Source organism: Shewanella sp., from assembly GCF_041630135.1.
Taxonomy (GTDB): Bacteria; Pseudomonadota; Gammaproteobacteria; order Enterobacterales; family Shewanellaceae; genus Shewanella.
In genome coordinates this window covers 1-57,671 of the sequence record NZ_JBFKLW010000014.1, presented here as the reverse complement: position 1 = coordinate 57,671, position 57,671 = coordinate 1, and the positions used below count along the sequence as shown (strand labels likewise).

Below are 57,671 nucleotides of genomic sequence, written 5' to 3'. Positions count from 1 at the left end.
AGGTAAAAACTTATCCGGAAATTGATGACCAGAACAAAGAGGTAACTCTCAATGTGAGTGTCAACCCGGGTAAACGGGTGTATGTACGTTCTGTGAACTTCACCGGCAATACTGTCACCAAGGATGAAGTACTGCGCCGTGAACTGCGTCAGATGGAAGGTGCCTGGCTTAACTCTGCCAACGTGGAGCTTTCAAAGAACCGATTGAACCGTCTGGGCTTCTTTGAAACCGTGGATACTGAAACAGTGCAGGTGCCCGGTACCGATGATTTGGTGGACGTATCGTTTAAAGTAAAAGAGCAGCCATCGGGCTCCTTTAACGCCGGTATCGGCTATGGTACAGAGTCGGGCATCAGTCTGCAGTTTGGTGTGCAGCAAAGTAACTTCCTGGGTACGGGTAACCAGGCGGGTATCAATATCAACACCAACAAGTACTCCAAGAATGTCAACCTGTCTTATACCGACCCTTACTTCACCAAAGATGGCGTCAGTTTGGGTGGCAGCATTTACTGGAGTGAATTTGATGCCAACGAGGCCAACCTTGAGCGTTATAAAAACAGCTCTTATGGGGTGGCACTTAACAGCGGTTTTCCGATTAACGAATACAACCGACTCAACGGTGGCATTGGTTTCCGTCACAACACCATTTCTGAAATCTCAGCATATGAGCAGGCACTGCGTTTCTACAATATCTACCGTGATGCCAACGATCCCAATGCTGACCTCAGTTTCAATAACTTTGAACTGAATGCCGGTTGGTACAGAAGTACCTTGAACCGCGGCACCTTCCCAACGGATGGCTCCAGTCAGCGTCTGTCGGGCAAGATGTCTACCCCGGGCTCAGATCTGCAGTATTTCAAAACCGACTTTGATACCAACTTCTACTTCCCGCTGACCCGTAGCCACAGCTTTGTCCTGCTCACACGTGCCAGGGTGGGCTATGGCAATGGTTATGGAGAGTCGGACGGGAATGACCAGATATTGCCTTTCTGGGAAAACTACTACAGCGGTGGTTCTACCAGTTTACGGGGTTTCAAATCAAATACTGTCGGACCGCGCTCTTTCTATGTTTACCGAGGCAGTGAGCCATGTTCGCCTGACCCGAGCGGTGATGGCTGCAGCTTACCCGGTGACCCGAATAAAATTCAGGTCAGCCAAGGCCGCTCTATCGGCGGTAATGCGGTGGCGACTGCCAGTCTCGAGTTGATTGTGCCAACGCCATTCCTGGATGAGGCCTACAGCAACTCGGTTCGTACCAGCTTCTTCGTTGATGCAGGTAACGTATGGGATACCGAGTTTGATTACGATTCATACCGTACACTGCCAGCTGAGGAATTTGCCAAGCTGGAAGACTATGCCGATCCGAGCCGTTTCCGTGCCTCCTGGGGTATGAGTGTGCAGTGGTTGTCACCCATGGGCCCCATGGTATTCAGCCTTGCCTGGCCAATTAAGGAATATGAAGATGATGACACTGAGATCTTCTCCTTCAATATTGGCAAAACTTTCTAAAACACATACACTCGGCGACGATTGTGAAAATCACCACAACAAGGAGTTTATTTTGAACAAAATGCTTAACCGTGCCCTGATAACACTGATGCTGATTGGTGCCCCACTGGCTGCCAATGCTGAAAAACTGGCGGTAGTGGACATGGGTGCAGTGTTTGAACAGCTGCCACAGCGCGAAGCCATCGGCAAGGCGCTGGAAAAAGAATTCGGCGATCGCGAAGCTGAAGTAAAGAAGCTGCAGACCGAACTGCGCAGCCTGATGGAAAAGAATCAGCGCGATGGCGCTCTGATGAGCGAAGCGCAGAAAACTGAAGCTGTGCGCAAGATGGAAGCGCTGCAGGCTGATCTGCAACTGAAGGGTAAGGCCCTGCAGGAAGATGTGCGTCGCCGTCAGGCTGAAGAGCAAAACAAGATCCTGGTTAAGGTTCAGCAGGTGATCAAAGACATCGCCGAAAAAGAGCAAATTGATCTGGTCTTGCAAAGTGGCGCGGTGGTGTTTGCCAAGCCTCAGATTGACATCAGCAGCAAGGTTGTTGAAGCGCTGAGCAAGGCCAAGTAATAGATGAAGAATGTGACCCTTGGCCAATTGGCAGAACTTCTGGGGGCCGAGTTAAAAGGTGACGCGACGCTGGAAATCAGTGCCGTGGCCACCCTTGAAGAGGCCCGCGAAGGCCAAATCAGTTTTCTGGCCAATTCCAAGTACCGTGCTCAGCTGGATGGAACCAAAGCGAGTGCTGTGCTGCTGTCAGCCAAAGATGCCGACAGCTATGATGGTAATGCCCTTATCCTTAAAGACCCTTACGTGGGGTTTGCCAGGGTTGCACAGCTTCTTGATACAACGCCCAACGCCGCTGAGGGCATTCATCCTTCAGCGCAGATAGACCCCTCTGCCCGATTGGGCGAAGGGGTTTCCATTGGTGCCAATGCCGTGGTTGGTGCCAATGTGATTTTGGGTGACAAGGTGCAAATCGGTGCCGGCAGCGTGGTGGGGCAGGACTCCATCATTGGCTCAGGCTCCCGTTTGTGGGCCAATGTTACTCTGTATCATGATGTTCATCTGGGAATGGACTGCATTGTGCATTCTGGCGCGGTGATAGGCTCAGATGGTTTTGGCTACGCCAACGAGCGTGGCAATTGGGTTAAAATCCCACAGACTGGCGGCGTGCGCATTGGTAACAATGTGGAAATTGGCGCCAGTACCAGCATTGACCGTGGCGCCCTGTCCCATACCGAAATTCATGATGGGGTCATCATCGACAATCAGGTTCAGATCGCCCACAACGATGTTATTGGTGCTCATACTGCCATTGCAGGCAGTACCACCATTGCCGGCAGTGTGACTATCGGCAAATACTGTATTATTGGTGGAAACAGTGCAGTCGCTGGCCACCTGACCATTGTCGATGGCACTCATGTCAGTGGCGGCACCAATGTCACCAGTGTGATCCGCGAGCCCGGTGTGTACTCGTCCGCCACTATTGCCATGGAAAACAAACTGTGGCGCCGCAATACAGTGCGCTTCCGACAATTGGATGAGCTGTTCCAGCGCGTGAAGGTGCTGGAAAGCAAACTTAAGCAAGAAGAGTAATATTCAGTAGCAATGCGCCAAGGCGCATCCTGAGGAATCAATCAGTGTCAAATCAAATGAACACCATGGATATCAAAGAGATCCTAAAGTATCTGCCGCACAGATATCCTTTCCTGCTCATTGACCGCGTGCTTGACTACACCCCGGGTGAAACTTTGCATGCCATTAAAAACGTATCCATTAACGAGCCGTTTTTCGTGGGTCACTTTCCTGTGGCTCCTGTTATGCCCGGCGTGCTTATTCTGGAAGCCATGGCGCAGGCCACAGGCCTGCTGGCATTCAAAACCATGAGCAGCGAGCCATCTCCGGATGTGCTTTACTACTTTGCAGGCATAGACAATGCCCGCTTCAAGCGCGTGGTAGAGCCAGGTGACCAGTTGCATTTTGAAGTAAAAATGATCAAAGAGCGCCGCGGGATTGGCGTTTTCTACGGTGAAGCCAAAGTGGATGGTGAGTTGGTTTGCAGCGCAGAAATCATGTGTGCCCGCAGAGAGATTGAGAAGTGATCAGTGAATTAGCATTCGTCCATCCCGACGCTAAAATCGGCAACAATGTCAGTATCGGCCCATGGACTTACATCGGTGCCGATGTAGAAATTGGTGATGACAACGTCATTCACTCCCATGTGGTGGTGAAAGGCCCGACAGTTATCGGTAAGGGCAACCGGATCTTCCAATTTGCCTCGGTGGGCGAAGACTGCCAGGACAAGAAGTACGCCGGTGAACCAACCAGACTCATCATTGGTGACAACAACGTTATCCGTGAAAATGTGACCATTCACCGTGGTACGATTCAGGACGACAGCGAAACCCGTATCGGCTCCAACAACCTGTTTATGGCCTATGTGCATATCGCTCACGATTGCGTAGTCGGCAATAACGTGATCATGGCCAACAATGCCTCCATTGCAGGGCACGTACACGTGGGTGACTGGGTTATTCTGGGCGGTATGACCGGCGTGCACCAGTTTGTGCATATCGGTGCCCACGCCTTCACCGCCGGTGCTTCGCTTATTCTGCAGGATGTGCCACCTTTCGTGATGGCAGCCGGTCAGCCTGCCATTCCACGTGGCCTGAACAGCGAAGGCATGAAGCGTCGCGGTTTCTCTAAAGAGGCCCAGCTAGCCGTACGCCGCGCCTACAAGACCCTTTATCGCAATAACCTCACAGTGGAAGAAGCCACAGCAGCGCTCGCCGATGAAATGGCCGCTGTCCCTGAGGTGAAAATGATGATGGACTTTGTTGCAAACTCTGGCCGGGGCATTATCCGCGGCTAAGAATAGCTAAGGATGGTGCGAATATTCCCCGCGCCTGTTATGCGAGGACGTGTTCGCATCTCCCTGATATTATCCCGTTGACAGGAACGCCATGAGCCAGTCCAAGCAACGTATATATGCCATTGTCGCCGGAGAAGTCTCCGGCGATATTTTAGGCGCCGGTTTAATCAAGTCTCTCAAAGCCCGTCACCCCGATGCCCGCTTTATTGGGATCGGCGGTCCGCGAATGGAAGCCTTGGGCTTCGAATCCCTGTTCGCCATGGAAGAGCTGGCAGTGATGGGCATTGTCGAAGTACTGTCACGTCTGCCAAGGCTATTGAAAGTGCGCTCGACCCTGGTGAAAGAGTTAAGTGCCCTTAAACCTGATTGTTTTATCGGTATCGACGCCCCGGATTTCAATATCGGCCTTGAGCTTAAGCTGAAGCAAACCGGCATTAAAACTGTGCACTATGTCAGCCCCTCAGTGTGGGCATGGCGGCCAAAGCGTATCTTCAAAGTCGCCAAAGCCACCAACATGGTGTTGTCTCTGCTGCCGTTTGAAAAAGCCTTTTACGACAAGCATCAGGTGCCCTGTACTTTTGTCGGTCATACTCTCGCAGATGATATTCCGCTGGAACTCAGCAAGGACGATGCCCGTGAAACCCTGGGGCTCGACAAGGACGCCGAGTATCTGGCAATACTGCCAGGCAGCCGTGGCGGAGAGCTCAAGATGCTCAGCGAGCCCTTTATCAAGGCGGCGGTAGCCATAAAAAAAGCCTTGCCGGATGTTCGTTTTATCACGCCGCTGGTGAACGACAAGCGCCGTGAGCAGTTTCTTGCTGCTATCCAAGCGCATGCTCCTGAGCTTGAAATTCAGCTGTTTGATGGTCACAGCCGCGAAATCATGGCTGCCAGCGATGGCATCTTACTGGCGTCAGGCACAGCGACATTGGAGGCCATGTTGGTGAAGCGTCCTATGGTGGTGGCCTATCGGGTGGCGCAGCTCACGTACAGCATTGCCAGCCGGATGATGTTGATTAAGCGCTATTCGTTGCCGAATCTGCTTTCCGGCAAGGATTTGGTGCCTGAGCTTATTCAGCAAGATTGCACCCCAGAGAAGATTGCTGATGCGGTTATCAAGGTTATGAACAGCGATAACCGGGCGCTTATTGGTGAATTCACCGCCTTGCACCAAGGCTTGCGTCAAAACGCCAGCGAACGCGCCGCTGATGCGGTAGAAGCACTGATTGACGCTGAGGCGTAAGGAAAGCTGATGGCGGTATATAAAAATCTGACAGCAGAGGCTGCGGCAGTGCTGGAGGCCGAGACCCAGTTTGGTCTGGTGGCCGGGGTCGATGAAGTGGGCCGTGGGCCGCTGGTTGGCGATGTGGTGACGGCCGCGGTTATTCTGGACCCTGCCAACCCCATTGCCGGGCTGAATGACTCCAAAAAGCTGAGCGAGAAAAAACGCGAAGCCCTTTACCCAGAGATTCTGGCAAAGGCGCTTGCGGTATCCATTGGCCGTGCCAGTCCGCGGGAAATCGATGAGCTTAATATCCTCCACGCGACCATGCTGGCAATGCAGCGCGCCGTGGCCGGTCTTGCCATCAAGCCAGGCAGGGTATTGGTAGACGGTAACCGCACCCCGGATTTTGGCGTTCAGGCCGATGCGGTAGTCAAGGGCGACGGTCTCATCGCAGCCATCAGTGCCGCCTCCGTGGTTGCCAAGATAACCCGTGACCGTGAGATGGCGCAGCTTGATGCCAAACATCCGCAGTTTGGTTTTGCCGCCCACAAGGGCTACCCAACCAAGGCACACTTCGAGGCACTGGATGCCCATGGGGTTCTGCCCGAGCACAGGCGCAGCTTTCGCCCTGTGCGAGAGTGGCTTGAAGCCAACGGCGGCGAATAAATCAAATCACAATGGCTGTTGTCACAGGCTCAGACTTTGTGAACAGAGAAAGACCATGTCACATCAGCCGTTTCATATCACCCGTCTTCACACTCAGGCCGGTATTTTCCGCCTGAGCGGTGAAATGAACTCAATAGCGCCCATCTCTATTCGTTATACTGTGGCCGACTTTATGAGTACTGACGGATGGCGTGCACTGGATTTGGCGTCCGATGCGGCCAAGACTGTGCTGGCACAAATTACGCCCGAGGTGCTGTGCCATCTTGGGGTGACTCAGCAGCCCGTCTAGTGTCATTTTAAACTGTGCAAAAACGCCGCTTCTCAGGCGGCGTTTCTCAGTAAAGTCTTTCGCGCTGTCCTGCGGGCATGTTATCTTTCCACATTGTTTTTCCCGTGATAAAAGCCTTCATTGCCCATGTCTCAGCCCAAGTTCGTTCACCTGCGTGTGCATTCCGACTTCTCCATGACCGATGGTCTGGCCAAGGTCAAACCCATCCTCGGAAAGGCCGAAGCCTTGGGGATGGCAGCGATTGCAGTTACCGATCAGAACAACCTCTGTGGTCTGGTAAAATTTTATGGCACCTGCCATGACAAGGGTATTAAGCCCATTATCGGCGCCGACTTCTGGATGCTGGTGCCGGGGTTTGAAGACGAGTTCTGTGCCATCACAGTGATTGCCATGGATAACGACGGCTACCAGAATCTGACCCAACTTATCAGCCATGCCTATCTGCGTGGCCAGGTGCAGGGCAGAGTTGCCATCGATCAGCAATGGCTGCTGGATTTTAACCAAGGCATTTTGTTGTTGTCGGGTGCCAAAGAGGGCGACCTTGGCAAGGCGCTGCTTAAAGGGAATTCGGCACAGGCGGCAAGCCTGACCGAGTTTTATCAGGCGAACTTCCCCGACCGTTACTTTATCGAGCTTATCCGCACCGGTCGGGCTGACGAAGAAACTTACCTGCACATGGCGGTGAAGCACGCTGGCGAATTCGACCTGCCGGTGGTGGCCACCAACCAGGTGGTATTTTTGACGCCGGAAGATTTTGAGGCCCACGAAATTCGGGTAGCCATTCACGACGGCTTTACCCTGGCCGACAACCGCCGCCCGAAAAAATACAGTGACCAGCAATATCTTCGCAGCGAAGATGAAATGTGTGAGCTGTTTTCCGACATCCCCGAAGCCATTGCCAACACAGTGGAAATTGCCAAGCGTTGTAATGTGACTGTACGCCTTGGCGAGTACTTCCTGCCCAACTTCCCCACCGGCGAATTAAGTACCGAAGACTTCCTGGTGGTACGCTCCAGAGAGGGGCTGGAAGAGCGGCTGGAGTTCCTGTTCCCTGATCCTGAGGTCAGAGCCGAGCGGCGAAAAGAGTACGACGAGCGCCTCGACATCGAGCTTAAAGTAATTAACCAGATGGGCTTCCCCGGTTACTTCCTTATCGTAATGGAGTTTATCCAGTGGGGTAAGGATAACGGTATCCCCGTAGGGCCGGGGCGGGGCTCGGGCGCGGGCTCTCTGGTGGCCTATGCGCTGAAAATTACTGACCTTGACCCACTGGAATTTGACCTGCTGTTCGAGCGCTTTTTGAACCCGGAACGGGTATCCATGCCCGACTTCGACGTTGACTTCTGTATGGACAGGCGCGATGAAGTAATCGAACACGTGGCCGAGCTTTACGGCCGCGAAGCGGTATCGCAAATCATTACCTTCGGTACCATGGCTGCCAAGGCGGTGGTACGTGACGTAGGCAGGGTGCTGGGGCACTCCTACGGCTTTGTGGACCGCATCTCCAAGATGATCCCGCCCGAGCCTGGCATGACCCTGGCCAAGGCCTTTGAGGTTGAGCCCGGGCTACAGGAAGCCTATGATGCCGATGAGGAGGTGAAAGACCTTATCGACATGGCGCGCAAGCTTGAGGGCGTAACCCGTAACGCCGGTAAGCACGCCGGAGGCGTGGTAATTGCGCCCACCAAGATCACCGACTTCTCGCCGCTGTACTGCGACGCTGAGGGTAAAAACCCGGTTACTCAGTTCGATAAGAACGATGTCGAATACGCAGGTCTGGTGAAGTTCGACTTCCTCGGCCTTCGAACCCTGACAATTATCGATTGGGCACTTGGGATGATAAACCCGCGCCTCGCCAAGATGGGTAAGGAGCCGGTGGACATTGCCGCCATTCCGCTGGTGGACAGCAAGTCCTTCGCCATGCTCAAGCGCTATGAAACCACGGCGGTGTTCCAGCTTGAATCCCGTGGTATGAAGGATCTTATCAAGCGCCTGCAGCCTGACTGTTTCGAAGACATGATTGCACTGGTGGCCCTGTTCCGTCCGGGGCCGCTGCAGTCGGGCATGGTTGATAACTTTATCGACCGTAAGCACGGCCGCGAGGAGATTTCCTACCCCGACGTCACCTGGCAACACGAGTGCCTGAAACCCATCCTGGAACCTACCTATGGCATCATCCTGTATCAGGAACAGGTGATGCAGATTGCCCAGACGCTCTCAGGCTATACCCTTGGCGGCGCTGACATGCTGCGCCGCGCCATGGGGAAGAAAAAGCCTGAAGAGATGGCCAAGCAGCGGGCTGTGTTCCAGAAAGGGGCCGAAGACAATAACGTCGATGGCGAGCTCGCCATGAAAATCTTCGACCTGGTGGAAAAGTTCGCCGGTTACGGCTTTAACAAATCGCACTCCGCCGCCTACGCATTGGTGTCGTACCAGACTCTGTGGCTCAAGGCTCACTATCCGTCGGAGTTTATGGCGGCGGTAATGTCGGCGGATATGGACAACACCGACAAAATTGTGACCCTGGTGGATGAGTGCGATCGCATGGGGCTCAAGATCATCCCGCCGGATGTGAACAAGGGGCTGTTTAAGTTCACCGTGGATGAAGAGCTCAATATTGTATACGGCATTGGCGCCATCAAGGGCGTGGGCGAGGGGCCGGTAGAGGCCATTCTTGAGGCGCGCAAGGACGGTCCCTTCAAAGATTTGTTCGACTTCTGCGCCCGTATCGATTTGAAGAAGCTCAATCGGCGGGTGATTGAAAAACTTATCTACTCAGGTGCGCTGGATAGTCTGGGGCCGCACAGAGCCTCTATGATGGCGACCTTACCGGAAGCCATGCAGGCGGCGGATCAGCACGCCAAGGCGCAGGCCACCGGCCAGCACGATATGTTTGGTCTCTTGAACGACCATCAGGAAGATGCCAAGCAGCAGTTTGTGGAGTGTATGCCCTGGCCCGATAAAGTCTGGCTCGAGGGAGAGCGCGAGACCCTGGGGCTGTATCTTACCGGTCATCCCATCAATCAGTACCTGAAGGAGCTGAAGAACTACACCTCTGGGCGCCTGAAAGACATTCACCCTACTGAGAGGGGCAAGACGGTCAAGGCCGCGGGTCTGGTGGTGGCAAGCCGGGTGATGCTCACCAAGCGTGGCTCCAAGATGGGGCTATTGACTCTGGATGATAAAAGCGCTCGCCTCGAAGTAATGCTCTTTACCGAAGCGTTCGAGAAGTTTGGCCATCTATTGGAAAAAGACCGCATTCTTATCTGTGAAGGGGAAGTGAGTTTCGACGACTTCTCCGGCGGCAACCGCATGACTGCCCGCAATATTATCGATATCAGCGAGGCCCGCAGCCATTTTGCCAAGGCGCTGCAGGTGGATATCCTGTCGAGCCAGTGTCCGGAAACCGTGATGGATGCTTTCTTCGAGGCCCTCGGTCCCTGGAAAGGTGGCGCCGTGCCCCTGGTGGTGAATCTTCAGCGGGATGATGCCAGTGGCCGCCTGCAGCTGGGTGATGAGTGGCGGGTGAACCCCACCGATGAGCTGGTGCTGGCGCTGCAGACCCTGCTTGGGCCGGATAAGGTCAGGATTGATTTCTGATGACAACCGGAGCCCTTGCCGCCCTGATTGACTCGGCGCTGTCGCAGTTGCCAACCGCTGCGTTGCCAAAGCGGATTGTACTTGGTTACAGCGGCGGGCTGGATTCTGAGGTACTTGCCTGTGCGCTGGGGCAATTCAAGCGGGCGCAAAATAGCGGCGCTATTGAGTGTTTGCTGGTGCATGTGCACCACGGTTTGAGTGCCAATGCCGACGCTTGGGCGGTTCATTGCCGTGAGCGTGCGGCTATCTACGGTTTACCTCTGGTGGTCGAGCGGGTCAGTGTCAAACAGGGGCCGCGCCTGAGTCTTGAGGCTGAGGCCCGCAATGCGCGTTATCAGGCACTTTGCGGTCATCTGCAGGTGGGAGATGTGCTGCTCACCGCTCATCATCAGGACGATCAGCTTGAAACAGTGCTGTTGGCGCTGACCCGAGGTCTGGGGCCAAAAGGGCTTGCTGCCATGGGCGTGTGTCAGCCGCTGGGATTGGATGGAACGAACTCAGATATGCACGGCTGTGCGTTCCAGCTCAGACCCTTTTTGCACCTTTCCCGTGATGAACTGAAGCAGGCATCAGACTGCCTGGATCTGGTTCATATCAATGATGAGAGCAACGCCGACACCCGCTTTGACCGTAATTACCTGCGCCTCGAAGTGATTCCGAAACTCACCGCCCGTTGGGGCACCATTGCGGCAACCGCCAGCCGCAGTGCCGAGCTTTGTGCCGAAACTCAGGGGTTGGTCGATGATGAAGCGCAGCAGCGATTGGCGCCCCATGTGAGCCGCTGTCCATTAAGCGGTATCTGGCGTATGTCTTTGGCGCCTGTCAGCGGATATTCAGCCCCTTGGCAAGCTCAGCTGCTGAGACAATTTTTGGTGTTGGCTCAGCTTGCTCCGCCATCAAAAGTGCAGTTGCAGGAGGCCTTGATACAAATTTTTGATGCCAGAGAGGATGCATCTGTTTTTCTGCGCTTTGGTAATACCTGTCTGAGACGATTCCGCGGTTACTTATATGCCGGCGCAGAAAGTGACTTTGGCAATTTGCCTGCACAGAAGCGAGTCGTGATAACCCGTGAGCAACTTCAGCAGGGGGTAGATACTCCACTCGGGGTGCTGAAGTTATCGGCCCGGGATGCAGCAGCGCCACAGTCCGGTGGTTGCCTCCACTGGCAGGTTTCCCTGTGTGAGCACGCGCTGACAGGTGAGCTGACTTTGGAATATGGATTACCTGGGGCGTTCAAGGGCTGGCCAATTGGACGCTCTCAGCGGCGAGAATTGAAAAAACTATGGCAGGAGTTTGAGGTGCCGCCCTGGCTTCGTCATCGGGTGCCCATGCTTTGTTGCAATGACAAGCTATTGACGGCAGCCGGTGTGTGGCTGGAAACGTCAGCGGACAGCAGTGGTGAAGACAATGCGCCAACCCAGACACTGACATTGATAAGAGCCAGACCTTAACCGGTGTGGTGTCTTTAATCTGCTTTATCGGGGAACAACACCACGCAAGCGGTTTGTTTTTTCCTTCCAAACCCCATCACTTTAGCCAATTCAGCCCGGCTTACGGGTACATAGGCAGCTGCCACAGCATCTTTGGCGTGTTCAACAAAAGGGTCGTGAAAGAAAAAATAGGAGTCATTGCAGCCACTTAAGATAATCCAGTGCGGACCTTTCTCGCCATTGAACCTGTAGGTGCTGATTAGCAGAAGCACTGCTGCACCGCCACGTAAAAACTGTTCCAGTTCATCAAGAGAAGGCGTTCTGGCATTGGCTGTCACACCTTTTTGCATCAGCTGGTTGACGAAATCGTCATACACCAGACTGATAATAGCCTTTTTATTTTCATCCCTGACACTGTCGATAAAGGGCACTTTATGAGACTGGCTGAACAGTTCCACGCTAAAACCACGGTTAATTGCCGCCAGCGCCAGACCTTCGGCGCTGCAGCCCCCATGACCACTTGTCATATAAATGGTAGTGGCCTCTCGCCACAGTTGCAGCTCCAACAGGCGACTGGGAGGAATACTCTCACGCAGTGCTGCGAAGGCCATTTGCAGGCACGCCGGACCACAGGTAAACGGCGTGGTTTGGACATAGAGTGGCATGGGCAGGGTTATGCTGGGACCCGGCGGCTCGAGTCGTTTGTGCATTCGTACCCCATCAGCAAGATCATCGTAATAATGTACCAATGATTTTAAGACCTTATAGCCCAACTTTTGGTAAAGACTGCGCGCTGCCTCATTGTCATTTCTGACCTCAAGGCGTAATGTGATATAGCCTTTTTCTACCGCGATTTTTTCGACTACACGCATTAACTCCCGGGATAAACCCTGGCCTCTGTAATCGGGGCTTACCGCCAGTGAATACAATCTGGCAAGGTGGGTTCCGCGGTTAAAGAGCACCAGAGCATAGCCAGCCAAAACGTCGCCATCCAATGCCAATATCAGGCAGTCATGGGGCGATTGCACGAATCGACGCATTTGGCGGGGGGAAATTCTGTCGCCCTCAAAAGCACTCTTTTCGAGGGCATTAAGTGCGTCAATATGAGCAAGGGTAGCAGGGCAATACTTCATGGGAATGGTCATCCACGTCAGGGATAGACACATTAAATCCAGTTCAGCGAAATGAGGCAAGCTAAATTATGGCGCAGCTATTGATAGTGACTGATAACAAAGAAGATTGGCGCCCATATCTGCCCAGTGAGCAGATGGTAACAGTCGATGAGTACCTTGCCATGGGAGCCTGGGGCAACAGTAAGAATGTGCAGGTGCTGAATCTGTGTCGCAATTACGACTATCTCTCAAATGGTTACTATTGCTCACTGTTGGCGGAGGCCCGAGGCCATCGGGTTTTACCCAGTGTTATGACCATTAACGACTTGTCACAGGATCGTTTTTTCAGTCTGCCTCAGGGGGGGCTGGAAAAGCTGAATGCTGATGAAACAGAGCTCAGCTTCAAGTTGTTTTTCGGTAATTGCCAGAACCCCGCTCTTGAACGGATCGGGCGCAAAATCTTTGAGCGTTTCACTGTACCTGTGCTCGATGTCAAATTGTCGAAAATCCAGGGGAAGTGGCAGGTTGATACTATCCATCCTTTTCCGTTTCAGGCGCTTTCTGATGCCGAGCAGGACTTGTTTGCCAATGCGCTGGAAGTGTTTTCACAAAAGGTCTGGCGTAAACCCCGGCGTTCGCGCAAGTTCCGCTATGAGATAGCCATGCTGGTGGATGAGCGGGAAAAGATGCCACCGTCCAACAAAGGCGCAATAAATCGATTTATTAAGGCAGCCAACCGTTTGGGGATGGAACTTGAGGTCATAGGCCCCCATGAGTTGACCCGGCTGGGAGAGTTCGACGGGCTTTTTATCCGCTCCACCACCAATATAAGCAATTTTACCTATCGATTTGCCAAGAGTGCGGAGCAGCAGGGGCTTATCGTAATGGACGACCCCGAGTCTATTATGAAATGTACCAACAAGGTGTTTCTATCTGAACTGCTGAGCAGGAACAAGGTTCCAGCGCCAAAAAGCATGATTTTTAAGGCGTCGGATGAAAGCTGGCAGGACAAATTAATTGCAGAGATCGGCTTGCCCGCGGTGCTTAAGGTGCCGGACGGTGCTTTTTCCCTCGGTGTGGTGAAGGTTAAAGACAGAACGCAACTGGATGTTGAAGCTGAGCGTATCTTTTTACACAGCAGCCTTATTCTGGCGCAGGAATATCTGCCTACCGACTTTGACTGGCGTATCGGTGTACTCAACAGACAAGCTGTTTATGCGTGTCGTTACTACATGAGTCGTGGACACTGGCAAATATACCAACACCACAAGAGTGGCAAGGTCAGTAGCGGCGGATTTGATGCGCTTGACATGAAATCGGTGCCTTCCCACGTACTGGATGCGGCGGTTAAAGCCTCAAATCTCATTGGCAGTGGCTTTTATGGTGTCGATTTGAAAGAAGTTAACGGAAAAGCCTTTGTGATTGAAGTGAACGATAACCCCAGCGTGGATCATGGTGTTGAAGATAAGTATTTGGGTGACTTACTGTACGACCGTGTTATGACGGAGTTTTTGCGCCGTATTCAACTGCGCGGCTTTTAAGCCGCGCAGTGAGTCCCATCCATGGGTATGTGGCGGGTTTTGATTAACTTTGAGTGGGGGAGGGCAGGCTTAAGCGGTAGCAATTACGGCCAGCCGCCTTGGCCTGATACAGCGCCTTGTCAGCGCGCTCGTACAGGTTGTCCTGATTCTCTCCGGCAAGGATTTCGGCAGCTCCCAGACTGGTGTGGATCCGGTTGCGGCTGAAGAAGTTGCCTTTATTGAGCTTGGTGAGGATTCGTTCACACAAAATGGCTGCCGAGTCCAGTTCACCGCGCACAATGATAACAAACTCATCGCCGCCTATACGAAACGCCTGATCGGTGTTTCTAATCGCACTTTTTATCAGGGCACCGAACTGACGCAGCACCACATCGCCAAACTGGTGGCCATAATTGTCGTTAAGCTGCTTAAAATTATCCAGATCAAGCACTACCAATGCCAATTTATCGTGGTGCCGATTCGCTCGGGCAACAGCATTTTTAATAGCCTGACCATAAAAGTGGCGATTGCCGAGGCCGGTGAGCGAGTCAAACATCGCCTGCTCTGACATCTTGTGATAGCTGATGGCATTGAGCAGCGGCTGAATGAGCATGGACTCCAGCGTCTGCAGTGTGCGAATTTGTGCCGGTGTCAGTGGCTCCAGCAGGCGATAGTCCAGGGTTGAGCCCGGAAACGCTTCAGTATTCAGATGTCTGCGCAGACTGACGCCGCTGCGACGTCCCCAGCTGAAACTGAGTTCAGCAAATTGCCCCTGAATACCGGAAAGCGGCAGATATTGGCCAAGTGTATTGCCGAAACAGGCAAAGACCGTCCGTGGATCTAAACTCGAATGCAGCTGTTGGATGATGGCGACCAGCATGCCCTGATCCGGCGTCGGTAAAGCCGATGTCGCGCCACTGTCGGGGGTGTAGCGATACTCTTCAGGGTATAACTGCGGTGCATAACCAAAGTCCATAGTGTTTACTCCAGCGGTTTTGGACTCAAGACAGTTATTAATAAGCAAAATGCGTGCCTATAAAAACATTAAATAAATTTGTCTTTATTAGTCATTCAGTTAATCTTTGAAGTGACCATTCTTGTTTTTCTCACGCCGGAAAATTGACAGGGATTTTTCATGGAACACGGCATTCTCCTTAAGGTTTTATTGATGCTGCTTATTGCCATCGGTGCGATAGCCTTGCTGCGCCGTTTGGGATTGCCTGCCATTTTGGCGTACTTACTCACCGGCGTTGTTGCCGGCCCCGGCGGTTTTGATTGGTTCAGCCAGCGTCAGATGCAATCCGTGGCGGAGTTGGGTGTGGTGCTGCTGATGTTCACCCTGGGGCTGGAGTTCTCAGTTCCTAAACTGTGGGCAATGCGCCGCACAGTATTTGGTCTAGGCAGTGCTCAGGTATTGGTGACAACCCTGATAGCCATGTTAATCGCCATGGTGTTGGGGCAGTCGCCTGTCGAGGCTTTGGTGATAGGTTCAGCCATCGCACTGTCTTCCACTGCGATTGTTCTTAAGCTATTGAATGAAAAGGGAGCTTTGCGTCGGAGGCATGGTGAGCTTTCGGTAAGTGTGCTCTTGTTTCAGGATTTGGCTGTTGTCCCCTTGCTTATTTTGCTGCCATTGCTCGGAAGCGAAGACGGTACCATGGCTCTCAACAGCATATTATTGGCGCTGTTAAAGGGCATAGTGGCTTTTATGGCATTGATGGCTTTTGGCAAGTGGGCACTGCCCAAGGTATTCGACGAAGTTGCCCGCTCCCGCTCAAACGAGCTCTTTGTGCTTTCGGCCTTGGTGGTTGCATTACTTACTGGCGCGCTGACCCAGTGGCTTGGGCTGTCGATGGCTTTGGGTGCCTTTATGGCAGGCATGTTGTTGGGGGAAAGCCAGTATCGCAGGCAGTTGGAAGCTGATATCAGGCCATTCCGGGATTTGCTGATGGGGCTGTTTTTCATCTCTATCGGTATGTTGCTGGATTTTCAGTTGGTAATTGCTTACTGGTGGCAAATTTTGCTGGGTTTGATAGCCGTGGTGATTGGCAAGGCGCTGGTGATCCATGGGCTGCTTAAACTCGCCGGAGAGCCGTTTCGTGTCTCGTCGGTCACGGCATTAACTCTGGCGCAGGTGGGCGAGTTTTCCTTTGTAGTACTGGCGCTGGCGGTGAACTATCAGCTTCTTGAGCTGGAAGTGAGTACTTCCCTGGTGATGGTTGCTGTGCTGTCTATGGCGTTGGCCCCCGCGCTGGTTCGCCATGCGGTGAATATCAGCAAAATGTTTCAGGGGCTTAAACCTAATGCGCATCGAGATGCCAGTGTGCCCAGGCTCGATGAAGGCAGCGAACTGGTGCTTATTCTTGGCTATGGCCGCGTGGGGCAAACCATTGCCCGTTTTCTGCGGGCCGAGGCTGTACCCTATCTTGCGCTGGATCTCGATCCAACCCGGGTACAGGAAGCCAAGCGGGCAGGGGAGCCTGTGTATTTCGGTGATGCCTGTAAACGCAGTATCTTAAAGCAGGCCGGTATCAGTCAGGCCAAGATGATAGTGCTCACTTTCTGTGAAAGTCGCGCAGTAGATGAAGTAATACATCTTTGCCGAACGTTGGCACCTGATGCAAAAATTCTGGTACGAACCCGTGATGACACAGAGTTAAAGCTGCTGGAGCAGGCTGGTGCCAGCCAGGTTATTCCCGAAACTCTTGAAGGCAGTCTGATGTTGGTGAGTCAGGTGTTGTATCAGTGCGGCGTACCTCTGGCACGCATATTAAAGCGATTGGAGCTCGAACGGCGTAACCATTACCATTACCTGCACGGTTTTTTTTCCGGTACGGACACCGACTTTACTATAGATTTGCTGCACGCCGTGGCGCTGCCTCGGGGGGCGAGCTCGGTTGGTAAAACGCTGCAGGAGATCCCCTGGGACAAGCTGCGTGTTGAACTTAGAGCCATTCGCAGAGGAGGGGAGGAGTTCGACCATCCAAGCGATGAATGGCAGTTGCGTGCAGGTGATGTGCTCATTTTATTCGGCAAGCCCCGGCGGGTGGAAAAAGCCGAGGCTTTGTTGCTGCAGGGCTAAGGAAAGTGCGAATAAGTTCCGTGCTTGCTCTGCGAGAGCATACAGTGGGTAAATGCAAGGCACAGCTCGCAGCAAATGGCCTTAGTCATCCTCTTTGATTTCAAGTGCAGGTAACCCGGTACAGAGCGGTATAAGCCACGCCCCGGTCGGCTTTTATAGAAACAACATTTCGGCGTTATTCAATTTCACCATGACGGCGGGGGCGCCCAGCCATGCCTTCAGTTGAATGCCTTGAACTGTCGTCGCTATCACAGTCAGAACTGTGCGAGGACTTGTTCGCACCTCCTTTAAGTTGTAGCGGTCAGTCGAGGTGGAAAAAGGCTTTGATTTCATCGATGCGACTCATGGCATCATGATAGCCAAGTTCAATCAGTGCACAGGTATAGGCTTTTTCAAATAACAGATAAGACACGATACTTGAATCCGATTCCTCACTTATCCCTATGAGGCCCAAGAGGGTTCTTATCGCAAAGGGCATTTCACGGTAGTAACGGGCCGCCAACTCGGATAAATCTTCAGAGGGCTTAATCACCAGCGTCGTAATGGGCTTAAGGTTTAAACGATCCCGGCTGTCCTGGGGGATCAGCTTTAAGGTGTTGTTAATTCGCTCGAGGCGTTCAAGATCGCTGTTGAGGGTGTCCGAAAAGATAGTATCGAGCAGATGGCCTGCGATAGTGGCTGTTTTCGGGTGATGTTCCATCTCCCGTGTATCCTGCTTGTGGGGGCTGTCCAAATTAATTACCAAAATACGCTCAGCGCCCAAATGGATCGGGCTTGCCAGTGGTGCTAATTGGTGAACAGAGCCGTCGCCATAGTAGTGCTGTTTCAGTTTAATGGACGGAAAGACCATGGGAATGGCCGAGCTGGCGAGCAGATGTTCGGTATTAAGCCGGGTGCGTTCGCCGCTGCGTCTGGCTCTTTGCCAGTTGTCAATGTCCCGTGCTGCCTGAAAGAAAGTCACGGAGCGTGAGTTGTTGTAACACGAAGTATCCACCGACAGTGCGGTAAGAGAGCCGGACTTAATGTTGCGGTCGATACGGCCAAAGTCTATAAGTTCATTCAGCAGTTTGCGCAGGGGTTCATTGTCCAACAGGCTGCCGGCATCAGTGCTGACCTTGTCGTGCTGCATACCTTTGAGTGCCATACCTCCCAGGTGTTTTATCACACCACCGAGTGAGCTGGTGTAAACCTTGGAGGTTTCAAAATGACGCCACACCCATTCGAGTTTACGCACGCCCAAATGAAAACAAGAGGCGTGGGTAGCGATGGATGTGCCGTTAATTGCGCCCGCTGAGGTGCCACAGACAATCCGAAATGGTATGCCATGGTTTCGCGGATAGAATTGTACAATGGCTTTGAGTACCCCGACCTGATAAGCGGCCCGGGCACCACCGCCACCCAGTACCAGCGCAGTGGATGAAGGCAATACTCGCTCCAATTTCTTGATAGTTAACTTAATCCTGACTTAATTAAAGCGTTGCATCCAAGGTCTTGGCAATGGCTTTTCATAAAAAAAGACACCCAGAGGGTGTCTTTTTTATGTTAATTCGCGGGTTGCAGATTAAGGACGGCTGAATTGTGACTTGAGGAACTCAACGATTTGCTCGAAAGGTACTTCGCTCTTTTCGCCGGTGCGGCGGTTTTTGTACTCGAACACGCCTGCATCAATGTTGCGATCGCCAATCACCACTGCATGGGGTACGCCCATCAGCTCCATGTCGGCGAACATCACACCAGGACGCTCTTTACGGTCATCAAACAGCACTTCGAAACCGGCTTCGTTTAGCTCGCTGTAGAGCTTTTCGGCAACTTCGGTCACCCGGTGAGACTTGTGCATGTTCATTGGCAGAATACCCACGGTGAACGGGGCAATGGCCTCAGGCCAGGTGATGCCGCGATCGTCATGGTTCTGCTCGATGGCGGCAGCCACGATACGGCTTACGCCCACACCATAACAGCCCATCAGCATGATTTGTGATTTGCCGTTTTCATCCAGTACGGTGGCGTTCATGGCTTCTGAGTACTTGTTACCCAGCTGGAAGATATGACCCACTTCGATACCGCGGGCGAAGGCATAGGTGCCTTTGCCATCTGGGGTGGCTTCGCCTTCCACCACGTTGCGGATGTCGGCACCCTGAACCAGCGGCAGATCGCGCTCCCAGTTGATACCGAACAGGTGCTTGCCATCTTCGTTGGCACCGGCGGCAAAGTCGCTCATCACCAGCACGCTGTGGTCGGCAATGACAGGCATCCTGAGGTTTACCGGACCGATAGAGCCGGTACCGGCACCCACGGCGGCGCGGATTTCGGCTTCACCGGCAAACTCCAGCGGTGAGGCAACCAGCTCCAGCTTGTCGGCCTTGATTTCGTTCAGTTCGTGGTCGCCACGTATCAGCAGGGCAACCAGAGGCGCTTCTTCGGTAGCGCCTTTAACAATCAAAGTCTTGATGGTCTTATTGATGGCCACGCCAAACTGTTCAACCAACTCGGCGATGGTTTTGGCGTTGGGGGTGTCCACGGTGCGCAGTGCTTCGGTGGCTTGGCCGCGCGGCTCGGTTGGCAGCGGCGACTCAGCCTTCTCGATGTTGGCGGCGTAGTCGCTGCCGGTAGAGTAGGCAATCAGGTCTTCGCCACTTTGGGCCAGTACGTGGAACTCGTGGGACACGCTGCCGCCGATGGAGCCGGTGTCGGCCAGCACAGGACGGAATGCCAGACCCATGCGGCTGAAAATGTTGCTGTAGGCGGTGTACATGGCCTGATAGGTTTCATCCAGCGTCTCTTGATCCAAATGGAAAGAGTAGGCGTCCTTCATCAGGAACTCACGGGAACGCATCACGCCGAAACGGGGGCGCACTTCGTCACGGAACTTGGTCTGGATCTGGTACAAGTTCAGCGGCAACTGCTTGTAAGAACTCACTTCCTTACGGATAAGGTCGGTGATCACTTCTTCGTGGGTCGGGCCGAGAACAAAGTCACGTTCGTGACGGTCGGTAAAGCGCAGCAGCTCAGGACCAAACTGATCCCAGCGACCTGTTTCAACCCACAAATCACCCGGCTGCACCATGGGCATCAGGATCTCAATAGCACCGGCTTTGTTCATTTCTTCACGAACAATGGCTTCCACTTTGCGCAGTACCCGCAAACCTGTGGGCAGGTAGCTGTAAAGGCCTGACGCGTTGCGGCGGATCATACCCGCACGCAGCATGAGTTGATGACTGATTACCTCGGCATTGGCTGGGGTTTCTTTCTGTGTCGATAGCAGGTATTTGCTGACTCGCATTCCCGGTGTCCATAGTTAAAAACAGTGGGCGCCATTGTATCACCTGCATCCATGATGTCACGCACGCTATGCAGCAAAAAACCTGCGCTGATGCGTGTTTGGGGCCAGGGGCTGTTGACGTTGCGAGATTAATTTTTGTTCGCTCTGGCAAGCCCGTGCTCGCGAAGCGAGGAATGATGTGTAGTTATGCTACTCAAATGACGAGCGACAAAGAGAAAGGGCTTGCCAGACGAACCCGTCGGGCAGCATTTGGCTTATGTTTCTGCTGCGTTAGCGTCCGTTTATGTAGAGTCACTACACTGCACGGACTTCGCCTTGCATAAACACCAGTCAAATTGCTGCAAAAATAACCGTGAAACGTCAACAGCCCCTAGCTATTACCGGCGGCCTTAAGCCAGGTTGCGTCGGGCAAAAGGCAAGGGGCCACGGTGGCCTGATTGCCGCCCTGGGCCCGGGCCTGCAGCAGGGCTTCCTCGGCTTCCAGCGGCAGACTGTCCCAGCTGTGAGCGCGCCTGGGTATCTGATTGGCTACCCCAACAGACACAGTGAGCCAGGGTTGGCTGGCCAGCAGCGGCGTGGCAATGCGGGCTTGATTGACTCTGTGGCATAGTTGATGGGCCAGCTTTATGGCCTGTTCAAGGTCGGTACAGGACAGTACTATCGCCAGTTTGTTGCCTTCGAAACGGGCCAGAAAATCCTGAACCCGTGAAGTGTGCTGGGTGGCAATGGCCACCAATTGCTGCAGGCTTGTTTCGGGCAATTCGGCCAGCTCATGGCCGTTTTGCAAAGATATGGGATCGGGGCTTAACAGCAGCAGGGACACCGGCTCTTCACGGCGCAGGCTACGGAGCCACTCTTGCTGCAGATGCTGATTCAGGGCGCTGCGGGACGCAAGCCCTGTGGTGGCGTCCACGTCGGGGTTACGTTTCTGGCCGCTTAACTGGCGCTGGATATGGCACAGGTTCTCCGACATATCCTTAAGCTCCTGGTTTACCTGGGGGATAGGCGGTGCAGGTTCGCTGCCATGGCTGGACATTGCCTGCAGCTGGCGGCTTACATCCAGCAGAGGGCGGATAAAATGGCGGCCAAGCAAAGACCAGGCAAGGTATTGGGTCAGCAGGATAAAAAACAGCGACAGGAACATCACCGTCATATTGAGTTGCCAGCGGCGTTTTTCGACCTCAGCGAGTATTTTCTGGCTATGTGCCACATGCAGTGAGCTTATGCGGATAGCGAAATCGCGGCTCAATTCGGCAAGCCCTTTAAGCATCGGCATCCGGTCTTTCTCGGGTTGCAGGCTATCCAGCCCTTGCTTCACCAGTATGGCCATGTCTCGCTGCGCAACCTGTTCATCTGAAAGGTTGCCAAGCAGTGCTGTCTGGCGCTGTTGCATTTCAACAATCAGTTTTTTTCGGCTGTTTGGCGCCAGGCTGCTCCAATCGCGGGCCAGATTCTCCAATCCCAACTGTTGCAGCAGGCTGTCGCGTGAAAGTTGCTGACATTGCAGCTGCTGCTGTTGATTGAGGCTGAACTCCTGCGCCTGCTGATTGATGGCCCCAAGGGCCATAATCCCGGTGGCAATGCCAAGCAGGGCAATGCACAGAAAGCTTTGCCACAGCCGCTTTTTCATGGCCGGCAGCGGCCTGAGTTTGGTTAAGGTGGATATCTGAGCGTCCTTGTTCACTGCATCGTCCCTGTGTTTAACCTTTTGTACGCCTGTCGCCTATGATGCGGGCGGGGTTGCCGGCAACAATGGCGAAGGAGGGCACATCCTTGGTGACAACCGCGCCCATACCTATTACAGCCTGGTTGCCTATGGTCACCCCATCGACTATGCCCGCCTGGGCACCAATCCATACATCTTCACCGATGACAATGCCTTTGGAACTGACTTTTTGCCGGTAGATGGCTTCATCCGGGCTCATGCCATGGTTAAAGGCGTAAATGGTCACGTTGTTTGCGATGCGGGTTCTGCTGCCAATTTTGATCCCTGAGCGGCCACCGTCAAGGGAAGCACCATGATTTATCGCCACCTCATTGCCCATATCAACCGGACCGTGGAGAAACACCCCTGCCGCTATCATACATTGGTCTCCCATGCGGATATCGCGGCCGGGCTCGGCAAAAAGCTGCGCTTCGGGGGCGATAAAGCAATGCTGGCCCAGGGTGACAGTTTCGAGCTGCATCAGCCGTGACTGCACTTCCTGCTGCCAAGGTTCGGCCCAGGCTTTATGCTTGTCTTTCAATGAGAAATACAGCCAGGGCATCCAGGACAGCCGCTTTTTATGCTGCTCGCGGTAATCGTCAGGCGTCATTGCTTCGTCCTGAGCAGCCTTGTCCAGAGGCGTTTTGTTCGGATACGTTTTGTTCAGAAGCTGGCTGGCCAACCTTGGTGGGCTTGAGTTCCAGCACGTGGGCTTTGCCTTCCTGTATGCACCAGAAAATATCCAGGTCATACAGGGCAACCTGATACAGCTTGGGGTCTTCTTTAGCCTTCTTGTAGGCCGGGCGCGGATCCTGCGCCAGTACGCCCTCTATCAGCGCCGCCAAATCAGGGCGGGCATCGCTCTGGCCGAGGGTGGCGATTTGCGTCCAGGCAAGCTCGCTGTAGCTGACCTCAATCAGCATCGGGGCTTCCTGCGCCATGCCGCCTTTGGCATCCAGAATGGCGTCTGAAAAGGGAATATAGGGCTTTATATCTATGATGGGCGTGCCATCAAGTAAATCCATGCCGCTGATTTCAAGGCATAACTTGCCTTTACGCTTCACTACGCCGTGCAGGCGGACCACTGACTGACCTATGCCATTGGGGCGAAAGGTGGAGCGGGTGGCAAACACACCGAGTTTTTCATTACCCCCGAGGCGCGGTGGCCGCACGGTGTTTTTCCACCCCTGAGCCAGGTTTTCGTGGAAGCAAAACAGCAGCCACAGGTGGGAGTATTGCTCCAGTCCGCGTACTGTATCGGGATCGTTGAAGGGTGGCAGCAGCTCGACAAAACCGTGGGCGTTCACCAGCCCCGGCTGACGTGGAATACCGAATTTTTGCCGATAGGGCGTGTGGCAGGTAGCCACTGCCTGAATTAGGTTTTCGAACACCTTCATAGCTTAGTCGGCACTGGCCTGACGAATGGCCTGACCGATACACAAACTGCGGCTGTGGCAACCACCACCAGGTTCGGTGATCAGGGTACAGGTTCTGATGATAAGACCGTTGGCACCTTTGTCGGCCGCTTTGCGGCGGGCGTCGGTGCGGGCATCAGCCAAGGTAACGGGCACATCCTGTGGGTTCACCTGGCAGGCTTCGCCTTCAATCAGTCCCAAAATTTCGAAGTGTCCGGAAGGTTTTTGGTTGGCTTCGACCAGTGCCACATCACCCGCCTTGAAGTAATCGTTTATGGCCTCTCGGTCAAGGTTGCTGGAAAAATGGTAGTCAGAAGAACAACCAGCCAGAGCCAGCAAGGTCACAAGGCTGGCGGTGGTGGTCAGATTACTTAGGGTCATGATGAGTCCTGTAGGCGTTTGGTGGGCGCTCCTGCGCCCCGTCACGTGCCCCGTCAAGTACGCGGGGCATGGGTTATGCAATTCTGCATTGTCCGGAGTCAAGGGGACGCGCTGCCCTGCTTTGACTCCGGACTAATCAGCAAAATTCTATCGCTTCAGGTACTTTTGATAAAGCTGATCGGCGCGGGTTTTCAAATCAATCTCGCGGCCGTCAATAAATACCTGCTGAATACGGGCGCTGACGGGGTCCAGGATATCACCGCTTGCCAGCACCAGATTGGCACGAAAACCCTCTTTGATGGCTCCCATATCATTGACTCCGGCAATTTTGGCGGCATCCAGAGTGATGGCTTTGAGCGCTGCTTCTTTGCCAAGCCCATTGGCTGCAGCATAGCCTGCGGCGAAAGGCAGGTTGCGGGCATCCCAGTCCCCACTGTAGGCAATGGCAAATTCAATACCGGCCTTGGCGAGTCTGCTTGGCACCACAAAGGCTTCGTCGATATTGTCATCCTGGTGTTGTGGCAGGCTGAGCACCGACGGGTACACCACGGCAACGCCCGCTTCTTTAATGGCATCCGCGTGACGCCAGGCGTCATAGCCACCGACTATAACTGCTTTTAGCTGGTATTTGCGCACTAACGGTAACGCCTCACCGATAGCGCGGCTGTTGTTCAGGTGCACGAAGAGCCTGGCCTGGCCGGAAAACAGTGGCTGCATGGCTTCAAAGCGGCGATGGCTGAGGCTGGGATTAGCGGCTTTTTGTCCGACAAAATCATGGGCTTTGGCGAAAAGATTGGCGATGTCATCCAGTGCTTTTTGGTGCTGTTCCAGCGCCTTGGCTTTATCGTCCGGTTTGCTTGGCAAACTACCAAGTTCTGGCCAGTAAAGATGTAAGCTCATTGGTGTTTGCACCAGTGCATCCTCCACGGTCCAGCTGTCGAGGTTCACCAGTGCACTTTGTCCGGCCAGCAGTTCGCCCTGAGGGACGATTTGTGCGTGGGTAATGCCGTTGCGTCTTAAGGTAGGGATAATTTCTGAGTCGGGATTAAACGCAGACTGAGCTCTGAGTTCGGCATTGTTAAGCCCCACATCGGAGATATCAACCGTGGGACGCACCATGGATATTTCCACCATGCCAACCTGAGTATCGAGGGCAATAATGCCCGGATATAAGTGCTTGCCAGTGGCATCGATAACGCGGGCATGCTCTGCTTGAAGTTGTTCGCCTATGGCTTTGATGCGCCCCTTTTCAATCAGCACATTGGTGTTTTCTTTAACGCCGTCGCTGACCGTATGTACTGTGGCATGGGTAAAGAGGATTGCTTCAGCTTGCTGCCCTGCAGGCACCATGTCGTGAGCATTTACTGTGGCTGCGAGCAGAGCCAGGGGCAGAAAAAAATGTCTCATTAGTGGGCTCCGTGTTGATGCTGGTTGCTGTGATTTTGGCCTGCAAAAATATAATGGGTGTCGCAATGCCATTCCGGCTCAACAACTTCAGTTGGTGTTTCGCCTGCTTTCTCACTGTCATCCAGTGTCAGGATTTTCTGTACCAATGCCCGTTTTTCTTCGGCCTGAGTTTGCCTGATGGCGCTGTCTTCTTCTTTTGAGTAGAAACGTTTGCCATCCACCCATACCATCTCAGTACGGGCGTAAACAGACAGTGGATTGGAGTCCCACAGCACCAAATCTGCGGCTTTTCCTTCTTTCACAGAGCCTGTGTCTTTATCAATACCCAACTGTTTGGCGGGGTTGATGGTGATCATCTTCCAGGCATCTTCGGCACTCATATCACAGTACATCATCGATTTGGCGGCTTCCTGATTGAGGCGGCGCTGCATCTCAAAACTGTCTGAGTTAAGGCTGGTAAGAACGCCGGCCTTTTGCATGAGACAGGCGTTTTGCACTATGGCGTCGTACACCTCAAATTTGTATGCCCACCAATCGGAAAAGGTGGAGGCACCGGCGCCATGGGCTGCCAGCTCTTTAGCAACCTTGTAGCCTTCAAGTACGTGGGTAAAGGCTTTAACCTTGAAGCCGTAGGCTTCGGCGAGGCGCATGAACATCAGTATCTCGGATTGCACATAGGAATGAATGTGCACATCGCGCTGACTTTCCAGCACTTCAGCAATGGCTTCAAGCCGTAAATCCGGGCGGGGTTGTGGTTGCTGGCGTTGTTCGTTAATGCTCAGTTTGCTGTACTGCTCGAAGGCTTGACGGTAGTCGCGGGCGGCATCAAAGGCGTCGGCCATAACGGCTTCAACTCCCATGCGGCTTTGGGGGAAGCGAATGGTGAATTTATCGCCCCAATTGGCCTGCTTAACATTTTCACCCAAAGCGAACTTGATACTGCGGGGGGCATCCTGATATTTAAGGCCCTCAGCACTTTCTCCCCAGCGAAGTTTAATTAACTGACTTTGGCCTCCAATGGGATTGGCACTGCCGTGAAGCAGCTGTGCCGTGGTTACACCGCCTGCGAGGGAGCGATAAAGGGAGACATCTTCAGGGTTAAGTATGTCGCCTATGCGAACCTCAGAGGTGACAGCATCAGTGTCCTCGTTGGTTCCGCCGTTAAGTGCTATGTGAGAGTGCTCGTCCACAATACCGGCGGTAAGGTGTTTGCCACGGCCATCTATTTGGGTATAACCCGGCGGTGTCATTAATTGCTGACCTATTTGCAGGATCTTTCCTTTACTGATGATGACATCAGTATTGGGCAAAACGCCGTCATCTTCAGAAGTCCAGACAGTCGCTCCCTGAATGATGACTTTGTCATTGATGGGTAAGGAATTGCGGCCAAAGGCTACATTGGGAGAGGTCAGGGCACCAACATAGGCAATGGTTTCAGCGTTATTTGTGGCGTTTGAGGCGATTGTGACAGGGGCTGCCTTTGATATGGCGAGCGTGAGTTCGCTGCCATCATCTGCCAGGGCTCGGCCACTGAGACGGCTCATATCCAGCTTAAGCCTTACCTTTTTGTCCCCGGCGGGTAAGGTAATACGAGTGAGCAGCGCATCAACACCACCCTGTACTTCAAGCGGCTTTCCATCAAGTGTCAGTTTTATGCCTTCTTGATAGGTAATATCCAATGGCAGCTGGCTGTCTGCGACGGTCAACTGGTAATGACCCATAATGGCTCTGATTTCGGCGGGAATGATGACTTTTTCCTGTCCCTGAAGAAAGACGCTAACCAATTTGCCATCCTTGAAAGGATTGCCTTGGTATACGGCCAGGTCTGCTATAAAACCAGCCTCGATTTTCCCTGCCAAATCAGCCACGCCGGCAATGGCGGCCGCATCTGTAGTCAGTGCAGCAAGCGCGTCTTTCTCACTGAGGCCTGACTTAACTGCTTTTTGAAGTCGCGGCCAGAAATCTTTCTTATCTTCGATACCATGCAAAGTTAACGCAAAGCGAATGCCAGCCTGAGTTAACATCCCCGGGTTAGCTTGAGCTCGCTCCCAATGGCGCAACTCGGCCAGCTTAAGATGATGGTGTAAATCCGGGTCGCTGACATCCGGGGCTGCCGGGAAATTCAGCGGTAAAATGAGCTCGGCTCCTGTTTGCTTAATTTCATCGATACGGGAATATTCCCGCCCGTTACCCAGTAAGGCACCTTTGAGTTTAAACTCCTGTAGCAGCCGTGCTGCCCGCAGTTGATTATTCAAATCCTGGGTATCAAACACGTAGGAGTGTGTTGTATTGCTCAATGCCTCGAGGGCAGCATTAAACTCAATGGCGTTGCCCTTGGCAATTAACTTGTTGTTGCTGTACCAATTTGCGTCCAGCAGTGTCTGTCGAATAAGTGCTATCGCTCCCATTAATGAGTTGGGATAATCCTGTACAGAGCTGCCTTTATCAAATGAAAGGAAGTGATTGGCATGGGCGCGATAAATCAATTCGTTGGCTATTTTATCGGCCAGGGAAACATGGACGCCCCGGCCACGGAATATGCCATCAAACTTTGCTGACTGTACACTGGTGAAACCGTTTTGGATCCATTGTTGTGCAGCTTCTTTGTTACTCGAAAACTGGTATACCCAATCTTTTTCAGAGTGTATGGCGCCGTTGGCGGCGTTTCCACCTATCCTGGCAATTTCATATACTGGTGCAGTTTTCTCAGTTTTAGGGTACTCAAACGCAATGCCATATTCACTGAAAGGGTCAATAAAGCCGGGATAAATATCCATACCCTGCATGTTGATAACGGTGGCGCCGCTTGGGATCTGCTCAGCATTCAAAACTGATTTAATTTTATTGCCCTCGAGCAAGATAACGCCCTTTTCAAGGGTGTTTCCCGGTGACAGATGCAATCTGGCACCTTCAATGGCAATGAGGGGCAGTGGCTCAGATGTCAGTAAGGTTTTGGCCGCTACACTCGGTACAAGACCGGCAAGCCCCAGAGTGAACAACAAGAGTAAGTTATTGTTATTTATCATTGTACCCGAGTCTTCTTGTTTATAGGCAAAAGTAGCTAAAAGAGTAGCGGAATAAGTGTTTGAATGGCAGTCCTGAAGTGTAAAAAGGTTTTTTTCTTAAATAAAAAAGGCCGATATTACATCGGCCTTATGAATTCGGAATCGGATTAAATCAGGAAGTCGTCCATGGAAGCGCCTTTTTCTGTGGCGTTCTTGAACACAGTAGGCATACGGCCTTGGCCAGTCCAGGTGATTTCCTGACCATCTACAACAATCTTGTATTTAGCAGGACGTGGGGCGCGCTTCTTACCAGCTGGCTTAGCGGCAACATTACCCAGATCTTCAACAGACAGACCGACTTCAGCCATTTGTTTGCGAATTTCTTCAATCTTGGCGATACGCTCAGCATTGGCTTTCAGCTCTTCTTCTGCCTCCGCTTCGCGCTCTACAATGATTTTTTCCAGTTTGGCAGCCAGATCACGCAGTTCATCTACTGACAAATCTTTAACGGCAGCTTTCAGACGACGACCGTGGGTCAAAATTTCGAGAAAATCGCTCATGGTTTATTTGATTCCATAAAAAGTGAAAAGAACATCGAAGTGAATAATAGAAATAATTAATTCAGTCTGCAAATAAAAAGCACAATACTGAGTGATATTTATCAAAATAAAGGCTGATTACTCGGTATCACTGAGGGAAATGGTTAAAAAGCGGTAGTCATTTCCTGAGAATGCAAGGATAAGTTGTTAATGTCTGGTAGCAATATAGCTGAATTAATGTCGTAGCATAATTTTTACTTTGCGTGGGTTTGGGTCAATATCGGTTGCTGACTGACTCATTAGCTGTGTGAGTTTATAAAACGGGTATAAACCACAGAAGACTATAGTTAGTTAATCTTGGATAATAAAAGCTTTACTAGAGGGGTTAGGGGAAGGTCGTAATTTTTTCTGTGGCGAGGTTTTAACAATGTCATGCTGTGCTGCTTGCCGCGAATCAGAACGACCGTATTTCAGCGCCTGCTTCAGGTGAGCCATGGCATGGAATATTAAGAGATCTACTCAGACCACTGATAGGTGATTTGACGGGCAATGTCAGCATGTTTGCGGTGGTCTTTAATCAGGTTCAGATAAATTCAGTACCGAACTGTTCATAAATCTGGCCAGTGGTTGGAAGCACAATCTCACAAACGCCCGTTTGAGACAGGTTGACGTTTACGTTAACAGCACTTAAAGTTGCGCTATTGTGTGATGCTCCCTCTACAGGGGCTGGCATCACTTTCCAACAAAGAAGGTGCAGGAAGGAAACCCTATGAAGATACTGGTGCCTGTAAAGCGCGTGGTGGATGCCAACGTGAAAGTGAGGGTGAAGGCCGATAATACAGATGTAGACACGGCAAACCTCAAGATGGCGATTAACCCTTTTTGTGAGATTGCTGTCGAAGAAGCGGTAAGACTCAAAGAAGCGGGCCACGCCAGCGAAATCGTGGTGGTGAGTGTGGGCAGCAAGGCTGTGCAGGAGCAGATGCGTACCGCCATGGCGCTGGGTGCTGATCGCGGTATTCATATTGAGGCTGACGATAACCTGCCCGCCATTTCTATTGCCAAGATTTTGAAAGCCGTACAGGACAAAGAGCAGGCTCAGCTGGTATTGCTGGGTAAGCAGTCCATCGACGGTGACAACAATCAAACCGGTCAAATGCTGGCGGCGCTGATGGATGCGCCCCAGGCAACCTTTGCCTCCAAGGTGGTGGTTGAAGGCGGTGAGCTGCTGGTCACCCGTGAAGTGGACGGCGGCCTGCAAACTCTGAAATTGCCGCTGCCAGCGATTGTGACTTCTGATCTGCGCCTTAATGAACCTCGTTACGCCAAGTTGCCCGATATCATGAAGGCCAAGCGCAAGCCGCTCGATACCCTGAGCCCTGCCGATCTGGGTGTTACCCTAAAGCAGCACCAGAAGCTGCTCAATGTAGCTGCGCCTGCAACCCGTCAGGCTGGTATCAAGGTTTCTTCTGTGGAAGAGCTGGTGGAAAAACTGAAAAACGAAGCAAAGGTGATCTGATATGAGCATTCTCGTCCTTGCAGAACATGATAACGCCAGCCTGAAACTGGATACCGCCAAGGTTGTGAGTGCCGCCAAGGCCATCGGTGGTGATATTCACCTGCTGGTTGCAGGTCACAATTGTGGTGCAGTGGCTGAAGCTGCTGCCGCTATTGAAGGCGTGACCAAGGTGCTTGTGGCTGATAACGCCGCCTATGCCGCTCATCTGGGTGAAAACCTTGGTGCGCTGATGCTGGATTTGGCCGGTGATTACAGCCACATTTTGGCTGCTGCCAGCTCCATGGGTAAAGATACTCTGCCGCGTGTGGCCGCTTTGCTTGATGTAGCTCAGCTCTCCGAAGTGGTGGCTGTGGTTAATGCCAACACCTTTGTTCGTCCAGTCTATGCCGGCAATGCCATGGCGACTGTAGAGAGCCTGGATGACAAGAAAGTGATGACAGTGCGCCCCAGTGCCTTCGATGCAGCCGGTAACGGTGGCAGCGCTCCGGTAGAAGCGCTGGATAAAGTCTTTACCGCCAAAACCGCCTTTGTATCTCAGGAACTCACAGTCTCTGAACGCCCAGAGCTGGGTAATGCCGGCATTATCGTCTCCGGTGGTCGCGGTATGGGCAGTGGTGAGAACTTCGCCCTGCTGGAAAAACTGGCCGATAAACTCGGTGCCGCCGTCGGTGCTTCCCGCGCTGCAGTGGATGCAGGCTTCGTACCCAACGATCTGCAGGTAGGTCAAACCGGAAAGATTGTCGCGCCGCAGCTGTACATTGCCGTGGGTATTTCCGGTGCCATCCAGCATCTGGCGGGCATGAAAGACTCCAAGGTGATTGTTGCCATTAACAAAGATCCGGAAGCACCTATCTTCCAGGTTGCGGATTACGCGCTGGAAGCGGATTTGTTTGAGGCCGTGCCCAAGCTGATAGACTTGCTTTAATTTGTGACTTTGGTCACGATATGCGGCCTGGGGGTAGCTTCCCCTGGGCCGCTTGTGTTTTTATGTGCCGCACGCCTGCACACAGGCGTCCTGAGTAGAGGTGCGCCAAGCATCAGTAACAGTCAACAGGGTGATGCCGTTGACGGGCTGTGAAAGGGCATTGGCGCCGAAGTGGATGTGTGTATCACCGCCTTCCGCTGGGGTCGTTATCGAAAGAAACGGCACTGCCATAGTATTTTCTGTCGGGATGACAGAGGTAGTAATTACTATGGAGCGCTACTGATAGGACAGGTGTTTTTGGGTATCTTTGCCGTTTCCCACCAGTTCAGTCGCCCTCCATTCGTTTAAAGCGAAGATATTTCAATGACATTGATAAGTTATGCCGACTCGGCATTGTCCCTGCTGCCGCCGGTTGTGGCTATTGTGCTGGCGGTGTTGACCCGTAAGGTACTCCTGTCCCTTGGTCTGGGTATTTTGGTGGGCGCATTGCTGCTGAATGATTTTGCCCCCCTCGCCAGCGCTGAGTTTCTGGCTCAACGGGTCTCCAATCTGGTGTGGAGCGATGGCGCGCTCAATAGCTGGAACCTTTATATTCTCGGCTTTTTGGTATTGCTGGGGATGATCACTGCCCTCATTACCGTCTCCGGCGCCGCCCGGGCCTTTGCCGATTGGGCCAGACAACGCATCCGCTGCAAGCGTGACGCCAAGTTGCTGACTATGTTTTTGGGCTGTGTCGTGTTTATCGACGACTACTTCAACAGTTTGGTAGTGGGCTCGATTTCCCGTCCCTTAACCGACCGTTACTATATTTCCCGGGCCAAGCTGGCGTATCTGCTGGACTCTACCGCCGCCCCAGTTTGTGTGATTTCACCGGTCTCCAGTTGGGGCGCCTACATCATTGCGCTGACCGGCGGCATTCTTGCCACTCATGGCATGAGTGATGCGGGGCATTTATCAGTATTTATCCAGATGATCCCCATGAATTTTTACGCCATATTCGCGCTGCTGTTATTGCTGTGCGTGGCCTATATGGGGCTGGATGTGGGGCCGATGAAAACCCATGAGCAAAACGCCATGCGCGGCAACTTGTACGATGAAGCGAAGGGCACGCCGCCCGGGGCCAGTGCTGATCTGCCGGAAGCAGACAGTGGCAGAATTGCCGGGTTGTTTGTTCCCATCGGTACGCTGGTGTTTGCTACCCTGTTCTTTATGATCCAAAGCGGCGCAGCTTCTCTTGCCGATGATAATCTGCCGTTTTCACTGATTGGTGCCTTTGAGAAGACCGATGTGGGTGGTTCGCTGTTCTTCGGCGCGCTGGTGGGGCTCGGGATAACCCTGGTGCAGGCTATCATGCAGAAGGTTGAGTGGAAACTGATTATCACCGCACTCACCCAAGGCGCCCGCTCCATGGTGCCTGCCATCTATATTCTGCTGTTTGCCTGGACAATCGCTGGCATTATCGGCGAGCTGGAAACCGGTAAGTTCATGGCGAGTCTTGCCAGCGGCAATATTCCCTTTGCGCTGCTGCCGGCGGTGATGTTTATTCTCGCCGGACTGACGGCGTTTGCCACAGGTACCAGTTGGGGCACTTTCGGCATCATGCTGCCGATTGCCGCCGATATGGCCATGGGCAGCCACACGTCAATGATGCTGCCGATGTTGGCGGCTGTGCTTGCCGGCGCTGTGTTTGGTGACCATTGCTCACCGATATCCGATACTACGATTTTGTCGTCCACGGGTGCCAGTTGCCATCACATCGACCATGTGGTGACTCAATTGCCCTATGCGCTGATTGTGGCGGTAATCAGTTTGGCTGGTTATACCGTGATGGGCTTTACCGAGTCAGTGTGGGCTGGATTTGGTACCACTTCAGCACTGTTTGTGCTGGCGGTTATTGGTCTGAGATTAAAGGCTGGTAAAGGCTGAATTTTAATGCGTCAGTAATAAAAGCCGCTCGTTCGAGCGGCTTTTTTGTGGCTGTTCTATAGCTGCGATTCTGCAGCAGGTGCCGAAGCGATATAGCTTTCAGGATGGTTTTTTGTGTCAGCCATGATTATTGATTTTGCTGCTCAGTGAGTCAGGTTGCGCAGTTATCCCGCCGAATCGGATTTCGCCCTGATGATGGGTATCAAGCAGAGGGCTGCTTTGATAAGATGGCTGTGGACTAAACTCAGGGGAATTATCCATTGGCTCAGCTCTATTTTTATTATTCGGCAATGAATGCCGGTAAATCCACTTCCTTGCTTCAGTCTTCTTATAACTACCGCGAACGGGGTATGAATACCCTGGTGCTGACGGCTGCCATCGATGACAGATATGGTGTGGGTAAAGTTGCTTCACGTATCGGTATTCAGGCCGACGCAACCGTGTTTGGCAGTGAAGATAACCTGATGGATTTAATTGCCACCCATCACAGCCAGCAACAACTGCATTGTGTGCTGGTGGATGAGAGTCAGTTTTTATCCAAGACTCAGGTGCGTCAGCTTACTGATGTGGTGGATAAGTTGGATATTCCCGTGCTCTGTTATGGCCTTCGCAGCGATTTTCGCGGCGAGCTCTTTGTTGGCAGTCAATATTTACTGGCTTGGGCCGATAAGTTGGTTGAACTCAAAACCATCTGTTTTTGCGGTCGAAAGGCCAATATGGTGGTACGCCGCGATGGTGCCGGAAATCCTGTGCGTGATGGCGCTCAGGTGGCTATCGGCGGCAATGAGAGCTACGAGTCTATGTGTCGCAAGCACTTCAGTGAATTGGTGTGGGACTGAACATTCCAGAAATTAAAAAAGCGCCCTCGGGCGCTTTTTTAATTTCTGATTATTACCGTCATATCAGGCGTGGGTCAGGTACCAGTGCCAGTCCTGCGCCCCGACTTCAGCCATGAATTGATGATATTCGGCACGTTTAAGTTTGGTATAAATACGGTGAAAGTCGCTACCCAGCACCTGCTTTATCCAATCTGAACGTTCGAAGTTGCCAAGCGCTGACAGCCAGTCAGTAGGCAGTGTCGGATGGTCGCCCTCATAACCGTTTCCGGTAATGGCCGTCCCAGGGGAAAGATTTTGCTCAATACCATGATGGCAGGCGGCCAGAATAGCTGCGGCTGCGAGGTAAGGATTGGCATCGGCACCACAGATGCGGTGCTCAATATGGCGGCTTGACGCCGGCCCTCCCGGTACCCGGAAGGAAACGGTGCGATTGTTGACCCCCCATGTTTTGGCAATGGGCGCATAGCTGGAACTTTGAAAACGCCGGAAGGAATTGGCATTGGGGCAAAACAGTAATTGAGCATCTTCGAGTGTGGCCATCATACCGGCAATGGCTTGGGGTAACAGAGGCGTGCCTTGGGGGTCATCACTTGCGAACAGATTATTGCCGTCAGCATCCGCAAGACTGACGTGCATATGCATGCCGCTGCCAGCTTTATCGCCAAAGGGTTTGGCCATAAAGCATGCCTTGTAGCCGTGTTTGGCTGCAACGCCCTTGACCAATCGTTTGTAACGCACGGCTTCATCTATGGCCTGAAGTGCATCGGCTCTGTGTTCTAGGGTAATTTCTACCTGGCCCGGCGCATATTCAGAAATGGCGGTACGGGCCGGGATCCCCTGAACCTCACAGGCATGGTAAAGGTCATCCAGAAAGGGCTGCAGCTGTTCGAGTTCGAAAATTCCGTAAACCTGAGTGTGGCTGGGTCTGTGGCCATCTTTGTGAATGGCGGGTTGGGGTCTGCCATTGGCATCGGGTCGCTCATCCAACAGAAAAAACTCCAGCTCTGCGGCCATGACGGGATACAGCCCATCCGCTTTAAGTCTCTCTATTACGTTGGCCAGTACCAATCGGGGATCTGCCATGGCTGCTGGCATGCCTGCTTCAGGATGCATTGCAAGATGAACCTGTGCGGTGGGCTTGGTGCGCCAGGTCTGCAGGGACAGGCCTCCGGCAATTGGGTATGCGGTGCAATCGGCATCACCTACTTCCCACGCAAGGCCATTGTTCTCAACATCATCCCCTTGCACAGTCAGCCCTAATATAGTGCTGGGCAAGGGACGACCGTAATGATACATGGACATGATTTCCTGGCGATGCAACAGTTTGCCCCGAGGAATGCCGTTGGGGTCGATAATAAATACTTCGATATGTTGGATTTGAGGATGCTTTTCCAGAAAGTCTATCGCTTCTTGTGGTTTGGCGAAGGGCATAGGGGCCTCGATGTGAACTATCATTGCTCACAGGCCCTGAAAGTCTGTGGCATTTGATGGATATTGAACATGTTGTTTTATTTATTTGACAATATTTCTGGTTTTGCCATGGAAAGTCAATGGGGCTGTCGACGAATGTAACTGGAGGCTGAAACAGAGCGTAGAGCATGTTTTTTGTGCTGCATTTACTTTAATGAGTGGTATCTCCGGTCTTCGCTAGGGCGTTTGTGTTACTCTTGCTGGTTTTTGTAGTTATCTGTGTTGGTCTGTCCCGATGTTTTAACTATTTTATTCAGGGCGTCAGGGACTGGATTGCATACGGAGCGAGGGAGTCACAATGGCACTCAAATACAGTATCAATCGGCCGGTATTTTTCGGCTCTCTTTCTCTTATCACACTATTGGTGGCTCTGGGTGCCATCTGGCCGCAGCAGGCCCAGCAATGGTTTGGTGCCGTGCAGCACTGGCTCGAACTAAAAGCAGGTTGGCTCTATGTAATGGGCGTAGCCATCTTCCTGGTTTTTATCGTTTTTGTGATGGTAAGTCGCTTTGGGGATATCAAGCTTGGCCCCGATCACGCTGAGCCCGATTACAGCTATAAAAGCTGGATTGCCATGCTGTTTTCGGCGGGTATGGGAATTGGACTGATGTTTTTCGGGGTGGCCGAGCCCGTAATGCATCTGCTTGCACCACCGGACGCCACGCCCGAGTCTATTGAAGCCGCCAAAGAAGCGATGAAAATCACCTTCTTTCATTGGGGCATTCATGCCTGGGCCATCTACGCGGTGGTGGCGCTGAGCCTTGCCTATTTTGCCTATCGCCATAAGTTACCGCTGCTGCCACGAAGTGCGCTTTACCCCTTGATTGGTGAGCGTATTTACGGCCCCATCGGCCATGCGGTGGATGCCTTTGCGGTGCTTGGCACTATGTTTGGCGTGGCCACCTCACTGGGATTCGGCGTGCTGCAGGTAAATGCCGGGCTTAACTTCCTCTTCGGTGACAGTGTGCCCATTGACACCCAGTTGCAGGTGGGTCTTATCGTTGTTATTACCCTGATTGCCACTGTCTCAGTGTTTTCCGGGCTCGATAAAGGGGTTAAACGGCTTAGTGAACTTAATCTGCTGCTGGCAGTGGTGCTGATGCTTGTGGTGCTGCTGGTGGGGCCGACTGTGGCGCTGCTGCAGGCCTTTGTGCAAAACACCGGCGCTTACTTCTCTGATATTGTTGGCAAAACATTTAACCTATATGCCTATCAGCAGAAAAACGATTGGCTGGGCGGCTGGACCTTGCTGTACTGGGGCTGGTGGATTTCCTGGTCGCCTTTTGTGGGCACCTTTATTGCGCGGGTCTCCCGTGGCCGCACCATCCGTGAATTTCTGCTGGGGGTGCTGTTTGTTCCAAGCGGCTTTACCTTTTTGTGGATGACGGTGTTTGGCAACTCGGCCATCGACCAGATTATGCACCAGGGCAATACAGTGCTTGCTGATGCGGTTTCAAGTGATGTGTCTGTGGCACTGTTTGTGTTTTTCCAGCAATTGCCGCTGAGCTCCCTGGTCTCGGCTGTGGCTCTGTGTCTGGTGGTGACCTTCTTTGTTACTTCGTCTGATTCGGGTAGCCTGGTGATTGATAATCTCACCTCCGGCGGCGATATGTCGGCGCCTGTGTGGCAGCGAATTTTTTGGGCGCTGATGCAGGGCGTGGTCGCTTCCGTGCTGCTGCTTGCCGGTGGTCTGCAGGCGCTGCAAACGGCCGCCATTGCCAGTGCCATGCCGTTTTTGTTGGTGATGCTGCTGATTTGTCTGGGGCTGTTTAAAGCGCTGCAGGACGACTGGCTGAAGCTCTCCAGCGTGCAGCTGCACCACACCAGCGTGCAATACGCCAAAGCCAACGTGGACTGGCGCGAGCGCTTGAAAGTGCTGGTGGCGCAGCCCTCGGCCCATGATGCCAATGCCTTTTTGCGCGGCCCAGCCAAAGAAGCGCTGGGGCAGGTGGCCGAAGCCCTGGTGGCCGAGGGCGTCAATGCCAGGGTGGTGGAGCTTGAAGACAGGGTTCGGCTGGTGATTGCCAGCGATGAGCATCCGGACTTCGTGTATGGCTTAAGGCTGCGGCAATACAGTAAGGTGGCCATGCCCGGCGCCGAAGAGGGAGAGGCAGGCGACGATGGCGAAGAAGTGTTTCACCGGGTGGAAGTATTTCTCGAGCACGGTGGCCAGCACTATGATGTGCTTGGCTACACAGTCGAACAGCTGCAGGCCGATGCTGTGACCCAGTACGAAAAATACCTGCACTACCTGCATTTGTCGGTCAGTGAATCGGTGAGTGAAGGCAGCTGATTGCGCCTGGGGCCGCTGCGCGGTATGCTGCGGCCATTATCTCAAGTGTGTGCGTGATTGGCCGTGAACTGGCCGTTTTGGACCTGATATGACCCAGAGTAAACTCGATAAGGTATTGGCCGCAGAGCGCGAATACCGCGAAAAACGTGAAGGTGGTTACCGGGAGCGGGCACTAAAGCTCTACCCCTGGGTGTGTGGCCGCTGTGCCAGGGAATTTACCCATAAAAACCTGTCTGAGCTGACGGTGCACCACCGTGACCACAACCACGACAACAACCCCTCTGATGGTTCCAACTGGGAACTTCTGTGCCTGTATTGCCACGACAATGAGCATTCTCGTTTCGAAGAGCTTATTCGCTATGGCAGCACCCAGGAGAGCAAACAAGAGGCGGCGACCTATAATCCGTTTGCCGATCTCAAGGCTCTGATGGGAAACAAAAAATAACCTGTCTCATCCCTTAAAAAAAGGCGCCGTCCGGCGCCTTTTTTATTGCATGGCAACTGTATAAATTGTCTGCAAAATCTGATTGGTTTGTGTGCGGCATCCCCATATACTCAGGCTTGCTTATCACCACTATCAAGATGGAATTAATACAATGACAACAGGGAATCTGGCGGTCTCCAAGACCCGTTCTTTTATGACAGTGTCGCTGATTGAGCTGTGGGAGCGTTTTGGCTTCTACGGTATGCAGGCGCTGATTGTGTACTTTATGGTGCAGCGACTCGGTTTTGCTGATGAGCGTGCCAATCTGGTGTGGAGTGCCTGCGCCGCACTGATTTATGTGGCACCGGCCATTGGTGGCTGGGTAGGTGACAAGGTGCTGGGCACCAAGCGTACCATGCTGCTGGGCGCTGGTGTGCTGACGCTGGGTTATGCCCTGATGGCAGTACCTACCGACAACACCTGGTTCCTGTTCTCGGCCCTCGGGGTTATCGTGGTCGGTAACGGCCTGTTCAAGCCCAACGCCGGAAATCTGGTGCGTAAGATTTATGAGGGTGACGACTCCAAAATTGACAGCGCCTTTACCATTTACTACATGGCAGTGAATGTGGGTTCCACCTTCTCGATGCTGCTCACGCCCTGGATTAAGGATTACATTAACGCCACCTATGGCGACGGTTTTGGTTGGCATGCAGCCTTTGCCGTGTGTTTTGTAGGGCTGATTGTGGGGATTGCCAACTACATGGTGATGCGCCATACCCTGGATGAATACGGCTCTGAGCCGGATCTGCTGCCGGTGGATAAGCGCAAGCTGATGGCAGTGCTGGGCTGCTCGTTGCTGGCGGTGGTAGCCTCGGCAGTTATCCTCGAATTTGAAGACGTGGCGCGGGTGTTTGTGTATGGAGCCGGTGTGGTGGTGCTGGGGATTTTTGTGCATCTTATCCGTACTAGCGAAGAGAGTGAGCGCGCGGGGCTGATTGCTGCGCTGGTGCTAACCCTGCAAACGGTGTTTTTCTTTATCTTTTATCAGCAGATGTCGACCTCGCTGGCGCTGTTTGCCCTGCGTAACGTCGATTGGGATTTTGTGGTGGCAGGCAGCCATCTGTGGACCTGGTCGCCTGCACAGTTTCAAGCGCTTAATCCTATCTGGATCATGGTGTTAAGCCCGGTTCTTGCCTGGGTTTATGCCTGGGGTGGCAAGCATAACAAGGACATTTCCATTGCCGCCAAATTTGCCCTTGGCTTTGCGGTGGTGGCGGCAGGCTTCTTCATTTATGGGATTGCCGGTGAGTATGCGCTGAACGGTAAAACGTCAAGCTGGGTAATGATTTGGGGTTATGGCGCTTATTCGCTGGGCGAGCTTTTGGTGAGTGGTTTGGGGCTGGCAATGATTGCCCGTTATGTGCCCGAGCGCATGGGCGGCTTTATGATGGGGGCGTATTTTGTGGCCTCGGGCATTTCCCAGTATCTGGGCGGTGTGGTGGCCAACTTTGCCAGTGTGCCTCAGGGCATTACCGATCCGCTGGAGACCCTGCCAATTTACACCAACCTGTTTAATAAACTGGGTTTTGCCGCTTTGGGCTGTACCTTGATAGCCCTGGCTGTATTGCCACTGATGCGTCGTCTGACTGAAACCCACCACAGTCACAATACAGTGGCGCAGGATAGTTGACCTGGTCAAGCTATTGATTCAGTGTTATTAACAAGCGCCAGTATTATGCTGGCGCTTTTATTTTTTTGTTTCTTTTTTTTTGTGTCCGAAGGAGCCATCTATGTCTTTTCGCTCGGCTGTTGGCGCTATTGCTGTGCTTGTTTCTCCCTTGGCCTTTTTTGCGGCCAGCACTACAGCGCTTGAAATCACCCCATTGTCTGAAAGCCTCTACCTGCACCAGAGTGAGAAAATGATTGAGGGTTGGGGCAAGATGTCGGCCAATGGCCTTATTTTGGTGGATGGCAAAGAGGCCTTTGTGGTGGATACGCCATGGAGCGATGCCGACGCCGAGGCCATGCTGGAGTGGGCTAACGCGCAGGGGTTAATCATTAAAGGCGTGCTCGCGACCCATTGGCATGAGGACAGAGCCGGCAGTTTTGGCGTGTATGAGAAAGCAGGTATTGCAACCCTGAGCTCTGAGGCGACTCAGGCGATGTTGCAGCAACATCAAAAGACCCTGGCGACCCAGACTTTCAGTGGCGACGAGACACAGTACTTCGGCGACAAGGTTGAGGTGTTTTACCCGGGGGCGGGTCATGCGAACGATAATCTGGTGGTGTATCTGCCCGATGAAAAACTGCTGTTTGGCGGCTGTCTGGTGCGGGAAGCCTCAACTCAGTCGATGGGATTTTACGGCGATGGCTCGCTGCCAGCCTGGCCTGAGTCCATGTCGCGGGTAATAGCAAAGTTCCCCGAGGTGAACACTGTGGTGCCAGGCCATGGTGCGCTGGGGGATAAACAGCTACTGGAGCACACCAGAGTGTTGGCTGAGGCGGCGCTGAAGGCGAAATAAACCGGCCGTTGTGACTGAATGTTAATCAAGCCCCAAGCGGGCTTCAGATTCCAGCCACTTGGCTCTGCTCAGTGGCTGGCTATTTTCACCCTCGAGGGCTTTTTTGCGGGCAGGCAGACTGGCCAGGATCTCCAGCTTTCGCTCATCACTCGCCTGAGACCATCCGACAATTTCATCGATATGGCGCAGGCAACCCATGCAGTAATCCTCATCGTTCAGGCCACAGCGGGCAACGCAGGGGGACTGGATCATGGGCTTTTTTCTCGGCAGAGTTAAAATTGAACGGCAGAGTCTAGCATCTTAGCCCTTGGAACCCCAACACCTGAGCTTAGGCAGATTTGCCATTCAATTAACTCACGCAAATTCTGCTGAACCTGTGCCTGGGTAGCGCTTGGGCTTAGTTGCGGCGCGGGCGTATAATGAAAGTCCTTCAGTTTGCTGAAGGCCGTTTTTATCAGGAAGCCTCAATGTCTCAAGTATCGCCATCGCGCCAAGCCGTAAACTCACCGCAAATCGAGCTGCATCTGGCTGATACAGTTGCAAGGTTGCAGTCACTGGCCAGCACCCTGGATGCAGGACGAAGCATTTGGGATATCCGCAGTTTTGACTATGCAGACTTTCCCTGGCAGCAGGGGTTTCCAAGTCTTGCGCGGGCGCTTAATGCCATCGACGATGATGCCATTGATGCGCTCGATAAAGATCAGCAAGCCCTTGTCGCCGCACTTTTGCCTGCACTCGAATCCGATGTTATCGCTACTGGCGCAGCGCCCTGGTCAAGGACGTTGTTTGACTGGACGCTGCCGGATAACCCCCTGGACAGCCTCAAAGACGAAGCGCCATATCAGGTGCAATCATTGCTGCCAAGCCAACGTCTGAGCCGGTTTTCCGCTGGCATAAAAGGGCGCAAATGGGAGCAAATCAGCCGCTTTGTGGCAATTACGGCGGCGAGTAGCTCCGCCTTGCCTGTGCTTGAGTGGTGCGCCGGTAAGGGGCACCTTGGGCGACTGATGGGCGCTGTGACCCAAATGCCGGTAGTCAGTCTTGAGCTGCAGCAGTCCCTTTGTGAGGCGGGCACGCTGGAGGCCGACAAGCGCGCGGTAAAGCAGCGTTTCGTGTGCGCCGATGCTTTTGGGGATACAGCCCATGTGTTTGACACCAACCAACATGCACTGGCGCTGCACGCCTGCGGTGAACTGCATTTAACGCTGCTGCGAAATGCGGTGGCTGCGGGCACCCGGGCCATCAGTATTTCTCCCTGCTGCTATCACCTCTTTGCCAGCGGTGACTATGGCTGTGTGAGTGATTCGGCCAGGAGCACGGGGCTTAGGTTGTCCAGAAGTGCGCTGCAACTGCCGCTTAACCATGCTTTGGTAGCTGGGGAGAAAGCCAATGCCGACCGACTTAAGGAAGTGAGCTGGCGCCTTGGTTTTGACAGTCTGCAGCGCCTTCTTCGGGCTTGCGATGAGTACCTGCCGCTGCCCACCATTCGCCAAAGTCAGCTGTCTGGCGAGTTTGAGGACTTTTGCCGCTGGGCGGCAGATTATCGCGGGCTGACCCTGCCGGAGGCGTTTAATGCCAGTCATTGGCTGGCCGAAGGGCGCAAGCGCCAGTGGCTGACGCGCAGGCTGGACTTGGCTGCCCACTTGTTCAGACCCTTGATTGAGCAGTTTTTACTGCTCGATCGGGCTGCTTTCTTGCTGGAAGCGGGTTATCGGGTCAATCTCAGCGCTTTCTGCGCACCCCAGGTTACCCCCCGTAATGCGCTGATTGAAGGACGCCGATAACGGATTTTCAGTGAGCTTTATTTGAATTTTTATCCAAGGGCACAAATTCTCAGGCTCGGTTCAGGCTGCGCTGTTTGAATAGCCGCTTTGGTAGCTTACGGTTTTGCAGCAAAGGGGTCGGATGAGCAGCTGTCCAAGGGCATTAGTTGAGTATTTTGGTTGGCTTGACCTGCATTTCTCTGGATAATGGCTGATTATTGTCAGGCCGAAGTGGCGAGCGGCCGTGAGCTTTGCATCCCAGATAATTAGAACTGAATGAAATATTCCCGAGTATTTATCAACAGCATGGCCTACGAACTGGCCCCTGTTGTCGTATCGAGCTCTGAACTTGAGCAGCGTCTCGCTCCCCTGTATCAAAAGTTTCGTATTCCTGTGGGACAGCTGGCTGCCCTGACCGGTATTCGCGAGCGTCGCTGGTGGCCGCTGGGTCACAGGTTGTCTGACGGCGCTATCAGCGCAGCCCAAAAGGCCCTCACAGAAACCGGCCTCAGTGCCAGTGATTTGGGCGCTGTGGTCTATACAGGTGTGTGCCGCGATCAGCACGAACCGGCCACGGCCTGCCGCATTGCAGCCGCACTTGGCGTGGGTCGCGACAGCGCAATTTACGATATTTCCAATGCCTGTCTTGGGGTGCTGTCGGGCATTCTCGACATTGCCAACCGCATCGAGCTTGGCCAAATCCGAGCCGGATTGGTGGTGTCCTGTGAATCGGCCCGTGACATCGTCGATGTGACCATCGACCGTATGCTGGCCGAGCCAACCATGCAGAATTTTGCACAGTCACTGGCCACGCTCACCGGCGGTTCAGGCGCCGTGGCAGTGCTGCTAACCGATGGCAGTTTCAAGCTGGCCACCGAGCGCAACCATCAACTGCTGGGCGCCAGTCAACTGGCTGCCCCTGAGCATCATCAGTTGTGTCAGTGGGGATTACAGGAAGCCGGACATCGCATCTATCGCGAGTTTATGCGCACCGATGCCGTAACCCTGCTTAAAGAAGGGGTAGAGCTTGCCAAGCAAACCTGGCAGCACTTCCTCGGGCAGCGCGAATGGCTGGCAAGCCAGGTCGATAAAGTCATCTGCCACCAGGTGGGCGCCGCCAACCGCAAACAGGTGCTTTCTGCACTGCAAATTCCTGAAGAAAAAGAATTTCCTACCTTTGCCGAACTTGGCAATATGGGCACGGTTTCGCTACCGGTATCGGCGGCCATGGCCCACGATCAGGGCTTTTTGCGCCCCGGGGATCAGGTGAGTTTTCTTGGCATAGGCTCAGGCCTTAACTGCATGATGTTGGGGCTGCGCTGGTAATGAGTAACGAATTAATGCTGGACACCCTGCTGCCGTTCAAGCGGCAGTATTTTCGCCACAAGGGCCAGAATATTCACTATGTGGATGAAGCCCCTGCCGCGCCAAAGGGCACTGTAGTCATGGTTCATGGCAACCCCAGTTGGACCTTGTACTACCGCAATCTGATAAGCGCGCTCAAGGGCGAGTACCGCTGTATTGCCATGGATAACGTGGGCTGCGGATTGTCGGATAAGCCCGATGACAGCCAATACGATTACACCCTCACCAGCCGTATTGCCGATTTGGAGGCGCTGCTGGCTCACCTAGGGGTGAACGAGAAAGTGACCCTGGTGGTACACGACTGGGGCGGGATGATTGGCATGGGCTGGGCATCCAAATATCCGCAGGCCATTGAAAGATTGGTGATATTAAATACCGCTGCGTTTCATCTGCCAACCAGCAAGCCTCTGCCACTGCGGCTTAAAATTTGCCGTAATACCTGGTTGGGCACTGTGCTGGTGCGGGGCTTTAACGCCTTTGCAGGGCTCGCCTCTGTGATTGGCTGCAAGCGAAACCCTATGTCGGCGCCGCTGAGAAAAGCCTACGTATCACCTTTCAACAGTTGGGCCAACCGTATTTCCACCCTGCGTTTTGTGCAGGACATTCCGCTGCAACCAGGCGATAAAGCCTACGCTGAGGTCAGCAGGATTGAAGCCAGTCTCGACAGTTTCACCGAGGTACCGACCCTGATTTGCTGGGGCCTTGAGGATTTTGTGTTTGATAAACACTTCCTTGAGGTATGGCAGCAAAAGCTGCCCAAAGCCCAGGTGCACGCCTTTGCCGACTGTGGCCATTACATTCTCGAAGATGCAGCCGATGAAGTCATTGGCCATATTCAGCAGTTTATTGACCGCTCATCCGCCCGCGAGGCGCTGGCATCATGAGTGCCAATCTGTGCCGTCACTTGCTGAACGCCGCGACCGAGCGCCCAGAAGGGTTGGCCGTTGCGGTGCAAAGGCACAGATTTGGTAAGCCACCCAGAGGCATAGGTGAGCTTTGCTACGATGAGCTCAGTCTCGGTGAGCTGAACCGTCGCAGCGATGCCATTGCCCACGGACTGCTGAGCGCCGGACTCAAGGCCGGTGACAAAGCCGTGCTGATGGTGACGCCGGGGCTCGATTTCTTTGCGCTTACCTTTGCACTGTTCAAGGCCGGGATCATCCCTGTGATGGTCGACCCGGGCATGGGCATTAAAAACCTCGGTCAGTGCTTCGATGAGGCCGGGCCCGATGCCTTTATCGGCATCCCTAAGGCCCATGTGGCGCGGATGCTGTTTGGCTGGGGAAAGCGCACGCTGAAGACCCTGATAACCGTGGGCCGTGGCTTGAAAATCTGGGGCGGCCCGACTCTGGCTCAGCTTGAACAGCAGGGCAAGGGTAAAGGGGCATTCCCGATGGTGATGCTGGACGAAGATGCGCTGTGCGCCATCCTCTTTACCAGCGGCAGCACCGGCGTGCCCAAGGGCGTGGAATACAGCCACCGTATGTTTGAGGCGCAGATAACCGCGCTTCAGCAGGACTACGGTATCAGCCCCGGCGAGCGTGACCTGTCGACTTTTCCGCTGTTTGCTCTGTTTGGTCCCGCGCTTGGTATGGCCTCCATTGTGCCCTGTATGGACGCGAGCCGTCCTATCAAGGCCAATCCCGAATACTTGTTTAAAGCCATTGCCGATTATGGCTGTACCAACCTGTTTCTCAATCCGGCGCTGCTGGATAAGCTTGGCCGTTTCGGTGTGGACAATCAAAGGCAGCTGACCGGCGTTAAGCGGGTGATTTCTGCCGGGGCGCCAGCCTCTATCGATGCCATAAGCCGCTTCAGCCGTTTATTGCCAGAAGGCGCGCCCGTACTCAATTCTTACGGTGCAACCGAGGGGCTGCCGCTGTGTTTTGTCGCCAGCGATGAGCTGCTCTTAAGTGGCGAGGTGACAGCCAAAGGTGGCGGCATTCTTGTCGGCAAGCCGGTGAGTGGCGTGGCAATCGATATTATTGCCATTGATGAAGCTCCCATCGCCGATTGGTCACAGGCTCCACTTTTACAAGCCTACGAAATTGGTGAGATTGTTGTCAAAGGCGCCATGGTAAGCCGGGCTTACTACCACAGAGATGAAGCGACTGAGGCTGCCAAAATCGCCGATGGTGACTGCATTCGCCATCGCATGGGCGATCTCGGTTATCTCGATGACGAAGGCCGGCTGTGGATGTGCGGCCGCAAGGCCCACCGGGTGGATGCTACCGAGGGCGGCGCCTTCAGCAAACGCTATTTCTCTATCCCCTGTGAGCGGATTTTCAATAACCATCCGCTGGTGGCGCGCTCGGCGCTGGTCGGGGTGCATCGCCTCGGTGACAAGCTGCCGCTGGTGTGCATCGAGCTCGATAAGAGCCTCGCCTGCAACAACGCCAGTACCCTGTATCGCGAGCTCAGGGAAATGGCCGAGGCCAATGACATCACCCGTGGTATCGACTTCTTCCTTATCCATGAATCTTTCCCCATGGATGTGCGCCATAACGCCAAGATTTTCCGTGAAAAGCTGGCGATTTGGGCCGAAAAACAATTATCCGGCGGTCTGAAATGACCCGGGAATTTCCACTGCATCCAGAACAAATCAAGGCCGCCGAGACGTTAAGCACTCGGGTTTCCAGAGTGTTGGTGACCGGCGCCGGTGGTTTTCTTGGCAAGGCGGTCTGCCGTCAATTGCTGTCGGCAGGGATTGAGGTGGTGGGCATTGCCCGCTCGGATTATCCGGCGCTTAAGCAGCTGGGCGTGACCATGCACAGGGGCGATATAACTGATATCGCCTCGCTTGAAGCGGCCATGCAGGGCTGCGAGCTGGTGTTCCATGTCGCCTCCAAAGCGGGCGTTTGGGGCAGCCGCGAAAGCTACTATGGCCCCAATGTCACAGGTGCCGCCAACGTGATTGAGGCCGCAAGGCAGCAGGGCGTAAAGGGCATTATCTACACCAGCACCCCCAGCGTGACCTTTGCCGGCGAAGATGAGTCGGGTATCGATGAGTCGGCGCCTTATGCCGCCCGCTTTTTAAATCATTATGGTGCTTCCAAAGCGGAAGCCGAGGCCATGATGCTGTCGGCACACTGCCGGGATTTACGCACGGTGGCGCTGCGGCCGCACTTGATTTGGGGGCCGGAAGACCCTCATCTGGTGCCTCGGGTCATTACCCGCGGCCGGGCAGGGCGGCTTAAGCTGGTGGGCCGCGAAGACAAGCTGGTGGATACCATCTATGTGGACAATGCCGCCCACGCCCATGTGTTGGCGGCCATTTCGCTGCTGAAGGACGATAGTCCCTGTGGCGGCAAAGCCTTGTTTTTGAGTAACGATGAGCCGGTGACCATGGCCGACATGCTGGGCCGCATTCTCGCCTGTGACAATCAGCACCAACGTCTGCCCCGTGTCCCCGTGGGGCTCGCCTACGCCGTGGGCGCGCTGCTTGAAGGTGTTTATGGCATGCTGGGCAAAGAGGAAGAGCCGGTTATCACCCGCTTTGTGGCGCGTCAGCTCTCCTGCAGCCATTACTATCGCATCGATGCCGCCAAAACCTTGCTTGGCTATCGTCCGCTGATTTCCCTCGATGAAGGGTTGCAGCGGCTTAAACTGTCGCTGCAGGATAGCCAGCGCTGAGTGTCAGTCGTTTAAATAGAAAAGCCCCGCTGGATTGCGGGGCTTTTTGCTTATGGGGATTTTTTGCCGGTCGGATGGTTAGTCTTTTGGCAGTTTCAGCTGTTGACCCGGACGAATAATACTTTTGTTATTCAGTCCATTAACCTGCATCAGGCTGGTTAATTTGACTCCCTGGCGTTTGGCAATACCACTTAAGGTATCGCCGGATTTCACCTGGTAAGTGTCTGAGCTTGCGATTGGTGCTGATTTCAGCTTGGTTCTGGCAAGCTCGAAAGCAGCAGCTTGCTCAAGTGGCAGGTTTATCATGTATTTGCCACTCGATGGTACGACCCGGGTTTTAAATGCCGGATTCAGAGCCTGCAGCTCGGCCTTGGGCATAGCAATTGCCTCGGCGACGCTGCTCAGACTGACGCCATTGGGAATACCATCACGAGCCAATACTGCTTGATTGGGGATAGCAGGAAAGTTAGGTTCCAGAATGGCTGGATCTCGCACAATCTCGATGACTGCAAGCCACTTGTACAGGCTCGGTGCCTGATTTTTGTTTAAGCCAAGGGAGAGGAAATCCTCCGGCTTGCCCTGGCGGCGGTTGCGTTCAATGGCACTTTTGAGCTTTCCTTCGCCCATATTGTAGGCAGCGACAGCGGATAGCCAGTCGTTATTGAACATTTCGTACAGATACAGCAAATAATCCAAGGCGGCACGGGTTGCCGGAATGGGATCGAGGCGACCGTCGTATTCGTGACTGACTCTAATCCTTTGTCCCAGAGCTGTCGATTTTGACAATTGCCACATACCCGCGACCCCCACACCTTTAATGCCGGGTTGAAACCCGCTTTCTATGAGGGGTAGCAGTGCCAACTCAAGAGGCATTTCACGCTCTTCAAGTTCACTGACAATATGATACATCCATGGTTTTGCTGCGGTGGTTGCATTGGTCGGAAACAGCGCCCTTGCAGCAAATTGCTCGCGAAAGAAGGCGACTTCGGAATGTGGTGGAATTGTGATATTTCGATTCTCAGCTATCTTCTGCCACAGATTGGTATATTCCACTGTAACTGAATGCTGGTTTGGTTCGCTGTCATCATTCTGTGGTGGCTGCGTGGTACTGGTTACAGCTTGAGTGGCTGAATGAGCGGGAGCGCTGTGCTCATTCTTATCATCTTGCCCTTCCTGAGAAGAAGGTGTCTGCTGACAAGCAACAACAAGCAAGGCTGCGCACAGTAGCGCAAAGTGCACACGACTGTATCTGCCGGCATTGGCTAACGCGGTAACGGATTTCGTAATCGGCATAAACATGATGTCCCGGCTCTGAGTCAGAGAATTTCAAACCGCTAATCATACGTCTGGCAACGCCCCGGAGGATATAGAACCATCAGCAAAAGCTTTTTGCTGCGATGGCAAAAATAATTAGCCAAAAACAGCAGGAAAATAAGTTTTTACTCTAAACGTCATACTGTAAATGTTTGAATTTTTATTACAATTATTAAGGTGACGTTAAATATTGTTCTGGTATGTTTTCGATGCGGATTTAGCAATTGAAAGCGGAAAGGACCCATGCTCAGTATTAAGAACCTCAACAAAACCTACGATAACGGGGTTAAAGCCCTCAATAATGTCAATCTGGACATCCCAAGAGGAATGTTCGGTTTACTTGGCCCCAACGGAGCAGGTAAATCCAGTCTAATGCGCACCATTGCCACCTTGCAGCCGGCCGATTCCGGCAGTATCCACTTCGATGGTATCGATGTGATGGTCGACCCTATGCGTCTTAGAACACAATTGGGATACCTGCCTCAGGACTTTAATGTGTATCCCCGGGTCAGTGCTGTGGACTTGCTGGATCATCTGGCGGTGCTCAAAGGGATTAATAATGCCAAAGAGCGCAAGGAAATTGTCGATGGTCTGCTGGCTCACACCAATCTGTATCAGCACCGAACCAAAGCTGTCAGTGGATATTCGGGCGGTATGCGTCAGCGTTTTGGTATCGCACAGGCGCTGCTTGGCGACCCTCAATTGCTGATAGTGGATGAGCCCACAGCGGGTTTGGATCCTGAGGAGCGTAATCGTTTCCATAACTTGCTTGTGAGTCTCGGTGAAGAGCGGGTGGTTATTCTGTCCACCCATATCGTGGAAGACGTGGCTGAGCTGTGTCCGCGGATGGCGGTGCTGGCGTCTGGCAGTATTCTGCTTGAAGGTAATCCGCAGGATTTGGTCAACGATCTGGAAGGCAAGATTTGGCAATGTACGGTTTCTGTTCAGGAGGCGGCAGAGCTTGAGGCCAGGCTACCTGTTATATCCAAGCGCTTGTTTGCCGGACGTACCGTACTGAATGTGTTGTCGGATACCTGCCCTGAAGGCTTCAGTGGCACCGATGCCGGGCTGGAAGAGCTGTATTTCTCGACCCTCCACAGCCATCGCAAGTCTGCAGCTTAAGGAGCGTGTTTATGTTTTTGCATACACTCGCCTTTGAGTGGCGATATTACCTGCGCCAGCCGTCGTTTTACGTGGTGGGGCTGATGCTGTTTCTGGCGTGTTTTTTTGTGACCGCCTCGGACAATATTCAGATTGGCGCCGGCGGGGAAGTGTTTAAAAACAGCCCCTATGCCATTGTGCAAACCCTGCTGACCATGGGGTTGATTGCCATGTTTGCGGTGGTGAACTTTGTCGGCAGCACGGCGATACGCAATCAGCAATCCCAGATGGAAGAGCTGATTTACGTTAAGCCGCTGTCGCCGCTGCAGTATCAGTTAGGGCGCTTTTTGGGCAGCTTTTTGGTGGTACTGACACTGTTTGCGCTGGTGCCGCTTGGCCATTTGCTCGGCTCCTTTATGCCTTGGGTCGATGCCAGCCGTTTCGGGCCTGTGTCGCTTTGGCACTACCTTAAGCCCTATCTTCTGCTGGCTGCGCCGACCTTGCTGTTTTTGTCTGTGCTGTTTTACGCAATAGCGCAGCGATTCCGCTCCATGATGGCGCTGTATCTCACCGCCGTGACCATGATGGTGCTGTACAGCTTTGCCGGTCAAATCGCGAGCCAGCCGCAGTACCGCGAAATGGCCGCGCTGCTCGATCCCTTCGGGCTTCGCAGCGCCGCGCAGGTGGCCCGTTACTGGACCATAGATGAGAAAAACACCATCAGCATGGGGCTGGAAGGCCTGATGCTGCTAAACCGCGCCCTGTGGTTTGGGGTGTCGCTCGCGATTCTGACGCTGTGCGGCCTGCATCGTCAGCCAATGCTCACCCGCAAGCGCGAAGCCAAAAAGGCCAAGGTCCATGCCATGCCGCTGATGGCGCCAATGGCAAGCCTGGTTCGCCGCCCGGATGTCAGCAGCTGGAGTCAGTTTTGGGTCAAAGTCGGTTTTGAAGTGCGTCAGGTGCTCTTTACCGCGCCGTTTTACATTCTCGGTGTGCTTAGCCTTATTAACCTGGTTGGCCCGATGTTTATGGGCGACCTTGACTGGTACGGCACCAGCAACTGGCCGCTGACTCAGGACATGGTTGAGATGATAGTCGGCGCCACCAGCTTGCTGATGATTATCGTGCTGGTGTTTTACAGTGGCGAGATTGTCTGGCGCGAGCGCGCCAGCGGTATGGGCGACATCATCGACGCCACCCCAGCCTCCAACCTGGTGTTTCTGGGCTCCAAGTTTGTGGCTCTGATGCTGGTGCTGGTGCTCTTGTACAGCTTCTCCATGCTGACAACGCTGGCGTTTCAGCTTATCAAGGGCCAGACAAACCTGGAACTTGCCCAGTACGCCATCAGCCTCGGCTTTAAGGTACTGCTGCCGTTGATGATGTCGGCGGTGCTGGCGTTTTTCCTGCAGGTGCTGGCGCCGAACAAGTACGCCGGTATGGGGCTGTTTGTCGGTTACTACCTTATCAGCATCACCCTTTCGGCCTGGGGTTTTGGCCACAGTCTGAATAACTTTGGCGCGTCGCCCATCATTCCGTACTCCGACATGAACGGCTACGGCTGGGGTTTGCTGACCCATGGCCTGTACATGGTGTACTGGGGCGCCTTCAGCGTGCTCCTGTTCCTGCTCTCCTACGGGCTTTACCGCCGTGGACCTGAGGTAGGGTTAAAAACCCGCATGGCGCAGCTTGGCTATCAACTTGGCTTTGGCGGCCGCGCCGTGGCAGGTTTGGCGCTGTCGGTATTTGTGGTGATGGGAGGCTATCTTTTTTACCAGACCACCATGGTGAACAGTTATGTGACCGCAGAAGAGTATCTCGATAACCTCGCCGATTATGAGAAACGCTTCAAGCAGTACAACAGCCTGCCTGAGCTGTCGCCTGTGGCGGTAAAAGGTGCGTTTGATATCTTCCCCGAGGACAGACGTATCGAGGCCAAGGTGGAGATGCGCTGGCAAAACCGTGCCAGCGAGAGCATTTCCCGCATGTTGGTGAGCCTGCCTGAGCACACCGACCCGGCAACCGTGAAGTTTGACATTCCGGGTGCCAGCTTTGGCGAACTGGACAGCAAGCTGCCTGTGGGCTGGCTGACCTTTGCGGCTCCTATCGCCCCTGGCGCCGAGGTGAGCGGTACTATCACACTTGTGCGTGATACCAACGGCATTGCCGAAAATAATCACGACTGGGAAGTGGTGGAAAACGGCACCTTCATCAATAACTTCAGTTTGCTGCCGGTGTTTGGCTATCAGAATGAAGCCGAGCTTTCGGACCGCCACGAGCGCCAGAAGCGTGGGTTGGCGCCAAAAGATCGCGCCAACAAACTGGAAGATGAGCGATTTTACAACCAGAACTTCTTCGGGCCTCAGGGCACCTTCATCGACTTTGAGGCGACGGTGTCGACGTCGGCCGATCAGACCGCGCTGGTGCCGGGTTACCTCACCAAGTCCTGGCAGGAAAACGGCCGTAACTACTTCCACTACCAAATGGACAGCCCGATGGTGAATTTCTTCTCCATTGTCTCTGGCCGTTATGCGGTGAAAAAGGAAGAGTACAAGGGCATCAATATCGAGGTGTACTACCATCCGGCGCATCCCTGGAACGTCGACCGCATGATTGAGTCGGTACGTGATTCCATCGATTACTTCAGTGCGGCCTTTGGTCCGTATCAGCATCGTCAGATGCGAATTATGGAATACCCGGGCTACAGAAGCTTTGCCCAGAGTTTTGCCAATACCGTGCCTTACTCGGAGCGCATCGGTTTTATCACTGACCTGCGTGACCCAGATAAGATTGATCCTGTCTACTATGTGACCGCCCATGAGGTGGCGCACCAGTGGTGGGGCCATCAGGTGGGGGCTGCCGATGTGCAGGGCAGTGCGGTGATTTCCGAATCACTGTCGCAGTATGCTGCATTGATGGTGATGGAGAAAAAATACGGCAGCCATATGCTGCGTAAGTTCCTGCGTTATGAGCTGGACCGCTACCTGCGCGGCCGAAGCAGCGAGCGCATCGGTGAAATGCCTTTGCTTCGCAGTGAAAACCAGCAGTATATCCACTACCAGAAAGGGGCTGTCATCATGATGGCCATCAAGGATGTGGTGGGTGAAGAGCAGCTTAATGCCAACCTTGCATCCTTTGCCGAGCGCTTCCGTTATCGCACCGATCCGTTCCCGACCACTTTGGATCTGGTGAGCTACCTCAAACAGGATCTCAGCGATGAGCAGCAGGCCTTTGTGGACAGCTCTTTCAACGACATCACCCTCTACGACCTGCGTCTTGAGGATGTACAGCTCACCGAACTGGACAGTGGCAAGGTACGGGTGGATTTGACCATTCATGCCGGAAAACTGACCGCCAACAACGAGGGTAAAGAGCTGCAGGTAGAGATCAGCGAGCGGGTCGATATTGGCCTCTTTGCGGCCGACCCCGACACCCTGACCGATGAAAACGATGTACTGCTGCTGGAGAAGCATCCGCTCAAGAGCGGTGAGAACCAGCTGTCGTTTGAACTGGACAAGAAGCCGACCTTCGTTGGGGTTGACCCATTTGTGAAGCTGGTTGACCGTGACAGCAAGGACAACATCTTCAAGCTGTAAGGCCTGATAGATATTGAACCGCGGCGGCCCGTTCTGACGGGCCGCTTTTTTTATTGCCTGAGCCATGAGTGGAAATGCAAATTTGCTTGAGTGGCCGGATGTGCTCGCCTATGGTGGGGGAAAGGAGTGGCAGCGGATGACTGCCGAATTGGAGAGTATATGGATACCCAGCTTGCACTTAGAGTAAAACACTGGATTAGCCGCGACCCTGATCCGGTCTGTCGCAGCGAACTTGAGCGCCTGCTCGATGCAGGTGATGAAGCCGCGCTGAGTCAGGCTTTTTCCGGCAGACTCGCTTTCGGTACCGCCGGTATTCGCGGCATCGTGGGTCCCGGCCCCATGGGCATGAACCGGCTGCTGGTGCGGGAAACCAGCGCGGGCCTGGGTGAGTATCTCAGCGCTCAGGTCAAAGACGCCAAACGTCGCGGCGTGGTGATTGGCTTCGATGGCCGTCACGACTCCAAAACCTTTGCCCACGATGCCGCCAGCGTGCTCTGTGGACTGGGATTCAAGGTGCGCCTCACAAGCCACGTGGCGCCTACGCCGCTGGTGGCTTTTGGGGTAAAGCACTTTGAAGCTGCCGCCGGCATTGTGGTGACAGCCAGTCACAATCCGCCCAAATACAATGGCTATAAGGTGTACTGGGAAAACGGCGCACAAATTATTCCGCCCCATGACAGCGGCATTGCTGAGCGCATCGAGATGGCGTCGGGCAGCGACTTGCCCTGGCTCGGTGAATCAGATGCGGTGAAAAAGGGCCTGCTGTCGTTCCTGCAGGATGATTTTTTCGAGCACTATCGCCGCGCCGTGCTGCACTCGCCGCTGCTGACGGCTGCCTCTACTGCTGCAACGTCCGCCAGCAGCCAACTTTCGCTGGCCTATACCGCCATGCATGGCGTGGGGGCACCCATGGCAGAGCGGGTGCTTAAAGATGCGGGCTTTGGCAAGGTGTTCAGCGTGGCGACCCAGCGTGAGCCCGATGGCGACTTTCCCACAGTAAACTTCCCCAATCCGGAAGAGCCAGGTGCCATGGACATGGTGATGGCCGAAGCGGCCGCCCGCGATGCCGAACTTGCCTGCGCCAACGACCCGGATGCCGACCGCTTTGCCGTGGCGGCCCGCAAAGCCGATGGCAGTTATCGGATGTTGACCGGCGATCAGGTTGGCGCCCTGTTTGTGGACTATCTGCTTGGCCGCTGGCAGGCCGCAACTGTGCCGCTGGTGGGGAACACCATAGTCTCATCGGCGCTGCTGCACGCCATTGCCCGCCACCACAAGGCCGAAAGCTACACCACGCTCACCGGCTTCAAGTGGCTGATGAATACCGCCCAGCAGCTGGCCAGTCCGCAAAAGCCGTTTCTGTTCGCCTATGAAGAGGCCCTGGGTTATACAGTGGGCGACCTTGTCTGGGATAAAGACGGCATCACAGCCCAGCTGTGTTTTGCCCGGCTTGCCGCCGAGCTTAAGGCCCAGGGCAAAAGCGTGTGGGATGCGCTGGAGGCGCTGTATCGCCGCCACGGGCTGTATGTGAACCGTCAGGTGAGCATTGCCCTTGGAGCCGATACCCCGGATATAGGCGCTGCGCTGCGTCAAACGCCGCCTGCAAGCATCGATGGGCGACAGGTGCTGTCTGTGGAGGATTTTAAAACCCTCAGCCACCGCTTTGCCGATGGCCGCAGCGAGTCCATCTCACTGCCATCCAGTGACGTGCTGATTTATCATCTGGGCGAGTCTGGCTCAGCGCCCGGCACCACAGCCCGGGTGATTGTGCGCCCATCTGGCACCGAGCCCAAAATCAAGTGTTATTACGAGCTGGTGATGCCGATGACGGCTCAAATGGCCATGGCAGACGCCCAGACTGCCGGCGATGGGTTGATGAGTGCGTTGGTGGATGGCCATCAGGCCAGCCTGCCACGCTGAGTGCATTATTTTTACTCCTGACAAACCCTGCTGACACCATGTTGTCAGCAGGGGGGGATTAAGCTGAATACATCGATGAAGCAAGAAGTAATACCTACTTCAACACATTGATAGAAAAGCTTAATTCAATAAGGAGATAAGGATATGCAAGCAACTCAACCTCTGGTGTGGGGCGAAATCGCTGTCAGTGACATGGCCCGCGCCATCGCTTTTTATCAAGCACAGTTTGGCGTGAGTTTCCGCCGCGAAGACATGGATGAAGTGGAATACGCCATCCTCGAATGCAGCGATGAAAAGGCCGCCACCATCGGCCTGATGAAGCACCCTGAGTTCAAACCCGGCAACGGCGGCGCCTGCCTGTACCTGCATCTGGCCGATAACCTCGGGCCTTTGGTGGGCAAACTGGAGCAAAACCAGGTGAAAATTGCTATGCCACCCATGGGGATCAAGGGCGGTGAGTGCGGCTACATAGCGCTGTTTGTCGACAGTGAAGGCAACACTGTCGGGCTGTGGAGCCCGGCGCTGTGATGCTGACAAACTGATTTATAACCAGATAACAAAGGCCGGGCGCATTGATGCACCGGCCTTTGCATGGAAACCCTATGCGCCGCGCAGACAGACTGTTCCAAATCGTTCAAATCCTTCGCCACCGACGCCTGACCACGGCGGCGCAGCTGGCCGAACGGCTGCAGGTGTCATCCCGCACCATCTACCGCGATATTCAGGATCTGTGCCTGTCGGGGATCCCCATCGAAGGGGAGGCCGGTGTTGGCTACCTGCTGCGTCAGGAAGTGAGCGTGCCGCCGCTGATGTTTACCGAGGCCGAGCTGGAAGCTATTCAGGTGGGGATCCGCATGGTGCAAACCTGGGGCGGCAAAGCCCTTGGGCAGGCCGCGGCCCAGGCGCTTATCAAGGTGGAAGCCGTGCTGCCGGAGCGGCTAAGAGAGATGCAGTCGCTGATGTTCTCGCCGGACTTTTATCTGGATGAGGCCGAATTTCAGTTTCTGGATCCGCTGCGGATTGCCGCCAGAGAGCGGCGCTATTGCCGGATTAATTACAAGGATGCCAAGGATGCGGTGACCGAGCGACGCCTGCGGCCACTGGCGATTTACTTCTGGCGTGGTACCTGGACCTTACTGGGATGGTGTGAACTCAGGGATGATTTTCGCAGTTTTCGCGCCGACCGCATTCTGGCGCTCATTGAAGAAGACCAGCGTTTTGCCCGCAGCCCCGGCAAGGAGCTGGAGGACTTTATCGCCCGTATGGACGAAGCGAGCCGTGAATATGAAAAAGCCCGCACGGATGGCGGGCAGGTATAGCCTTGGTTTGGCCTTAGACTACTGACAAGCGGCCTTTAAATTACGGAGCAGTTCGGTTTCATTGGCGGCGATGGCACGTTGCTCTGTCAGTACCTCTTTGAGGATTTGCTCTGTGGTCAGCGGGTTTGCCAGCACTACCCTGAACACGGTACGCTTGTCGGTGCCGTAGATTTTCGGGGCGATACGGGTGCGGGAGACAAAGGAGCGGCCCTGCTCGCGCTGGGTCTTTTGGATGGCGCGGGTGAGGGCATCAAGCTCGCTGTTAATCTTTTCAAGCTTGGCGCTGTCGCCTTTGGCTAAGGCTTTATTGAGCGCTTCACGGGCAAATTCAGGTACATGGCGGTAGGTGAGCAGGCAAAGCTCTGGCTCACTGATGAGTTCAAAATCGGTTTGCTCTTGGATTAACCTTGCAAAGCAACGGGCTTTTTCCAGAGAGCCATTAATCAAAATTTCGTACCCTTCGCGGCCAATTATCTGCAGGCAGGCATGCACCAGCATGGCCATGCCGGGGCGGGAGCCTTCCAGCGTCTGACTGCCCAAATCTTTGGAACCCTGACGCAGAATGTATTCGGCGTGATGTTCAATGGCAGACGCGAGGGTCGGGTCTTTAAACAGCACCATACCAGCGCCCATGGGCACGTACATTTGTTTGTGCGCGTCAATGGTTACCGAATCAGCAAGCTCTATCCCTTTGAGCAGATGACGGTATTTTTCACT

General features: G+C 53.8%; 45 protein-coding genes and 1 riboswitch (1 of these 46 running past the window's edge). Of the genes, 30 read left to right on the top strand and 15 right to left on the bottom strand.

The annotated features are described in order from the left end of the window. From bamA to tilS, 10 genes are all read left to right on the top strand, one after another. On the top strand, nt 1–1,508 hold the 3' portion of the coding sequence (bamA, locus tag ABYK60_RS05835; protein ID WP_372870998.1) for an outer membrane protein assembly factor BamA. The gene continues 976 nt to the left of window position 1, outside the view; only the last 1,508 of its 2,484 coding nucleotides appear in the window; its start codon lies off the left edge, out of view; the stop codon is at nt 1,506–1,508. A gap of 61 nt (nt 1,509–1,569) precedes the next feature. Continuing rightward, a complete protein-coding gene (locus ABYK60_RS05830) occupies nt 1,570–2,067 on the top strand; it encodes an OmpH family outer membrane protein (RefSeq protein WP_372871017.1) in 498 nt (165 codons plus the stop codon). Between the two features lie 3 nt (nt 2,068–2,070). Beyond that, nucleotides 2,071–3,096 carry a UDP-3-O-(3-hydroxymyristoyl)glucosamine N-acyltransferase gene (gene lpxD, locus ABYK60_RS05825; RefSeq protein WP_372870997.1) on the top strand — a complete coding sequence of 342 codons (1,026 nt, stop codon included), beginning with the start codon at nt 2,071–2,073 and terminating at the stop codon, nt 3,094–3,096. Nucleotides 3,097–3,140: 44 nt separating this feature from the next. Next, nucleotides 3,141–3,602, top strand: coding sequence for a 3-hydroxyacyl-ACP dehydratase FabZ (gene fabZ, locus ABYK60_RS05820; protein WP_372870996.1), 462 nt, complete (start codon nt 3,141–3,143; stop codon nt 3,600–3,602). Then, the gene (gene lpxA / locus ABYK60_RS05815; protein WP_372870995.1) at nt 3,599–4,372 is read left to right on the top strand and encodes an acyl-ACP--UDP-N-acetylglucosamine O-acyltransferase; all 774 of its coding nucleotides are present in this window, start codon (nt 3,599–3,601) and stop codon (nt 4,370–4,372) included. Before fabZ ends, lpxA begins: the two co-directional genes overlap by 4 nt. Nucleotides 4,373–4,463: 91 nt before the next feature. Next, nucleotides 4,464–5,615: a lipid-A-disaccharide synthase gene (lpxB, locus tag ABYK60_RS05810; RefSeq protein ID WP_372870993.1), complete on the top strand. Its 1,152-nt coding sequence runs from the start codon at nt 4,464–4,466 to the stop codon at nt 5,613–5,615. A gap of 9 nt (nt 5,616–5,624) precedes the next feature. Next, complete coding sequence (rnhB, locus tag ABYK60_RS05805; protein ID WP_372870992.1) at nt 5,625–6,263, top strand: ribonuclease HII; 639 nt, start codon at nt 5,625–5,627, stop codon at nt 6,261–6,263. Between the two features lie 55 nt (nt 6,264–6,318). Next, the gene (locus ABYK60_RS05800) at nt 6,319–6,552 is read left to right on the top strand and encodes a hypothetical protein (RefSeq protein ID WP_372870991.1); all 234 of its coding nucleotides are present in this window, start codon (nt 6,319–6,321) and stop codon (nt 6,550–6,552) included. 126 nt (nt 6,553–6,678) lie between these two features. After that, nucleotides 6,679–10,152, top strand: a complete 3,474-nt coding sequence (gene dnaE / locus ABYK60_RS05795) for a DNA polymerase III subunit alpha (RefSeq protein ID WP_372870990.1) — start codon at nt 6,679–6,681, stop codon at nt 10,150–10,152. Beyond that, nucleotides 10,152–11,603, top strand: a complete 1,452-nt coding sequence (tilS, locus tag ABYK60_RS05790; RefSeq protein WP_372870989.1) for a tRNA lysidine(34) synthetase TilS — start codon at nt 10,152–10,154, stop codon at nt 11,601–11,603. Before dnaE ends, tilS begins: the two co-directional genes overlap by 1 nt. A gap of 14 nt (nt 11,604–11,617) precedes the next feature. Here the strand turns inward: tilS and ABYK60_RS05785 are convergent, their stop codons facing one another. Next, the gene (locus ABYK60_RS05785) at nt 11,618–12,715 is read right to left on the bottom strand and encodes a GNAT family N-acetyltransferase/peptidase C39 family protein (RefSeq protein WP_372870988.1); all 1,098 of its coding nucleotides are present in this window, start codon (nt 12,713–12,715) and stop codon (nt 11,618–11,620) included. A gap of 68 nt (nt 12,716–12,783) precedes the next feature. On the opposite strand from ABYK60_RS05785, the gene ABYK60_RS05780 reads away from it, so the two are divergent. Further along, on the top strand, nt 12,784–14,235 hold the full coding sequence (locus ABYK60_RS05780) for a RimK family protein (RefSeq protein WP_372870986.1): 1,452 nt from the start codon (nt 12,784–12,786) through the stop codon (nt 14,233–14,235). A gap of 43 nt (nt 14,236–14,278) precedes the next feature. Here ABYK60_RS05780 and ABYK60_RS05775 read toward each other — a convergent pair whose 3' ends face one another. Then, a complete protein-coding gene (locus ABYK60_RS05775) occupies nt 14,279–15,190 on the bottom strand; it encodes a GGDEF domain-containing protein (protein ID WP_372870985.1) in 912 nt (303 codons plus the stop codon). 159 nt (nt 15,191–15,349) lie between these two features. On the opposite strand from ABYK60_RS05775, the gene ABYK60_RS05770 reads away from it, so the two are divergent. Further along, a complete protein-coding gene (locus ABYK60_RS05770) occupies nt 15,350–17,296 on the top strand; it encodes a monovalent cation:proton antiporter-2 (CPA2) family protein (protein WP_372870983.1) in 1,947 nt (648 codons plus the stop codon). Nucleotides 17,297–17,597: 301 nt separating this feature from the next. On the opposite strand, the gene ABYK60_RS05765 is transcribed toward ABYK60_RS05770, so the two are convergent. The 9 genes from ABYK60_RS05765 to ABYK60_RS05725 all read right to left on the bottom strand — a co-directional run bounded on the left by ABYK60_RS05765 (nt 17,598) and on the right by ABYK60_RS05725 (nt 29,049). Then, the gene (locus ABYK60_RS05765; protein ID WP_372870982.1) at nt 17,598–18,722 is read right to left on the bottom strand and encodes a patatin-like phospholipase family protein; all 1,125 of its coding nucleotides are present in this window, start codon (nt 18,720–18,722) and stop codon (nt 17,598–17,600) included. 135 nt (nt 18,723–18,857) lie between these two features. Next, the gene (locus tag ABYK60_RS05760) at nt 18,858–20,576 is read right to left on the bottom strand and encodes a proline--tRNA ligase (protein ID WP_372870981.1); all 1,719 of its coding nucleotides are present in this window, start codon (nt 20,574–20,576) and stop codon (nt 18,858–18,860) included. A gap of 370 nt (nt 20,577–20,946) precedes the next feature. Continuing rightward, entirely contained in the window at nt 20,947–22,260 is a 1,314-nt protein-coding gene (locus tag ABYK60_RS05755; RefSeq protein ID WP_372870980.1) for a GGDEF domain-containing protein, read from the bottom strand. Nucleotides 22,261–22,276: 16 nt separating this feature from the next. Then, nucleotides 22,277–22,891, bottom strand: coding sequence for a DapH/DapD/GlmU-related protein (locus ABYK60_RS05750; protein ID WP_372870979.1), 615 nt, complete (start codon nt 22,889–22,891; stop codon nt 22,277–22,279). Beyond that, the gene (tsaA, locus tag ABYK60_RS05745) at nt 22,881–23,678 is read right to left on the bottom strand and encodes a tRNA (N6-threonylcarbamoyladenosine(37)-N6)-methyltransferase TrmO (protein ID WP_372870978.1); all 798 of its coding nucleotides are present in this window, start codon (nt 23,676–23,678) and stop codon (nt 22,881–22,883) included. Before tsaA ends, ABYK60_RS05750 begins: the two co-directional genes overlap by 11 nt. Before the next feature lie 3 nt (nt 23,679–23,681). Then, entirely contained in the window at nt 23,682–24,077 is a 396-nt protein-coding gene (gene rcsF / locus ABYK60_RS05740; protein ID WP_372870977.1) for an Rcs stress response system protein RcsF, read from the bottom strand. A gap of 147 nt (nt 24,078–24,224) precedes the next feature. Next, entirely contained in the window at nt 24,225–25,484 is a 1,260-nt protein-coding gene (locus tag ABYK60_RS05735) for an amidohydrolase (RefSeq protein ID WP_372870976.1), read from the bottom strand. Beyond that, nucleotides 25,484–28,510: an amidohydrolase family protein gene (locus ABYK60_RS05730; protein WP_372870975.1), complete on the bottom strand. Its 3,027-nt coding sequence runs from the start codon at nt 28,508–28,510 to the stop codon at nt 25,484–25,486. Before ABYK60_RS05730 ends, ABYK60_RS05735 begins: the two co-directional genes overlap by 1 nt. A 146-nt stretch (nt 28,511–28,656) precedes the next feature. Further along, nucleotides 28,657–29,049 carry an H-NS family nucleoid-associated regulatory protein gene (locus ABYK60_RS05725; RefSeq protein WP_372870974.1) on the bottom strand — a complete coding sequence of 131 codons (393 nt, stop codon included), beginning with the start codon at nt 29,047–29,049 and terminating at the stop codon, nt 28,657–28,659. Nucleotides 29,050–29,797: 748 nt separating this feature from the next. On the opposite strand from ABYK60_RS05725, the gene ABYK60_RS05720 reads away from it, so the two are divergent. The 4 genes from ABYK60_RS05720 (at nt 29,798) to ABYK60_RS05705 (ending at nt 34,237) form a co-directional block, all read left to right on the top strand. Beyond that, the gene (locus ABYK60_RS05720) at nt 29,798–30,547 is read left to right on the top strand and encodes an electron transfer flavoprotein subunit beta/FixA family protein (RefSeq protein ID WP_372870973.1); all 750 of its coding nucleotides are present in this window, start codon (nt 29,798–29,800) and stop codon (nt 30,545–30,547) included. 1 nt (nt 30,548) lies between these two features. After that, complete coding sequence (locus ABYK60_RS05715; protein WP_372870972.1) at nt 30,549–31,472, top strand: electron transfer flavoprotein subunit alpha/FixB family protein; 924 nt, start codon at nt 30,549–30,551, stop codon at nt 31,470–31,472. 87 nt (nt 31,473–31,559) lie between these two features. Beyond that, nucleotides 31,560–31,759, top strand: a riboswitch (Lysine riboswitch). Nucleotides 31,760–31,835: 76 nt separating this feature from the next. Continuing rightward, complete coding sequence (locus tag ABYK60_RS05710) at nt 31,836–33,398, top strand: Na+/H+ antiporter NhaC family protein (protein ID WP_372870971.1); 1,563 nt, start codon at nt 31,836–31,838, stop codon at nt 33,396–33,398. Between the two features lie 260 nt (nt 33,399–33,658). Further along, the gene (locus tag ABYK60_RS05705) at nt 33,659–34,237 is read left to right on the top strand and encodes a thymidine kinase (protein WP_372870970.1); all 579 of its coding nucleotides are present in this window, start codon (nt 33,659–33,661) and stop codon (nt 34,235–34,237) included. Between the two features lie 63 nt (nt 34,238–34,300). On the opposite strand, the gene ABYK60_RS05700 is transcribed toward ABYK60_RS05705, so the two are convergent. Further along, a complete protein-coding gene (locus tag ABYK60_RS05700) occupies nt 34,301–35,692 on the bottom strand; it encodes a glutamine synthetase family protein (RefSeq protein ID WP_372870969.1) in 1,392 nt (463 codons plus the stop codon). 313 nt (nt 35,693–36,005) lie between these two features. Between ABYK60_RS05700 and ABYK60_RS05695 the strand changes: the two genes are divergently transcribed. From ABYK60_RS05695 to bla, 4 genes are all read left to right on the top strand, one after another. After that, nucleotides 36,006–38,000, top strand: a complete 1,995-nt coding sequence (locus tag ABYK60_RS05695) for a BCCT family transporter (protein WP_372870968.1) — start codon at nt 36,006–36,008, stop codon at nt 37,998–38,000. 88 nt (nt 38,001–38,088) lie between these two features. Further along, nucleotides 38,089–38,445, top strand: coding sequence for a YajD family HNH nuclease (locus ABYK60_RS05690; RefSeq protein WP_372870966.1), 357 nt, complete (start codon nt 38,089–38,091; stop codon nt 38,443–38,445). A gap of 151 nt (nt 38,446–38,596) precedes the next feature. Continuing rightward, nucleotides 38,597–40,114: a peptide MFS transporter gene (locus ABYK60_RS05685; protein ID WP_372870965.1), complete on the top strand. Its 1,518-nt coding sequence runs from the start codon at nt 38,597–38,599 to the stop codon at nt 40,112–40,114. A 100-nt stretch (nt 40,115–40,214) separates the two neighbouring features. After that, nucleotides 40,215–40,946: a subclass B1 metallo-beta-lactamase gene (gene bla, locus ABYK60_RS05680; protein WP_372870964.1), complete on the top strand. Its 732-nt coding sequence runs from the start codon at nt 40,215–40,217 to the stop codon at nt 40,944–40,946. A gap of 21 nt (nt 40,947–40,967) precedes the next feature. Here bla and ABYK60_RS05675 read toward each other — a convergent pair whose 3' ends face one another. Continuing rightward, the gene (locus ABYK60_RS05675; RefSeq protein ID WP_372871016.1) at nt 40,968–41,195 is read right to left on the bottom strand and encodes a DUF1289 domain-containing protein; all 228 of its coding nucleotides are present in this window, start codon (nt 41,193–41,195) and stop codon (nt 40,968–40,970) included. A 218-nt stretch (nt 41,196–41,413) separates the two neighbouring features. On the opposite strand from ABYK60_RS05675, the gene ABYK60_RS05670 reads away from it, so the two are divergent. The 5 genes from ABYK60_RS05670 (at nt 41,414) to oleD (ending at nt 47,707) form a co-directional block, all read left to right on the top strand. After that, nucleotides 41,414–42,730 (top strand): methyltransferase, encoded by a 1,317-nt coding sequence (locus ABYK60_RS05670; protein ID WP_372870962.1) that lies wholly within the window; start codon nt 41,414–41,416, stop codon nt 42,728–42,730. 255 nt (nt 42,731–42,985) lie between these two features. After that, nucleotides 42,986–44,035 carry a 3-oxoacyl-ACP synthase III gene (locus ABYK60_RS05665; protein ID WP_372870960.1) on the top strand — a complete coding sequence of 350 codons (1,050 nt, stop codon included), beginning with the start codon at nt 42,986–42,988 and terminating at the stop codon, nt 44,033–44,035. 14 nt (nt 44,036–44,049) lie between these two features. Further along, entirely contained in the window at nt 44,050–44,958 is a 909-nt protein-coding gene (locus ABYK60_RS05660; RefSeq protein ID WP_372871015.1) for an alpha/beta fold hydrolase, read from the top strand. After that, entirely contained in the window at nt 44,955–46,646 is a 1,692-nt protein-coding gene (gene oleC / locus ABYK60_RS05655; RefSeq protein ID WP_372870959.1) for an olefin beta-lactone synthetase, read from the top strand. Before ABYK60_RS05660 ends, oleC begins: the two co-directional genes overlap by 4 nt. Continuing rightward, nucleotides 46,643–47,707 (top strand): 2-alkyl-3-oxoalkanoate reductase, encoded by a 1,065-nt coding sequence (oleD, locus tag ABYK60_RS05650; protein WP_372870958.1) that lies wholly within the window; start codon nt 46,643–46,645, stop codon nt 47,705–47,707. The genes oleC and oleD overlap by 4 nt, the downstream gene beginning before the upstream one ends. A gap of 78 nt (nt 47,708–47,785) precedes the next feature. On the opposite strand, the gene ABYK60_RS05645 is transcribed toward oleD, so the two are convergent. Beyond that, nucleotides 47,786–49,000: a transglycosylase SLT domain-containing protein gene (locus ABYK60_RS05645; protein WP_372870957.1), complete on the bottom strand. Its 1,215-nt coding sequence runs from the start codon at nt 48,998–49,000 to the stop codon at nt 47,786–47,788. 264 nt (nt 49,001–49,264) lie between these two features. On the opposite strand from ABYK60_RS05645, the gene ABYK60_RS05640 reads away from it, so the two are divergent. The 5 genes from ABYK60_RS05640 (at nt 49,265) to ABYK60_RS05620 (ending at nt 56,954) form a co-directional block, all read left to right on the top strand. Continuing rightward, nucleotides 49,265–50,143, top strand: a complete 879-nt coding sequence (locus ABYK60_RS05640) for an ABC transporter ATP-binding protein (RefSeq protein WP_372870956.1) — start codon at nt 49,265–49,267, stop codon at nt 50,141–50,143. An 11-nt stretch (nt 50,144–50,154) separates the two neighbouring features. Continuing rightward, a complete protein-coding gene (locus tag ABYK60_RS05635; protein WP_372870955.1) occupies nt 50,155–53,715 on the top strand; it encodes an ABC transporter permease/M1 family aminopeptidase in 3,561 nt (1,186 codons plus the stop codon). Nucleotides 53,716–53,874: 159 nt separating this feature from the next. Beyond that, nucleotides 53,875–55,635, top strand: coding sequence for a phospho-sugar mutase (locus ABYK60_RS05630; RefSeq protein ID WP_372870954.1), 1,761 nt, complete (start codon nt 53,875–53,877; stop codon nt 55,633–55,635). A gap of 144 nt (nt 55,636–55,779) precedes the next feature. After that, a complete protein-coding gene (locus ABYK60_RS05625) occupies nt 55,780–56,163 on the top strand; it encodes a VOC family protein (RefSeq protein WP_126166317.1) in 384 nt (127 codons plus the stop codon). A 74-nt stretch (nt 56,164–56,237) separates the two neighbouring features. Next, entirely contained in the window at nt 56,238–56,954 is a 717-nt protein-coding gene (locus ABYK60_RS05620) for a helix-turn-helix transcriptional regulator (protein ID WP_372870952.1), read from the top strand. A gap of 18 nt (nt 56,955–56,972) precedes the next feature. Here the strand turns inward: ABYK60_RS05620 and ABYK60_RS05615 are convergent. Beyond that, nucleotides 56,973–57,671: pyridoxal-dependent decarboxylase (locus tag ABYK60_RS05615; RefSeq protein WP_372870950.1), on the bottom strand; the 699-nt coding region annotated here is incomplete at its 5' end.

What these genes read in the sequence shown, in the direction of transcription:
- oleD (WP_372870958.1), top strand. Translation starts at nt 46,643, where the DNA reads ATGACCCGGGAATTTCCACTGCATCCAGAACAAATCAAGGCCGCCGAG.
- ABYK60_RS05635 (WP_372870955.1), top strand. Translation starts at nt 50,155, where the DNA reads ATGTTTTTGCATACACTCGCCTTTGAGTGGCGATATTACCTGCGCCAG.
- ABYK60_RS05720 (WP_372870973.1), top strand. Translation starts at nt 29,798, where the DNA reads ATGAAGATACTGGTGCCTGTAAAGCGCGTGGTGGATGCCAACGTGAAA.
- ABYK60_RS05770 (WP_372870983.1), top strand. Translation starts at nt 15,350, where the DNA reads ATGGAACACGGCATTCTCCTTAAGGTTTTATTGATGCTGCTTATTGCC.
- ABYK60_RS05730 (WP_372870975.1), bottom strand. Translation starts at nt 28,510, where the DNA reads ATGATAAATAACAATAACTTACTCTTGTTGTTCACTCTGGGGCTTGCC.
- tsaA (WP_372870978.1), bottom strand. Translation starts at nt 23,678, where the DNA reads ATGAAGGTGTTCGAAAACCTAATTCAGGCAGTGGCTACCTGCCACACG.
- ABYK60_RS05735 (WP_372870976.1), bottom strand. Translation starts at nt 25,484, where the DNA reads ATGAGACATTTTTTTCTGCCCCTGGCTCTGCTCGCAGCCACAGTAAAT.
- rcsF (WP_372870977.1), bottom strand. Translation starts at nt 24,077, where the DNA reads ATGACCCTAAGTAATCTGACCACCACCGCCAGCCTTGTGACCTTGCTG.
- ABYK60_RS05775 (WP_372870985.1), bottom strand. Translation starts at nt 15,190, where the DNA reads ATGGACTTTGGTTATGCACCGCAGTTATACCCTGAAGAGTATCGCTAC.
- ABYK60_RS05785 (WP_372870988.1), bottom strand. Translation starts at nt 12,715, where the DNA reads ATGAAGTATTGCCCTGCTACCCTTGCTCATATTGACGCACTTAATGCC.
- ABYK60_RS05715 (WP_372870972.1), top strand. Translation starts at nt 30,549, where the DNA reads ATGAGCATTCTCGTCCTTGCAGAACATGATAACGCCAGCCTGAAACTG.
- ABYK60_RS05695 (WP_372870968.1), top strand. Translation starts at nt 36,006, where the DNA reads ATGGCACTCAAATACAGTATCAATCGGCCGGTATTTTTCGGCTCTCTT.
- ABYK60_RS05645 (WP_372870957.1), bottom strand. Translation starts at nt 49,000, where the DNA reads ATGCCGATTACGAAATCCGTTACCGCGTTAGCCAATGCCGGCAGATAC.
- ABYK60_RS05800 (WP_372870991.1), top strand. Translation starts at nt 6,319, where the DNA reads ATGTCACATCAGCCGTTTCATATCACCCGTCTTCACACTCAGGCCGGT.
- ABYK60_RS05620 (WP_372870952.1), top strand. Translation starts at nt 56,238, where the DNA reads ATGCGCCGCGCAGACAGACTGTTCCAAATCGTTCAAATCCTTCGCCAC.
- ABYK60_RS05625 (WP_126166317.1), top strand. Translation starts at nt 55,780, where the DNA reads ATGCAAGCAACTCAACCTCTGGTGTGGGGCGAAATCGCTGTCAGTGAC.
- ABYK60_RS05665 (WP_372870960.1), top strand. Translation starts at nt 42,986, where the DNA reads ATGAAATATTCCCGAGTATTTATCAACAGCATGGCCTACGAACTGGCC.
- ABYK60_RS05690 (WP_372870966.1), top strand. Translation starts at nt 38,089, where the DNA reads ATGACCCAGAGTAAACTCGATAAGGTATTGGCCGCAGAGCGCGAATAC.
- rnhB (WP_372870992.1), top strand. Translation starts at nt 5,625, where the DNA reads ATGGCGGTATATAAAAATCTGACAGCAGAGGCTGCGGCAGTGCTGGAG.
- ABYK60_RS05660 (WP_372871015.1), top strand. Translation starts at nt 44,050, where the DNA reads ATGCTGGACACCCTGCTGCCGTTCAAGCGGCAGTATTTTCGCCACAAG.
- ABYK60_RS05830 (WP_372871017.1), top strand. Translation starts at nt 1,570, where the DNA reads ATGCTTAACCGTGCCCTGATAACACTGATGCTGATTGGTGCCCCACTG.
- ABYK60_RS05760 (WP_372870981.1), bottom strand. Translation starts at nt 20,576, where the DNA reads ATGCGAGTCAGCAAATACCTGCTATCGACACAGAAAGAAACCCCAGCC.
- ABYK60_RS05750 (WP_372870979.1), bottom strand. Translation starts at nt 22,891, where the DNA reads ATGACGCCTGACGATTACCGCGAGCAGCATAAAAAGCGGCTGTCCTGG.
- ABYK60_RS05640 (WP_372870956.1), top strand. Translation starts at nt 49,265, where the DNA reads ATGCTCAGTATTAAGAACCTCAACAAAACCTACGATAACGGGGTTAAA.
- ABYK60_RS05780 (WP_372870986.1), top strand. Translation starts at nt 12,784, where the DNA reads ATGGCGCAGCTATTGATAGTGACTGATAACAAAGAAGATTGGCGCCCA.
- ABYK60_RS05710 (WP_372870971.1), top strand. Translation starts at nt 31,836, where the DNA reads ATGACATTGATAAGTTATGCCGACTCGGCATTGTCCCTGCTGCCGCCG.
- oleC (WP_372870959.1), top strand. Translation starts at nt 44,955, where the DNA reads ATGAGTGCCAATCTGTGCCGTCACTTGCTGAACGCCGCGACCGAGCGC.
- dnaE (WP_372870990.1), top strand. Translation starts at nt 6,679, where the DNA reads ATGTCTCAGCCCAAGTTCGTTCACCTGCGTGTGCATTCCGACTTCTCC.
- ABYK60_RS05630 (WP_372870954.1), top strand. Translation starts at nt 53,875, where the DNA reads ATGGATACCCAGCTTGCACTTAGAGTAAAACACTGGATTAGCCGCGAC.
- lpxD (WP_372870997.1), top strand. Translation starts at nt 2,071, where the DNA reads ATGAAGAATGTGACCCTTGGCCAATTGGCAGAACTTCTGGGGGCCGAG.
- ABYK60_RS05670 (WP_372870962.1), top strand. Translation starts at nt 41,414, where the DNA reads ATGTCTCAAGTATCGCCATCGCGCCAAGCCGTAAACTCACCGCAAATC.
- ABYK60_RS05700 (WP_372870969.1), bottom strand. Translation starts at nt 35,692, where the DNA reads ATGATAGTTCACATCGAGGCCCCTATGCCCTTCGCCAAACCACAAGAA.
- bla (WP_372870964.1), top strand. Translation starts at nt 40,215, where the DNA reads ATGTCTTTTCGCTCGGCTGTTGGCGCTATTGCTGTGCTTGTTTCTCCC.
- tilS (WP_372870989.1), top strand. Translation starts at nt 10,152, where the DNA reads ATGACAACCGGAGCCCTTGCCGCCCTGATTGACTCGGCGCTGTCGCAG.
- ABYK60_RS05725 (WP_372870974.1), bottom strand. Translation starts at nt 29,049, where the DNA reads ATGAGCGATTTTCTCGAAATTTTGACCCACGGTCGTCGTCTGAAAGCT.
- lpxB (WP_372870993.1), top strand. Translation starts at nt 4,464, where the DNA reads ATGAGCCAGTCCAAGCAACGTATATATGCCATTGTCGCCGGAGAAGTC.
- ABYK60_RS05685 (WP_372870965.1), top strand. Translation starts at nt 38,597, where the DNA reads ATGACAACAGGGAATCTGGCGGTCTCCAAGACCCGTTCTTTTATGACA.